This window comes from Thermococcus celericrescens (genome assembly GCF_001484195.1).
In the GTDB taxonomy this organism is placed as follows: Archaea; Methanobacteriota_B; Thermococci; order Thermococcales; family Thermococcaceae; genus Thermococcus; species Thermococcus celericrescens.
Map to the genome: position 1 here is coordinate 56,410 of NZ_LLYW01000029.1, position 55,902 is coordinate 112,311.

General features: G+C 53.7%; 57 protein-coding genes and 2 tRNA genes (2 of these 59 cut by a window edge). 29 read left to right on the forward strand and 30 right to left on the reverse strand.

The genetic code is table 11. From position 1 onward, the window contains the following. Positions 1-307, forward strand: partial view of a CBS domain-containing protein gene (locus APY94_RS08440; protein WP_058939211.1) — the 3' portion only. It extends 869 nt beyond the left edge of the window; only the last 307 of its 1,176 coding nucleotides appear in the window; its start codon lies off the left edge, out of view; its stop codon occupies positions 305-307. A gap of 93 nt (positions 308-400) precedes the next feature. Here APY94_RS08440 and APY94_RS08445 read toward each other — a convergent pair whose 3' ends face one another. Genes APY94_RS08445 through APY94_RS08455 form a run of 3 tightly spaced genes read right to left on the reverse strand, consistent with a single transcriptional unit; the run spans position 401 to position 3,572 of the window. Further along, complete coding sequence (locus APY94_RS08445) at positions 401-1,504, reverse strand: DUF835 domain-containing protein (protein ID WP_058939212.1); 1,104 nt, start codon at positions 1,502-1,504, stop codon at positions 401-403. After that, positions 1,501-2,760, reverse strand: a complete 1,260-nt coding sequence (glmU, locus tag APY94_RS08450) for a bifunctional sugar-1-phosphate nucleotidylyltransferase/acetyltransferase (RefSeq protein WP_058939213.1) — start codon at positions 2,758-2,760, stop codon at positions 1,501-1,503. Before glmU ends, APY94_RS08445 begins: the two co-directional genes overlap by 4 nt. Then, on the reverse strand, positions 2,757-3,572 hold the full coding sequence (locus tag APY94_RS08455) for an undecaprenyl-diphosphate phosphatase (protein ID WP_058939214.1): 816 nt from the start codon (positions 3,570-3,572) through the stop codon (positions 2,757-2,759). Before APY94_RS08455 ends, glmU begins: the two co-directional genes overlap by 4 nt. Before the next feature lie 55 nt (positions 3,573-3,627). On the opposite strand from APY94_RS08455, the gene APY94_RS08460 reads away from it, so the two are divergent. The 3 genes from APY94_RS08460 (at position 3,628) to APY94_RS08470 (ending at position 6,971) form a co-directional block, all read left to right on the forward strand. Then, positions 3,628-4,434, forward strand: a complete 807-nt coding sequence (locus APY94_RS08460; protein WP_058939215.1) for an MBL fold metallo-hydrolase — start codon at positions 3,628-3,630, stop codon at positions 4,432-4,434. Positions 4,435-4,503: 69 nt separating this feature from the next. After that, complete coding sequence (locus tag APY94_RS08465) at positions 4,504-5,583, forward strand: NOG1 family protein (protein ID WP_058939216.1); 1,080 nt, start codon at positions 4,504-4,506, stop codon at positions 5,581-5,583. Positions 5,584-5,675: 92 nt separating this feature from the next. Beyond that, positions 5,676-6,971: an AlbA family DNA-binding domain-containing protein gene (locus APY94_RS08470; protein WP_058939217.1), complete on the forward strand. Its 1,296-nt coding sequence runs from the start codon at positions 5,676-5,678 to the stop codon at positions 6,969-6,971. Positions 6,972-7,058: 87 nt separating this feature from the next. Here the strand turns inward: APY94_RS08470 and APY94_RS08475 are convergent, their stop codons facing one another. Next, entirely contained in the window at positions 7,059-7,451 is a 393-nt protein-coding gene (locus APY94_RS08475; RefSeq protein WP_014012277.1) for a 30S ribosomal protein S8e, read from the reverse strand. A 136-nt stretch (positions 7,452-7,587) separates the two neighbouring features. Between APY94_RS08475 and APY94_RS08480 the strand changes: the two genes are divergently transcribed. Further along, a complete protein-coding gene (locus tag APY94_RS08480) occupies positions 7,588-8,478 on the forward strand; it encodes a DUF4013 domain-containing protein (protein WP_058939218.1) in 891 nt (296 codons plus the stop codon). Here APY94_RS08480 and pyrG read toward each other — a convergent pair. Beyond that, positions 8,475-10,076, reverse strand: coding sequence for a glutamine hydrolyzing CTP synthase (gene pyrG, locus APY94_RS08485; protein ID WP_058939219.1), 1,602 nt, complete (start codon positions 10,074-10,076; stop codon positions 8,475-8,477). The two genes, APY94_RS08480 and pyrG, sit on opposite strands and share 4 nt — an antisense overlap. Before the next feature lie 115 nt (positions 10,077-10,191). Here pyrG and APY94_RS08490 point away from each other — a divergent pair, with 115 nt between their 5' ends. The 3 genes from APY94_RS08490 (at position 10,192) to APY94_RS08500 (ending at position 12,558) form a co-directional block, all read left to right on the forward strand. Continuing rightward, a complete protein-coding gene (locus APY94_RS08490) occupies positions 10,192-10,536 on the forward strand; it encodes a hypothetical protein (RefSeq protein ID WP_058939220.1) in 345 nt (114 codons plus the stop codon). Between the two features lie 69 nt (positions 10,537-10,605). Continuing rightward, positions 10,606-11,910: an RNA-guided endonuclease InsQ/TnpB family protein gene (locus tag APY94_RS08495; RefSeq protein WP_058939221.1), complete on the forward strand. Its 1,305-nt coding sequence runs from the start codon at positions 10,606-10,608 to the stop codon at positions 11,908-11,910. Positions 11,911-11,994: 84 nt separating this feature from the next. Continuing rightward, positions 11,995-12,558, forward strand: a complete 564-nt coding sequence (locus APY94_RS08500) for a hypothetical protein (protein ID WP_058939222.1) — start codon at positions 11,995-11,997, stop codon at positions 12,556-12,558. On the opposite strand, the gene APY94_RS08505 is transcribed toward APY94_RS08500, so the two are convergent. The 4 genes from APY94_RS08505 to APY94_RS08520 all read right to left on the reverse strand — a co-directional run bounded on the left by APY94_RS08505 (position 12,559) and on the right by APY94_RS08520 (position 14,126). Then, entirely contained in the window at positions 12,559-12,939 is a 381-nt protein-coding gene (locus tag APY94_RS08505) for a DUF555 domain-containing protein (RefSeq protein ID WP_014012281.1), read from the reverse strand. It lies immediately after the preceding gene. A gap of 10 nt (positions 12,940-12,949) precedes the next feature. After that, on the reverse strand, positions 12,950-13,237 hold the full coding sequence (locus APY94_RS08510) for a DUF357 domain-containing protein (protein WP_058939223.1): 288 nt from the start codon (positions 13,235-13,237) through the stop codon (positions 12,950-12,952). Positions 13,238-13,961: 724 nt separating this feature from the next. Beyond that, positions 13,962-14,039: transfer RNA gene (locus APY94_RS08515), tRNA-Val, on the reverse strand. 9 nt (positions 14,040-14,048) lie between these two features. Next, a tRNA-Ala gene (locus APY94_RS08520) sits at positions 14,049-14,126 on the reverse strand. 123 nt (positions 14,127-14,249) lie between these two features. Between APY94_RS08520 and APY94_RS08525 the strand changes: the two genes are divergently transcribed. Then, a complete protein-coding gene (locus tag APY94_RS08525) occupies positions 14,250-15,401 on the forward strand; it encodes a M20 metallopeptidase family protein (protein ID WP_058939224.1) in 1,152 nt (383 codons plus the stop codon). Here the strand turns inward: APY94_RS08525 and APY94_RS08530 are convergent. From APY94_RS08530 to hxlAB, 17 genes are all read right to left on the reverse strand, one after another. After that, positions 15,394-16,227: a GNAT family N-acetyltransferase gene (locus APY94_RS08530; protein ID WP_058939225.1), complete on the reverse strand. Its 834-nt coding sequence runs from the start codon at positions 16,225-16,227 to the stop codon at positions 15,394-15,396. The genes APY94_RS08525 and APY94_RS08530 overlap by 8 nt on opposite strands. Further along, entirely contained in the window at positions 16,202-16,939 is a 738-nt protein-coding gene (locus tag APY94_RS08535) for a phosphoglycolate phosphatase (protein ID WP_058939226.1), read from the reverse strand. The genes APY94_RS08530 and APY94_RS08535 overlap by 26 nt, the downstream gene beginning before the upstream one ends. A gap of 50 nt (positions 16,940-16,989) precedes the next feature. Beyond that, the gene (truD, locus tag APY94_RS08540) at positions 16,990-18,240 is read right to left on the reverse strand and encodes a tRNA pseudouridine(13) synthase TruD (RefSeq protein ID WP_058939227.1); all 1,251 of its coding nucleotides are present in this window, start codon (positions 18,238-18,240) and stop codon (positions 16,990-16,992) included. Positions 18,241-18,243: 3 nt separating this feature from the next. Continuing rightward, positions 18,244-18,600 carry a peptidyl-tRNA hydrolase Pth2 gene (pth2, locus tag APY94_RS08545; RefSeq protein WP_058939228.1) on the reverse strand — a complete coding sequence of 119 codons (357 nt, stop codon included), beginning with the start codon at positions 18,598-18,600 and terminating at the stop codon, positions 18,244-18,246. A gap of 63 nt (positions 18,601-18,663) precedes the next feature. Beyond that, on the reverse strand, positions 18,664-20,706 hold the full coding sequence (locus APY94_RS08550) for a COG1361 family protein (RefSeq protein WP_058939229.1): 2,043 nt from the start codon (positions 20,704-20,706) through the stop codon (positions 18,664-18,666). Between the two features lie 55 nt (positions 20,707-20,761). Further along, positions 20,762-22,078 carry an aspartate--tRNA(Asn) ligase gene (gene aspS / locus APY94_RS08555; RefSeq protein WP_058939230.1) on the reverse strand — a complete coding sequence of 439 codons (1,317 nt, stop codon included), beginning with the start codon at positions 22,076-22,078 and terminating at the stop codon, positions 20,762-20,764. 99 nt (positions 22,079-22,177) lie between these two features. Then, positions 22,178-23,431 (reverse strand): hypothetical protein, encoded by a 1,254-nt coding sequence (locus APY94_RS08560; RefSeq protein ID WP_058939231.1) that lies wholly within the window; start codon positions 23,429-23,431, stop codon positions 22,178-22,180. After that, on the reverse strand, positions 23,424-24,104 hold the full coding sequence (locus tag APY94_RS08565) for a hypothetical protein (RefSeq protein ID WP_058939232.1): 681 nt from the start codon (positions 24,102-24,104) through the stop codon (positions 23,424-23,426). The genes APY94_RS08560 and APY94_RS08565 overlap by 8 nt, the downstream gene beginning before the upstream one ends. Next, entirely contained in the window at positions 24,097-24,711 is a 615-nt protein-coding gene (locus tag APY94_RS08570; protein WP_058939233.1) for a hypothetical protein, read from the reverse strand. The genes APY94_RS08565 and APY94_RS08570 overlap by 8 nt, the downstream gene beginning before the upstream one ends. Next, positions 24,708-26,126, reverse strand: a complete 1,419-nt coding sequence (locus tag APY94_RS08575) for a hypothetical protein (protein ID WP_058939234.1) — start codon at positions 26,124-26,126, stop codon at positions 24,708-24,710. Before APY94_RS08575 ends, APY94_RS08570 begins: the two co-directional genes overlap by 4 nt. A gap of 168 nt (positions 26,127-26,294) precedes the next feature. Beyond that, positions 26,295-26,807, reverse strand: coding sequence for a KH domain-containing protein (locus APY94_RS08580; RefSeq protein ID WP_058939235.1), 513 nt, complete (start codon positions 26,805-26,807; stop codon positions 26,295-26,297). A 100-nt stretch (positions 26,808-26,907) separates the two neighbouring features. Next, positions 26,908-27,528, reverse strand: a complete 621-nt coding sequence (locus APY94_RS08585) for an HD domain-containing protein (RefSeq protein ID WP_058939236.1) — start codon at positions 27,526-27,528, stop codon at positions 26,908-26,910. 4 nt (positions 27,529-27,532) lie between these two features. Continuing rightward, complete coding sequence (locus tag APY94_RS08590) at positions 27,533-28,342, reverse strand: glutamate cyclase domain-containing protein (protein WP_058939237.1); 810 nt, start codon at positions 28,340-28,342, stop codon at positions 27,533-27,535. Between the two features lie 3 nt (positions 28,343-28,345). Then, on the reverse strand, positions 28,346-28,525 hold the full coding sequence (locus tag APY94_RS08595) for a hypothetical protein (protein ID WP_058939238.1): 180 nt from the start codon (positions 28,523-28,525) through the stop codon (positions 28,346-28,348). Further along, positions 28,522-29,166 (reverse strand): TIGR02253 family HAD-type hydrolase, encoded by a 645-nt coding sequence (locus tag APY94_RS08600; RefSeq protein WP_058939239.1) that lies wholly within the window; start codon positions 29,164-29,166, stop codon positions 28,522-28,524. Before APY94_RS08600 ends, APY94_RS08595 begins: the two co-directional genes overlap by 4 nt. 8 nt (positions 29,167-29,174) lie before the next feature. Next, positions 29,175-29,930, reverse strand: coding sequence for an FtsZ/tubulin family protein (locus tag APY94_RS08605; RefSeq protein ID WP_058939240.1), 756 nt, complete (start codon positions 29,928-29,930; stop codon positions 29,175-29,177). 56 nt (positions 29,931-29,986) lie between these two features. Beyond that, on the reverse strand, positions 29,987-31,207 hold the full coding sequence (gene hxlAB / locus APY94_RS08610) for a bifunctional 3-hexulose-6-phosphate synthase/6-phospho-3-hexuloisomerase (RefSeq protein ID WP_058939241.1): 1,221 nt from the start codon (positions 31,205-31,207) through the stop codon (positions 29,987-29,989). A 139-nt stretch (positions 31,208-31,346) separates the two neighbouring features. Here hxlAB and APY94_RS08615 point away from each other — a divergent pair, with 139 nt between their 5' ends. The 5 genes from APY94_RS08615 (at position 31,347) to APY94_RS08635 (ending at position 34,656) form a co-directional block, all read left to right on the forward strand. Next, positions 31,347-32,072, forward strand: coding sequence for an arginase family protein (locus APY94_RS08615; RefSeq protein ID WP_058939242.1), 726 nt, complete (start codon positions 31,347-31,349; stop codon positions 32,070-32,072). Between the two features lie 4 nt (positions 32,073-32,076). After that, positions 32,077-32,406: an Sjogren's syndrome/scleroderma autoantigen 1 family protein gene (locus tag APY94_RS08620; RefSeq protein WP_058939243.1), complete on the forward strand. Its 330-nt coding sequence runs from the start codon at positions 32,077-32,079 to the stop codon at positions 32,404-32,406. Beyond that, complete coding sequence (locus tag APY94_RS08625) at positions 32,403-32,615, forward strand: helix-turn-helix domain-containing protein (RefSeq protein ID WP_058939244.1); 213 nt, start codon at positions 32,403-32,405, stop codon at positions 32,613-32,615. Before APY94_RS08620 ends, APY94_RS08625 begins: the two co-directional genes overlap by 4 nt. Before the next feature lie 140 nt (positions 32,616-32,755). After that, positions 32,756-33,742: a DUF4855 domain-containing protein gene (locus APY94_RS08630; RefSeq protein WP_058939245.1), complete on the forward strand. Its 987-nt coding sequence runs from the start codon at positions 32,756-32,758 to the stop codon at positions 33,740-33,742. After that, positions 33,727-34,656 carry a CGP-CTERM sorting domain-containing protein gene (locus tag APY94_RS08635; RefSeq protein ID WP_058939246.1) on the forward strand — a complete coding sequence of 310 codons (930 nt, stop codon included), beginning with the start codon at positions 33,727-33,729 and terminating at the stop codon, positions 34,654-34,656. The genes APY94_RS08630 and APY94_RS08635 overlap by 16 nt, the downstream gene beginning before the upstream one ends. Positions 34,657-34,686: 30 nt before the next feature. Here APY94_RS08635 and trmBL2 read toward each other — a convergent pair whose 3' ends face one another. The 3 genes from trmBL2 to APY94_RS08650 form a co-directional block, all read right to left on the reverse strand. Further along, entirely contained in the window at positions 34,687-35,481 is a 795-nt protein-coding gene (gene trmBL2 / locus APY94_RS08640; protein ID WP_058939247.1) for an HTH-type transcriptional regulator TrmBL2, read from the reverse strand. Between the two features lie 342 nt (positions 35,482-35,823). Next, positions 35,824-40,974: a reverse gyrase gene (rgy, locus tag APY94_RS08645; RefSeq protein WP_058939248.1), complete on the reverse strand. Its 5,151-nt coding sequence runs from the start codon at positions 40,972-40,974 to the stop codon at positions 35,824-35,826. A gap of 52 nt (positions 40,975-41,026) precedes the next feature. Continuing rightward, on the reverse strand, positions 41,027-41,557 hold the full coding sequence (locus tag APY94_RS08650) for an SWIM zinc finger family protein (protein ID WP_058939249.1): 531 nt from the start codon (positions 41,555-41,557) through the stop codon (positions 41,027-41,029). A gap of 93 nt (positions 41,558-41,650) precedes the next feature. On the opposite strand from APY94_RS08650, the gene APY94_RS08655 reads away from it, so the two are divergent. Beyond that, positions 41,651-41,884: a hypothetical protein gene (locus tag APY94_RS08655; RefSeq protein WP_058939250.1), complete on the forward strand. Its 234-nt coding sequence runs from the start codon at positions 41,651-41,653 to the stop codon at positions 41,882-41,884. A gap of 2 nt (positions 41,885-41,886) precedes the next feature. Here the strand turns inward: APY94_RS08655 and APY94_RS08660 are convergent, their stop codons facing one another. Continuing rightward, positions 41,887-43,191: a DUF4139 domain-containing protein gene (locus tag APY94_RS08660; protein WP_058939251.1), complete on the reverse strand. Its 1,305-nt coding sequence runs from the start codon at positions 43,189-43,191 to the stop codon at positions 41,887-41,889. 154 nt (positions 43,192-43,345) lie between these two features. On the opposite strand from APY94_RS08660, the gene APY94_RS08665 reads away from it, so the two are divergent. The 14 genes from APY94_RS08665 to cas5a form a co-directional block, all read left to right on the forward strand. Further along, positions 43,346-44,044: an acetate--CoA ligase family protein gene (locus tag APY94_RS08665; RefSeq protein ID WP_058939252.1), complete on the forward strand. Its 699-nt coding sequence runs from the start codon at positions 43,346-43,348 to the stop codon at positions 44,042-44,044. 259 nt (positions 44,045-44,303) lie between these two features. Next, a complete protein-coding gene (cas6, locus tag APY94_RS08670; protein ID WP_058939253.1) occupies positions 44,304-45,092 on the forward strand; it encodes a CRISPR-associated endoribonuclease Cas6 in 789 nt (262 codons plus the stop codon). Then, a complete protein-coding gene (gene cas8a1 / locus APY94_RS08675) occupies positions 45,061-46,524 on the forward strand; it encodes a type I-B CRISPR-associated protein Cas8b1/Cst1 (RefSeq protein ID WP_083500639.1) in 1,464 nt (487 codons plus the stop codon). The genes cas6 and cas8a1 overlap by 32 nt, the downstream gene beginning before the upstream one ends. Next, positions 46,521-47,645, forward strand: a complete 1,125-nt coding sequence (cas7i, locus tag APY94_RS08680) for a type I-B CRISPR-associated protein Cas7/Cst2/DevR (protein WP_058939255.1) — start codon at positions 46,521-46,523, stop codon at positions 47,643-47,645. Before cas8a1 ends, cas7i begins: the two co-directional genes overlap by 4 nt. Before the next feature lie 4 nt (positions 47,646-47,649). Then, complete coding sequence (gene cas5b / locus APY94_RS08685; protein ID WP_058939256.1) at positions 47,650-48,282, forward strand: type I-B CRISPR-associated protein Cas5b; 633 nt, start codon at positions 47,650-47,652, stop codon at positions 48,280-48,282. Further along, positions 48,279-50,501: a CRISPR-associated helicase/endonuclease Cas3 gene (locus APY94_RS08690; protein ID WP_058939257.1), complete on the forward strand. Its 2,223-nt coding sequence runs from the start codon at positions 48,279-48,281 to the stop codon at positions 50,499-50,501. The genes cas5b and APY94_RS08690 overlap by 4 nt, the downstream gene beginning before the upstream one ends. Before the next feature lie 60 nt (positions 50,502-50,561). Continuing rightward, on the forward strand, positions 50,562-51,668 hold the full coding sequence (locus APY94_RS08695; RefSeq protein ID WP_058939258.1) for an AAA family ATPase: 1,107 nt from the start codon (positions 50,562-50,564) through the stop codon (positions 51,666-51,668). A 2-nt stretch (positions 51,669-51,670) separates the two neighbouring features. Next, entirely contained in the window at positions 51,671-52,180 is a 510-nt protein-coding gene (gene cas4 / locus APY94_RS08700; RefSeq protein ID WP_058939259.1) for a CRISPR-associated protein Cas4, read from the forward strand. Positions 52,181-52,236: 56 nt separating this feature from the next. After that, on the forward strand, positions 52,237-52,464 hold the full coding sequence (locus tag APY94_RS08705) for an AbrB/MazE/SpoVT family DNA-binding domain-containing protein (protein ID WP_058939260.1): 228 nt from the start codon (positions 52,237-52,239) through the stop codon (positions 52,462-52,464). Next, positions 52,452-52,868 (forward strand): PIN domain-containing protein, encoded by a 417-nt coding sequence (locus APY94_RS08710; protein ID WP_058939261.1) that lies wholly within the window; start codon positions 52,452-52,454, stop codon positions 52,866-52,868. The genes APY94_RS08705 and APY94_RS08710 overlap by 13 nt, the downstream gene beginning before the upstream one ends. A 4-nt stretch (positions 52,869-52,872) precedes the next feature. Then, a complete protein-coding gene (cas1b, locus tag APY94_RS08715; RefSeq protein ID WP_058939262.1) occupies positions 52,873-53,853 on the forward strand; it encodes a type I-B CRISPR-associated endonuclease Cas1b in 981 nt (326 codons plus the stop codon). Between the two features lie 192 nt (positions 53,854-54,045). Beyond that, positions 54,046-54,396: a type I-A CRISPR-associated protein Csa5 gene (gene csa5 / locus APY94_RS08720; RefSeq protein WP_245610446.1), complete on the forward strand. Its 351-nt coding sequence runs from the start codon at positions 54,046-54,048 to the stop codon at positions 54,394-54,396. Continuing rightward, positions 54,396-55,343, forward strand: coding sequence for a type I-A CRISPR-associated protein Cas7/Csa2 (gene cas7a, locus APY94_RS08725; protein WP_058939263.1), 948 nt, complete (start codon positions 54,396-54,398; stop codon positions 55,341-55,343). Before csa5 ends, cas7a begins: the two co-directional genes overlap by 1 nt. Positions 55,344-55,365: 22 nt before the next feature. Next, a protein-coding gene (cas5a, locus tag APY94_RS08730) for a type I-A CRISPR-associated protein Cas5a (protein ID WP_342667081.1) crosses the window boundary here: on the forward strand, positions 55,366-55,902 show its 5' portion. Its footprint extends 192 nt past the window's final position; only the first 537 of its 729 coding nucleotides appear in the window; the start codon lies at positions 55,366-55,368; its stop codon lies beyond the right edge, outside the window.

Genomic DNA, 55,902 nt, shown 5'->3' on the forward strand with positions numbered 1-55,902 from the left:
GGAAAGGATAATCGAGGACGTCAGGCGCTTCGTTGACGGCTACGAGGACCTCCTCGGCCAGGAGGGCATCATCTACCTCTACATAAGGCGCTTCAACGAGAAGTTCAGGGGGGTGCACCTCTACCAGGCCAGGATGAGGGTTGTGACCGACAGGGGCGTCTTCATAGCCACCGGCGAGACCTGGGGAGCGATACAGGCCGCCCACGATGCCCTGAGAGCCATAGAGAGGCAGCTACTCCAGAAGGCGGAGCTTGAGAAGGACACGCACTACTACAAGAGGTTTATAGAGAAGATGGGGCTGGGGTGATTTTACTCCAGTTTTTCATTTGTCTTTTTGGAAGCCGTTAACTGGAGTTACATTTTTCTTTTGAAAGCCTCGCCCTTCAGGACGGGGAGGAGGTCAGTGGCTGAATTCCCTCTCCAGTATCCTTCTCTGGCGCGGCTCCAGGGTCCTGAGGTTGGCCACCAGTATGATCGTGCCCCCAGCGCTGACTACCCGATCCTTGACGTTGAGCAGAAATTTAACGGCGTTCTCGAATCCGTTCTCGAGCATCAGGTACTCAAGGGCATCGATATAGATCAAACCGTACCCCTGGCCAATGGCACGGGTTATAAGATCGGTCAGGATATCTATCTTCGTCGGACCCATGGCGTAGATTGTCGGTGATTCCTCCAGCTTGCCTTCCTTCGCGCGGGTTATCCAGAACACCAGCGTGTTGGGGTGGATGTTCTCTTTCAGCATCCCCACGTCCTCACGGGTTATGAGTATGACGCCCGGTTTATCCCACACGTTTCCAAACCTGTGAACCACTTCCTCCCGTGTCGGGAACAGGTACGCCCCGGGAGGTATTTTCACGTCGGTAGGGGGCATCACTGGAGTCAGCGGGTAGAACACAAATTTCGTTGCGCCGGTAGCGGTCATTAATCTGAACACCGCCCCCATAAAAAAGCCAATCGGTGCGAACCACTCGATGAACCTGGTCACCGGGTAGGTCAAGTTGAGTGCCCCGAGAAGTATCAATCCCCATGGGAACATCATCTCGACCCAGTGGTGGGATACAACGTATTTTCTCAGGACGTTGCCAACGTAGATGAGCCCCCCACCGAAGGCAAGCGACGGTAGGATGGCCCGCGTTGTTGGATTGTTGAAAACATCCGTGGCCAGCAGGAGGAGCCATATGTAAGAGATCACTGAGAACAGGGAGATGTAAACCACGTGCTTAAGCCGGCTTTCCCCGTATTTCAAATGAACCGCTCCCCACATCAACAGAAACGCAATGATGAAGTTCGGAATCTTGGAGGCGATTGCGTAGGCATCCGGGTGCAGTATAATTCCCAAAGGTTCAAGGATGTAACTCTCAACGTCGAGGGCATCTATGAAAAACGCTGTCGTTAAGATGGCCCATCCCTTTTCCCGGGTCCTGTATGCCTTATAAAAAACGGCCACGAAAAGAACCCACCTCGAAATAAAGTTGAGGTAGGGAACGAAAGACTCACCGTTCATCTCGTCATCACCGTTTTCTCCTGCTTCACGGTGACAATGTGCCCCTGTGGCACATTTCTATCAACTATAACACCCGGCCCGATAAAAGAGTTACTTCCTATCTTTCTACCGGGGTAGATGCTGACGTTTATGCCCACCTTGACGTTGTGACCGATTATCGCACCGAGCTTGTGCCTGCCGCTGTCCTCGAGCTTGCCCTTAACCTCAACCTTCACGTTGCCCCTGTCGTGTCTGAGGTTAGCTGTTATCGTCCCCGCGCCCAGGTTGGTGTTCTCCCCGATTATTGAGTCGCCGACGTAGTTGAGGTGGGGTGCATTGCTGCCGTCCATTATTATGGAGTTCTTGACCTCCACCGCGTTGCCCACGTGACAGCCGTCTCCTATGCTGGTGGCAGGCCGTATGAAGCAGTTGGGGCCAATTCTGGAGTTCCTTCCTATCTTAACCGGACCCACGATATACGCGCCGCTCCGGACAACTGTGCCTTCTCCAATCTCAACCGGCGGGACTATCGTGGTCCCCGCCTCGACTATACCCCGTATTTCGTGCCTCAGCCTGTTCTTCAGGAGGTATTCGTTGAGCTCAAGGAGGTTCCAGGGCCTGCCTATGTCGTTCCAGTAGCCGGAGTAAACCGCGTATGCCACCCTTCTGCCCGCCCATATCATGAGGTTGAGGGTGTCCGTTATCTCGTACTCGCCGCGCTTGCTCACGGGGGTCTTCCCGATGAACTCGAAGACCTCGGGCTTGAATATGTAAACACCGAGGTTGGCGTAGCCGGAAACCTTCCCGGGTTTCTCCTTCACCCCGGAAACGAGGCTCCCCTCGACCTCGATCTTACCAAAGTGGCTGAGGTCATCGAACTCTTTAACTAGAAGGGCCGCGTCGGCCTTTTCCCTCCTGAAGACCCCTATCAAATCCTTTACACCCTCGATCTCAAAGTAAATGTCACCGTTGGCCACTATGAACTCCTCTTCCCCGATGTGCTTCCGGGCAGACTCTATTGCCTTGGCAGTCCCCTCACCGGGCAGTTGCTCGACGTAGGTTATCGGTTTGCCGTTGAACTCATCGCCTAGGGCCTTAATCAGCTTCTCCTTCTCGTAGCGAACAACGATGATGAACTCATCCACGAAAGGGTCGAGGTTCTCAAGAACGTACCCGATTATAGGTCTGTTGGCCACCTTGAGTATGACCTTCGGCCTATCATCCGTCAGCGGCCGGAGCCGTTCACCCTTTCCCGCGGCAAGAACAACAGCCTTCACATGACCACCCCCATCAGGTAAACCGCGATTGCGATTAAACCGAAGGACACGAGGAACGCCCGCCTGCCCACCGCGCCGGCAAGTTTGAGGAGAAGCTTCATCGTTACAAAGCTCACTACGAACGCCGCCAGGAACGCGGCGAAGAGCAGCGCGACGGGAAGCTCCGGATCCCATCCTCCCATGAAAGCGAGCTTCAGGACCAGGTACACGGGTGCCACCAGGAAGCTCAGCTCAAGGGCCCGCTTTACGTCCATACCGGTGCTCACAAGGCCGAGGAGAACAAAGCCACTCCTTGAGAGTCCTCCGATTAGGGCGATGCCCTGGGCCAGCCCGGAGATCACTGCATCCACCAGGGTGGCCTCGTCCTTTTTCTCCCGGATGCTGCTTTCGATCCCTTCAAGGGGTGCCCGAACGCGCGTACCAGCCAGGAGACCCACCAGAATCATCCCAAGGCCGGCGATCGCGTTTATCAGGTCGGAGGTACCGGGATTCACTGCGTCGGAAACCGTCTTCAGGACGGGGTACCCCACCAGCAGGGTGAACACGGAGGCGTAGATGAAGTACATCGTGTCCGAATCAAGACGTCTTTTAATCGCATTGTGGGAGCCGAGCGCTATCAGCTCCCTGAAATAGAAGAGGACAGCAAACGTCACACCTAGATAGGAGGGAACGAGATAATCTCCATACGATGGTGCAATAGCCCCTAGAAGGGCCGTGACGGAGTGACCCTCCGGACCGACCGGGAGCCAAGAGCCAAGCGCGATTATCATTCCGGAAATCAGCGGTGCAACGTAGTCCACAGGCGATATCATGGCAACCACAGAAGAATTTAAACGGCCTAAAACATAAACTTTTCGAGGGATTCGGATGAGGCTGACCGTGATCTACGAGAACCATGCGGGGTTCGTGAAGGGCCTCCTGGGCGGGCACGGATTCTCCGCCCTTGTGGAGCACAGGGGCAGAAGGGTGCTCATCGACACAGGAACCGACGGGGAGGTGCTTCTCAGCAACATGACCAAGCTTGGAATTGATCCGGGGGAAATAGACTTCGTCTTTATAACCCACGGGCACTACGACCATACTGGCGGACTGAAGGCGTTTTTAAATGCGCGGGAGGAGCCAGTGACGGTCATCGCCCACCCAGGAATCTTCCGGCGCAGGGTGGCACTGAAACCCCACAGGAGGGATATAGGAATCCCCTTTGACAGGGGGGAGCTTGAGGGGCTCGGGGCCGAGTTCATCCTGAAAGAAGAGCCCTTCGAGTTTGCGCCGGGACTCTGGAGTTCCGGGGAAATACCGCGGCGCACATGGGACAGGGCCGTTGGCTACGTTGAGGAGAACGGCCGCCTCATCAGAGACCCGGTCCCCGACGATATCGCCCTGATCATCGACCTGGGAGACGGGGTCGCCGTCGTCACCGGTTGCGGTCACTCTGGAGTTCTGAACATAGCGTGGCACGCGGAGGACGTTCTTGGAAAGCCGGTCAGGGCGTTGATAGGGGGACTTCACATAAGGGGTGCCAAAAAAGAGCTTCTCAATGAAGTCGTTGAGAGAATCGACGCCGAAAGGCTCTACGCCGGCCACTGCACGGGGCTGGATGAGTACGCATTCCTGAAGGCGGGGCTGGGCGAGAGGATTGAACCCCTCCACATCGGCAGGGTCATCGAGCTTTAGCGAACCTTTAAATACCCGGCCGAAAAGCTAAGCACCGCGAGAGAAAAGAGAAAATGAGAGGTGAGAGAGATGAAGAACCCCTTTGAAAAGATGCCGACGGTGCTTACCGCTGACGAGATTATCGATAAGGCCTTCAGGAGAGCGGAGAAGGCGGCCTCGGCCCTCACCCCCAAGGGCGGCCCCAGGGCCAAGGCCAGGCAGAGGGAAGAGCTGAGAATCAGAACGATCTCCAACGTCATCCGCGACAACCTGAAGAAACTGCTGGACAGGACGCCTGGAGTCTCGGAACTTCCTCCGTTCTACCGGGAGCTGGTTGATACGCTCGTTGACCGCGACCAGTTCCACCGCTCTCTGGCCCACGTCAACTGGGCAATAAAGACGATACGGAACCTTGAGCAGCGCTACGTCGAGAAGATACGATACTCGCGCGACCCGGATGAGATGTCAAGGCTCCGCAGGCAGTTCTACGGCCGCGTCGCCGACGTCATCAGGGACATCGCCGACGACCTTGAGTACCTCAACCAGGCCAGAAACGTCCTCAAAGACCTCCCGGTCGTTGATCTCAACCTTCCGACGGTCGTGATAGCAGGTCATCCCAACGTCGGCAAGAGCACGCTCCTCAGGGTGCTGACGAACGCCAGACCCGAGGTTGCCAGCTACCCCTTCACGACGAGGGGCATAAACGTCGGCCAGTTCGAGGAGCACTACCTGAAATACCAAGTCATAGACACGCCCGGGCTGCTCGACAGACCTCTGAGCGAGAGGAACGAGGTGGAGAGACAGGCCATCCTGGCGCTCAAGCACCTCGGAAAGGTCATCGTCTACATCTTCGACCCCAGCGAGTACTGCGGTTATCCGATAGAGGAGCAGACCCACCTGTTCGAGGAAATCTACGCCGAGTTCGGCGAGTTCCCCTTCATCGTCGTCCTCAACAAGGTGGACATAGCGAACGAGGAGAAGATAAGGAAGGTAGAGGAGTTCATCCGGGCCAAGGGCCTCGAACCCCTCAGAATCTCGGCGCTCAACGGTGAAGGCCTGGAAGAACTCAAAAAGCGCGTTATAGAGCTCGTTAAACCTATGGTCGAGGAGCAGGCGAAGAGGATAATGGAGAAGGAGCTGAGAAAATACCGGGAAGAGCTTGAGCTCTGACCCGCGCTTCTTTTATATCGTTAACCACCGTAAAGCCAGAGAAGTTAACGGTAGCGTAAAGTTTTTAGGGTTAACGGTACTTAACGGTAATCATGGATGTGAATGAACTTCTGACACTCATTCGTCAGGGGGAAAACGAGAGGATAGAGTTCAAGCGCAGGGCAACACCTGAAATCGCCAGAGAGATATGTGCCATGGCCAACGCCGACGGTGGCTACATTCTGATAGGTGTAAGCGACGAGGGCAATGTTTTGGGATGTGACATCAAAAAGGCCAGGGAAACGATATCCTCCTCACTTCAGAACGTCACCCCTCCTCTGCAGGTAAAAACCCACGCGCTTGAGATTGGTGGCAGAAACGTTCTTGTCGTAGAGGTTCCAAAGTCCCGGAACCTCTGCTCCATCGGTGGAGTTGCCTACATCAGGATAGGCTCTGGGATAAGGCCCCTTTCAATCCAGGAGATTCTCATGCTCTCCTCCGAGCTGGGGGCGGTTACCTGGGACGAGTTTCCAGCGGCCGAACTCCCGAAGATGAAGGAAGAATACGTTGAGTGGTTTTTCTCGGCGGTGGAGAAGGCAAGGGGCAGGCGTATCCCGAGGGAAGACTGGAGCCGCTACCTGAGGAGTGCAAAGGCGATTAAAGGGGACAAGCTGACGAATGCAGGAGCCCTGTTTTTCACCGATGTCGACGAGTTCATACCGCACGCAGGGGGCAGAATCGTCAAAATGGACGGAGAGAGACCCGTGTGGAGCAGGGAGTTCCAGGGGCCGGTATGGAAGGTTATAGATGGGATGTACGCGGAGCTCCTTTCCCAGTTCAGCACGATAGAAGTGGTGGTGGGAACAAAGAGAACCAAACTGCCTGAGTATCCCACAAGGGCCGTTAGGGAGGCTATAATAAACGCCTTCGCCCACAGAAACTACGCAATCCCCGCGGACGTCAGGATTTTCATTCATCCCGATAGGCTCGTAATAAGAAATCCCGGGGGCCTGATGCCGGGAGTGGACCTCGAAGACCCTGAACACGTGCCGAGGAACCCTAACCTGTGCGGACTTATGTACGATGCAGGCTACATCGAAAAGTACGGCTACGGCCTAAGACTGATCCGCGAGGAATGCAGGAAACACGGCCTCGTGGAGGTAGAGTTTAAGAGCAGTGCAAACCGCTTTGAAGTGGTCTTCAAGAAGAAAACTGACGAGCTTCTGGATGATACTGACAGAAAAATCCTTGAGTTTCTGACCGTTCCGAGGAGGAGCGGGGAGATAGCAGAATACGTTGGCCTCTCAAAGCCTGCCGTGTTAAAGAGGCTTGAAAAGCTCGAAGCCCTGGGCCTTGCAAGAGCCATAGGCAGAGGTGCCCAGAGAAGGTACGAGATGGTTCATCGTTAACCACCGTAAAGCCAGAGAAGTTAACGGTAGCGTAAAGTTTTCAGGGTTAACGGTACTTAACGGCAGCACTTAAAAGGAGAAAAGAATTCAGGCGCTCTCCTCCTTGATGAGAACGGCGTTGACGACACCGTCCTGGCCGGGCCTGCTGGTAACTATGGCCCTGCCGGCCTCGGTCTCGACGATGGCGCCCTTGGTGATTATGTTTCTCCTGACGTACTGCCTGTTGGCCGGGTTCTCAACGACGTTGAGTATCTTAACCTTCTTGCCCTTTCCGCCGTCGAAGACGTTGGCGTAGAGGGCCTCGATGAGCCTAACCTTCCTGTTTCCGCCGTAGGTCCTGATTATCTTCTTCTTCTCCCTGTCCTCGCCGACCTTGGTGAAAGCGGGCTCCCTTCCGAGCTCCCTCTTCCTCTTCTTCCTAGCGAGGATAATCCTTCCGCCCGAAGGCTTCTTGAGTGATCTTCCCTGCCAGATAGCCATTCTTCTCACCTCATGAGATTGATATTCACCGTTTACAACCTATCGCCACTTTCGGGGGTTCGTTTATAAGCTTTTCTGGCTCGCAGACTCAAAAAATTTAAAAGGCCCCTCCCCCATTACTCCAGCGGGTGGTGGAATGGGTGCGATAGACGCGTTCGTAAGGACCTTTTCGCTCATGGTGGAGGCCAAGAAACTCTACATTCCCGCGCTGATATTCTCACTCCTCCTCGCACCTGTAGCAGCTTACCTGCTACCGAGTGAGCCGTCCTTTGAAATCACCCCGAACCAGACCACCAGCGGGGATGTGATGATAGAGCAGTACGGCGGGGACGTGGAGGAAGAGTTCCTGGACTACCTCGCTCAGCTCGGAAAGGCCTTCGCGGTGATGATCCTCACCAGCACCATCATCGGCTCGATAGTCCAGTACGCCATCACAAAGGGGGTTCTCCTCCACGAGTCCGGGAAGGATTATTCGCTGGGTGAACTCCTAATCGACGGCCTCAAGCACCTGCCGGGCGTCGTTATCATAGAGCTGATCTTCATGGTGGTGGCCATCTCACTCGCCGCGGTCGCGCTGATACCCGCGGTTCTGGGGGCGCTGTTCCTCCCCTGGGGCGCGGTGCTGATACTAATCGGGGTTCTGCTCCTCCTGGCGGTACTGGCCATCACAACCAGCCTTACGGCCATAGCAATACCCCTCTACGCGGATAAGGGAAGGATAAGCGCGGCCTTTGAGGCATTTGGAATGATCTTCGGAAACGCCCTCTCCAGCCTCGCGTTCGGCGTGCTCCTCTGGGTGGGCGTGATAGCGATAACGATGGTCACGGGGCCTCTGAGCTTTGCGGCGGAGGTAATCCTCCCAGCGGGGATTGCCAGCTACGTCTCGCAGTTCCTCCAGGCCCCCTTCAACGCCCTCCTTCTGGAGTTCCTGTGCGTTGGAGGGGTTGTATTCTACAGGGAGATTCAGAAGATGGAAGAACTGAAAAAAGTTGACGAAGAGCTCATGAAGCTTGGAATTGAGATCTAACCCCCGTATTTCCTCTCTTTTGCGGCCTTAACGAGCCCGCGGAACACGGGTGCAGGGTTCATCGGCCGTGACTTGAACTCGGGGTGGAACTGTGTGGCTATGAAGTACCTCCTGTCCGGGAGCTCGAGTATCTCCATCCTCCTGCCGTCGTCCCCTGCCACTCCGCTGAAGACCAGGCCCGCCTTCTCAAACTCATCTATGTAGTCCGGATTGACCTCCCAGCGGTGCCTGTGGCGCTCGTAAACTATCTCCTTCCCGTAAAGGGCCCTGGCCATGGTGTTGGGTTTTATGTGGACGGGGTAAGCTCCGAGCCTCATCGTACCTCCGAGCCTGTCGAGGTCGCGTTGCTCCGGCATGAGGTCAACAACGGGATGAGGTGTCTGCGGGTCTATCTCGGTGGAGTGGGCGCCTTTCAGGCCGAGGACGTTCCTGGCGAACTCAACGACGGTGAGCTGGAAGCCAAAGCAAATCCCGAGGAACGGAATGTCGTTCTCCCTCGCGTAGCGCGCCGCCATCATTTTGCCCTCGGTTCCACGGGCACCGAAGCCGCCCGGGACGATTATTCCATCGACCCCCTCCAAAAGCTTGACACCGTGCTTTTCAAGCTCCTCGGCTTCTATCCAGCGTATCCTGACCTTGACGCCGTTGGCAACGCTGGAGTGCTTCAGGGCCTCCTTGATGCTCAGGTAGGAGTCCGAGAGCTTGACGTACTTGCCGACGACGGCTATCTCAACCGTGTCGGTGAGGGACTTGTATGTCTCAACCATAGCCCTCCAGGCATCGAGGTCTGGCTCCCTCTCAGGCAGACCGAGCCGCTTGGTGATGTACCTGGCCAGCCCCTCCTTTTCGAGCATCAGCGGTACCTCGTAGGTGTCCTCAACATCGTAGGCGCTGATCACAGCCTCGTCGGGAACGTTGGTGAAGAGGCTTATCTTCATTCTCGCGCTTTCCTCGAGAGGATCCTCCGAACGGGCCACTATCGCATCGGGCTGGATTCCAAGGGAGCGGAGCTCCTTGACGCTGTGCTGGGTCGGCTTGGTTTTCTGCTCTCCAACAACCTTGAGCTTCGGCACGTAGGTGACATGGACGAAGGCAACGTTCTCCCTGCCCTCCTCGATCTGCATCTGCCTCGCCGCCTCGAGGAAGGGCATGCTCTCGATGTCGCCGACGGTCCCACCTATTTCCACCACGACAACGTCGTAGTCCCTGGCGAGCCGCCTGATGCGGCCCTTTATCTCGTTGGTGATGTGGGGTATGACCTGAACCGTCGCACCGAGGTACTCTCCCTTTCTCTCCTTCTCAATGACGGCGGAGTAAACCTTGCCGGTGGTTATGTTGTGGCCAAAGCTGAGGCTCGTGTCGAGGAAGCGCTCGTAGTTGCCGAGGTCGAGGTCAACCTCGCCGCCGTCGTCGAGGACGAAAACCTCACCGTGCTGGTAGGGGTTCATCGTTCCCGCGTCGTAGTTGAGGTAAGGGTCGATTTTGATGTTCGTCGTCCTGAGGCCCCTGGCCTTCATCAGCATTCCCAGTGAGGCGCTGGTTATACCCTTCCCAAGACCGCTAACAACACCACCCGTGACGAATATGAACTTTGCCATGGCAAAACCTCCAGGGGTTATGTCGTTGGTTGATTGGTGGGTGCTTAAAAGCTTTGTCGAGGCTGGAATGAAAAGGCTTAAATAGACCCATCTCCACACCACCATATGATGTAATATGGAGACTCATAGCATAGAAATTGACAAGACGCTCAGAAGTAAGAAGTTCGTGGGTCTGCTCATCGCGGCCCTGCTCGTAACCTACGCCCTCCCGTTCCCTCTGATGAGCGGGTTCATGGAGAGCTACGGGAGAGTAAAGGAGATACTGAGGCTGATGAAGAAGGAGAACGAGGCCATAAACTGCCACGCGGTTTTCAACTTCAACCCCGACTTCTTTGGCGAGCATGGAATGAAATGCGACGAGACCTACTACCGCCCCAACGAGACAACCGTGAGCTGCTGCGGAATGCAGGTTTACATTTTTCTTCCGAAAGCCTCGCCCTTTAGGGCGGGGATGCAGTAAACCGTCCAACAACCCTTCAACAGAGAAAGCAAACTATTTTAAAACCCAAGAACAATACCATAACCCGAAATGAGGCGAGCAGTAACAGTCAAACTACAACCAAGCAAAGAACAAGAAAAAACACTCTTCGAATTAGCCGACATTGTAGCTAAAGTCTGGAACCGAGTGAATTATCTAAGACGCCAAGAATTCTTTGAAGGCAAGCCAGTGGACTTCAACAAAACTGAAAAAATAGTTTATGAAGAATACAAAAGAGAAATCGGCTCCGCAACAGTCCAGCAAATTTGCAGGAAGAACGCTGAAGCTTGGAAAAGCTTCTTCTCCCTCTTGAGGAGCAAGCGAAACAGAGAACTACCCGAATGGCTCAAGCCAAAACCACCAAACTATTTGAAAGAAGACGAAAAGAGGAAACCATTAATCGTCCTCAGAAACGACCAATACAAGATTGAAGGTAACAAGCTAATCCTCAAAGGTCTTGGCAAGTTCAAACGCCTCGAAATCCAGTTCAAAGGCAGAATACACTTCAAGGGCAAGCAAGGTCGCTTAGAAATCATCTATGACGAGGTAAAGTGGAAATGGTATGCGAAAATAAGCTTCACCGTGAAAGAAAAACTAATCAACGGGAAATGGACAAGTGTTCCAAGAACTCCAAAGGGAAATCTTAAGGCTGGAATTGACCTTGGAGTGAACAACTTGATGGCCGTTTATGTTGAAAACGGTGAAAGCTTTCTCGTGAACGGAAGACCGCTGAAAGCGATAGACTTCTACTTTCGGAAAGTTATTGCGGATTATCAGTCCAAACTCAACAAGTCTGGAGCGAAAACGAGTAGGAAACTCAGAATGCTCCACCAGAAGGCTAAGCTCCAAGCTAAGCATTACATTAACACGGCAGTTAGACAGACCGTTGAAAGACTTCATCGGTTGGGAGTTAGTGTAATTGTCGTTGGCTACCCAAAAGGCATAGCGAGAAATTCTAATGGGGGAGCGAGACAGAATTTCATTCTTTCTCACGTCTGGCGGTTCAATTACGTTATTAAACGCCTAAAAGAAGTTGCTGAGGAGTATGGTATTGTCGTTGAGGTTGTTGATGAGGCTTTCACTTCGAAAACTTGTCCCGTTTGCGGGAAGCCTCACGATGGGGCTCGCTTCCTTCGTGGTTTGTTTAAGTGTCCCGCAACGGGGCTTATCTTTAACGCGGACTTGGTTGGAGCGTTTAATATCTTAAAGAAGGTTGTGAGGACGATAACCGCGAGCCTCCCGGCTTTAACGGGAGGTAGGGGTAATTGGGGCAAGACCGTCCCAGAGGGGTTCTCCGAACCCTCTTCAAAGAGGGTGGTGAGGATTACCCCTCAAACCTCCCCGTCCTTGAGTTAGGGGGTTTCCTCGACGGAAACCCATCCTCTAGGGCGAGGAGGTCATCGAGACACCTACTGGAAGTACCTCCGTGCATCGAGCGAGATGAGGGAAAAACTTCCTCTGATGGGTATCTTCGCAGTGTGGGTATTTCTGACCCAGCTAGCCTTCAGCTACGCCCTTGTGGACGCGGCGGTGGAGCTGGCCAGGGGGAGAAAGAAAAGAGTCCTTGAATCCATCAAGGCCGGATTGAAATCTTTGCCGGCCCTGGTTGCCGCGGAACTTCTGACGTTCGTATTCGTTCTGATCGCCCTGATCCTCCTGGCGATTCCCATAGCGATCTTCGGCCCACTCGGCTCGTTCATGGCAGGGATAATAGCCACACCGGCCTTCGCACTCGTCCCGGTGTACTACTTCACGGGGAACGTGGGGGTCGCGGAAGAGATATGGCGCGTCGCCAGGGCCAACCCCGGCGGCTACTTCACCCCGGGGCTGGGCCTCTCGATTGTGGACGTCTTTCTGGTTCTCCAGTACGAATACTACATGGGGGCGCTGACGCTGCTCCTCCTGCTCTCCCTCGGAGCGGTACGGTACGTGATAAACAGCCTGGGCGCACTGTGGGTGTACGCGGAGACGGCTCCAGAAGAGGAAATTGAGGGGGAAACTTGATCACTCCCCAAGCTCCACGCCGTCCCCCTCATCCTCCTCGGTCAGCTCCCGTATCTCATAGACCTTGAGGGGAACCTTCTTGAGGGCCTTGCCGATGACGGCCTTGGCTATCCTCTCGGCGTGCTCGATGGTCTGGGCGTTGTACACCTTAATCGTGAGGTACATCCCCACGAGACCAACCGAGCCAATGACGAAGGCGCTCTCAAAGTGGGCCCCGCAGACGGGGCACTGGGAGTAGCCTATTTCAACCCTCACAAAATCGAGCTTCTCCTTGTTGAGCGCCTTGGCGACCTTGGAAACCGCAACGTTTATCGCGTCCTCACTGGTCTCGACGTCCCTCACGATTATGGGTGCCTCCAAAACGACGACGTAGTCTCCCATGGCTCTCACCTCAGCCGAAGGCAAAAAGTCTGTCATCCTCTCCCCTGAAAACGCCAAGCCTCACGCCGGCGTCGATAAAACCATGCGCGTAGTTGAGTGCCGCGAAAGCCGTCACGTAGTCGCCCCTCTCGTAGTAGTACCTGGCGTCGTTGAAATAGCTCCTCGCCATCGTCAGAAAATCCTCCGCAACGCCCCTAAGAAGGCTCTTCTCGTGGACGGCTATTTCAAGGGTTTTTAAAGCCTCTTCGGTGATTCTAAAGTACTTCTGAAGCTTTTCCTCGGTTATCTCCCGCCCCACCGGTCTCGCCTCACGGTTGGTTGGGATGGAGTCTTATAAACCTTATCGTCTCAGTTCACGCCCAAGCATAGCTCGACGTCGTGCAGGCAAACAAGCGTTTGGAAAAAGCTTGACCAAGAAACTCTGCCTTCGCAAAGTTTCATCAAAGTTCGTGATTCTTTTTTAGGGTGCTCTTTTGCAAGTGTTTGCATTCCCAAAATGCTTTTAGAGCTTGGAATTCCTTGTTGGGAGGCATTTGTTTTTGGGTTTACGTTTTTTCGCGCTCCGAAGGAGCGCTTTTTATAGGGAAACCCATGCCTTGTAGGCTTTTAAAAGCGAATTCCAGCTTAAAAGAGCTTTTTAGAGCGCAAACATATCTCAGAATAGCATTTGGAAGAAGAATCACAGACCTTGATCAAACTTCGCGAAGCAAGCTTTTGGGAAAAGCTTGACCAAAAGTTTGTAGCTCTTTGCATTGTCGCGTTTGGAAAAGTTTCGGTTTTCTTTCTCTTGAGAATCTGTTTTTAATAGAGAACAATGAACAAAATGCCAAGCTTATCAAAGGGGTTTACTTTTCCTCTGACGCCCTTTGGGTGTCTTTTTAGGGTTAAACCCCTTTACAATGAGTCCCTAAAGGAGCTCTCACTCAAAACACTTGATTTCAAGTAGAAAACCTCCCAAGAACTTGCACTTCAAGAAGGAGCTACAAACTTTGATGAAACTTTTGCTTGGCAAAAGTTTCTTATGGTGGGCCCGCGGGGATTCGAACCCCGGACCTTCACCGTGTCAGGGTGACGTCATAACCAGTCTAGACCACGGGCCCGCCCAGGGATGGTGGACCGGCCGGGATTTGAACCCGGGGCCTCCGCCTTGCCAAGGCGGCGCTCATACCAGGCTGAGCTACCGGCCCACTTCCATCGACGCCGTAATCACCTATCTGGGTGGGTTTATAAATTTTACGGTCGGTGTCCTCTTTCAGATGGGCATCGAAAAGCTAATATCCCCCTCCGCAGAATGTTCCATGGTGAGGACTATGGGCTTCGACCCGGTTTCAGAGGCAAAGAGGATTGAGAAAGAGATAATAGCCTGGAGAAGGGACTTCCACATGCACCCAGAGCTTAAGTACGAGGAGGAGAGAACTTCAAGGATTGTGGAGGAGCACCTCCGCGAATGGGGGTACAGGATAAAGCGCGTTGGAACCGGGATAATAGCCGACATCGGGGAGGGCGAGAAGACAATAGCCCTCAGGGCGGACATGGACGCCCTGCCCGTTCAGGAGGAGAACGACGTCCCCTACAAATCCCGCGTTCCAGGTAAGATGCACGCCTGCGGACACGACGCACACACGGCCATGCTCCTTGGAACCGCAAAGATAATCCCGGAGCACATTGATGAGTTCAACGGCAGGGTGAGGCTGATATTCCAGCCGGCCGAGGAGGGCGGCAACGGAGCGGTGAAGATGATCGAAGGGGGAGCCTTAGAGGGCGTAGATGCCGTGTTCGGCCTCCACGTCTGGCACGACCTCCCCAGTGGGGTCATCGGCATAAGGGAAGGCCCCGTCATGGCCGGCGCGGGCATATTCAAGGCACGGATAATCGGCGGGGGCGGACACGGGGCATCGCCGCACCAGACCGTTGATCCCATTCCGATAGCGGCGGAAACTATACTGGCACTCCAGACCATAGCGAGCAGAAACATCCCGCCGATTGAGACAGGGGTGGTCAGCGTTACGGCCGTACACGCCGGAACGGCCTTCAACGTGATTCCAGAGGAAGTCGAAATGAAGGGGACGATAAGGTTCTTCAAGCACGAGATAGGCGAGCTGATTCAGAGGCGCATGGGGGAGATACTCGAAGGCGTCACAAAGGCACACGGGGCTTCCTATGAGCTGTCAATTGAGGAGCTCGTTCCACCGACGGTTAACGATGGGAGCATGACAGAATTCGCCAGGAAGGTGGCCGAAAAGTACGGCCTGAAGCACGGAGACGTCGAGCCAACCATGGGTGCCGAGGACTTCGCCTTCTACCTCCAGAAAGTCCCCGGAACATTCCTGACGCTTGGAATCTACAATGAGGAAAAGGGGATAATCTATCCACACCACCACCCGAGGTTCGACGTTGACGAGGACGTGCTCCACCTCGGAACGGCGATGGAGGTCGCACTGGTGCGGGAGTTTCTCAGGTGAGGGATTTTCCGATTATCTCTACCTCCCTAATTTTTTGGACCCCAAAGCTCTCGACCCCTTTGGGAAGACCCGTTAAAACCCTCTCGCAGCCAAGAACCTTGGCCCTCTCCAGGACAGGCCTCACATCCTCAAGCCTACCCCACAGGAGCAGTGCCAGGCCGCCTCTGCCCGGGAGGTTTCGGAGAACGTAGTACGAGGCCCCGCTCCGTCCGCTCTCGACCGTGTGGTGAATTCCGGCGATATTGTCTTTGAACGCTGAAAAGAACATGCTGTACGAGCTCTGAAAGCGACCTGCAACCAGTTCGAGGTTTTTAACGTCTTCCCAACCGAATTCAGTGATTTCCGTTCTCCCGGCCCCTCCCGTGGGGACCCGCACGATCGTTCCTGAGAACAGCGCAACGCTGAAGCCGAGCCTCCCGTAGAAGCCCCTGGCAGCGTCATCCGGCTGAACTGTGAGAAGCCGGGCCCCTCTTTCCCCGGCAATCTCCTCGACGAACTCGATGAGCGCCCTTCCGATACCCCTGCCTCTGTAATCCGGATGAACCTCGATGACGTCAATGTGGGCGATTGGCATAAGCTTCCCTTTAATCGGCTCTTCAGAGAGGAGAACCTCTATCTCGCCTACGATTTCTCCGTTCAACTCCGCTACGGCAACCAGCTGGTTATCCAGCAGGAGGTTGTTGATGTGAATCGCGAGCGTCTCGGTACTCATCCAGGGCCCGCCCATAGAGTAGCGCCGGTAGAGATTGCCCGCCGGTTCTTCTCCGGCGGTGTGGAGCTTCACTATTCCAGCAACGTCGTCAAGGGTCGCCAAACGGATCATCATCGCCCTCACCCATGTAGCCGAATTCTTTAAGGATGTGAACTATGCCCTCCGCACCCCCCTCACCGTAGGTCCTTTTCGTCACGTAGTCCGCAGCTTTTTTCAGGCTCTCTGGAGCCTGGCCGACGGCAACGCGGTAGCCAACGGTGCGGAAGGCGTCCAGGTCGTTCTCTCCATCCCCGACGTGGGCAACTTCCCTGGGACTTATCCCGAGTATCTCACAGGCCTTTTCAATCCCCGTACCCTTGTTGATCCAGGGCTTCTTAACGTGTATCGCGAAGCCGGAATCCACCGCGATGAGGTTCAGCCCGAGTTCCTTTATAATCTCCCGGACCGCCTCGACTGGAATCGTTCTCATAATCACAAGCCCGGCCTTTCTCTCCGGCATCGAAAAGCTCATGACGGCCTCCGGGTAGCGCCTCTTTATCTCGCTCCAGAGAATCCACTCTTCGTCCATCTTCGTCAGGTAAACTCTCTTCCTCAGCCGTCCGTCCTTTATGGACAGCGCGCCCCCGTCCTCCGCGACAACCGGTCCGCTGGTGCCTATCATTATGGCCATGGCCTCCGCGAACGGTACCGAGTTGCCGGTGACGAGCATGACCGAGACACCCAGACTCTCGGCGAGCCGTATTGCCCTCAAAGCGTTCTCACTGAGCCGCCTATCGGGATAGGTTATAGTACCGTCTATGTCAAGCGATATTGCCCTCACCCTCACTCACACCACCGAAAAAAGTTGAGAAAACCCGATAAAAGGGTTGCTGGACATCAGTGGTCCTTCATTATCTCCCTCAGGACGCTGGTTGCGTAAACCCCCTTCGGCAGGAAGAAGCGGAAGCACATGCCTGTTCCAGGGATGTGACCGTAGGCGAGGCCCAGAGGCAGTATCAGAAGCTCCCTCCTGGCGCCCGGTTCGGCCATCGGCTTCGGGAGCCTTCTGAAGGTCTCAAGCGTTATGCCCTCATCCTCAAGAATCTCCTCCTCGAGCTTCCCTGGAAGTCCCCTGGCCCTCCTCATCGCAAAGCCGAAGAGCGGGCCGGAGACCATGGCCTCGCCGCGCCGTATCTTTTCGTTCACAAAATCGAGGTTTGTCTCGGTGACGCGATACGTTCTATCGCGGTAGGGAATACCACCCTTAACCTGAACGACGATATCGCCGACGAGGGCCTCGTTCAGAGGAATGCCCCTCTCGATCCTCCGGGAAATGTAGAGGTTGAAGAGGTAACTCTGATAGGCGTGGATGAAGATGCGCATTATCGGAAGGGGCAGCGAGAGGAAAGCCCTTCTCCAGCTCCCCGTTTCCTTGTAGCGGTACAGAAGCGTCCGTTCGTACCTCAGGAAGTTTGGAAACTCCTCCAAGGCCCTCTCAACGTCGCCCGTCTCCCAGAAGTGCCTCCTAGCTTCGTCGCCCTCCATGCCTCCCCCGTGGGCACCCAGGAAAAGCCTCGCGGCACCCGCGAAGTCTCCACGGAGGAGAAGCCCCCCCACGAGATGGTTGGTAACCCTCCTCTCACCAAAGCGCTGGTAGCCAAAGTAGTTCGGGAAACCTCCCATACCACGGAGTTCGCGGATTATCTCCCGGCTCCGCTCAAACGCCTTTTCATCGACGTCTCTAACTATTATCCGGAACCGGTTCCCAAGGAGGTGACCAAGTTTGATAAACCTGCCGTAGGAAACGAAGCGGAGCTCTATGTCCCGTATCCGGACGTTCTCAACGGCCTCCCTCGCTCCGGCCGGCACGCTTATGTACTGATATGTCACCGCGTGCCTGTCCTTCGTCCCCGCAAAGCTCACATCCCTGTAGCTAATCCCGGCGCGCTTCGCTATCTCCTTCACCGCGCTCATCGTGTCCCAGTTGCGCTTCCTGAGGAGAAAGATGGCATGCTTCCTCCCCTCAAAGATTGACGGGAGGGGGTCCTCGATGACCACGAAATCCTCCGGTTGAACCTTTATCCTGCCCCCAATGCCGGGTTTTTTGCTCAGATACCTGAACTGGGAAAAAAACTCGCGATGATCCATCTCTCACACCAGCTTTAGATGGCCGGTAACCTTGTCCACAATCTCCTCCGGGGCCGGACCGATCGCAAGGACGGTTATCGTGCCCGGGGGTATCTCCGTCAGACCGGCGTCCCTGATGAGCGCCGTTGGGATTCCCAGCTTCTCTGCATGAGCCTTCAGTTCGAAGAGCTCCCTCTCGTTTTCAGCCTTCACGACGACCTTCTTCTGCCCCTCATGGAACCACGCTTTGAACCATTCGGGTTTCTCCTTCTGAGCCTTCAGTGCAGCGGTAACCGCTCCGTGGGCAACCTGGACGGCGAACTTACCCTTGCTGAGCTTCAGATCCTTCCGGGAGACTATGACCTGCTTGTACCTGAACATGTCCCATCCCGAAGAAACTGCGAGAACCGATTTATAAAGTTAAGGAGAGAAAAGGCAAGAAGTTCAGAGCTCAGCTATCTCAGAGCTCTCTCCCTCTTCCTCGCCCTCCTTCTTCGGCAGTCCTCCAGGGCGCCTCTGTTTCTTCCGCTCAAGCTTCTCCTTGAGCTTCTCCGCCTCGTCCCAGTACCTGTAGGCCACCCCCGCGAGTATGACGGTCAGCAGGATGAACACTATCGCCGCGGGCTTCCACGGGTTGCTCTCCGGCGGGAGGTATTCGGCGGAGATGCCCGCAAGCTCCTCCGCCAGCGGCTTGGGATCGTCCATCTTGGCGAGGGTCTGGTTGACGTAGGAGGGAAGCTCTTCGGCGGTCGGCCATACTTTGACCTCTTCCGTTATTATCCTCGGGGGGACGCTGTTGATCGTGACGAGGCTGCCGAGGGCAAGCCTGTGCTCCCCACCGAGCGGATCGAGGTATACAAGGGTGGCCCTGATGTTGGTGAGGTCCTCCTTGAGCACCGTGAGGTCGAGCTGAAGGGTCTTGGTCTCGCCGGCCCTTATAGTGCCGATATCAACCAGGGACTGCCCGTCAACGCTCGATGGAAGGCTGAGGAGCAGGGTGGCGTTCTTGACGAACTCGTAGTCGGGGTTGCCGTCGGAGGCGCGGAGGGTAAACTTGAGGCTGACCTTGTCCCCAACCTTGGCGGTCACGTAGTCGCCCCAAGTGCCGTTGTAGGCCTGGGCGCTGACGTCTATGGAGGGAACGTTGTAAACCTTAATGCCGGTGAGCGACGCGGAGTATATTACCCTCTTCTTGCCCGTTTCCAGGCTCTTGTCGTCGTAGAAGGTGACGGTCGCCTTTCCGATGTCGAACTCACCGACCTTCGTGGGCTTGAGGACGTAGATGAGTGCTGGCATGTTCGTGAAGGCTGGGAATGTCTTGAAAGTCCACGACTTGGCCAGGCTCACGAGTTCGAAATCGTCGGGTAGTGGGGCGGCTATGGCAACATCGTAGGCGTCGCCCTTCCCCCTGTTCTCCACGGAGATAACGACAACCAGGTTGTTGTTCAGCATTATCTCCTTCGGCACCGCATCGATATTCGCCACTATGTTGGCGGCGCGGAGTATCGGCGTCACCTGTGCACCCTCTGGCGCGTACACAAGTACCGTGGAGCGGTTATACTGTGGCTCCGTCTTCTGAATGGAGAGCTTCAGGGGGGTGTCGGGTATTGCCTTCACCTCTCCGATGTTTATGAAGTAGGTACCAATCTTCGTTGACTTCTTGTAGACCTCGAGGCTGGCCTTCGTGGAGACAACCGAAATGAGCTTCACGTAGTAGCTGGTGTCATCCACTTTCACGGGCAGCTTCTCCCCCGTGTACATCAGGCCGTTGTACACGAGGAGGGTTTCATTCTGGGACGGCGTTCCGCTTCCACCCTCGTCGGACTTCACGATATTGAAATCCACCGCGGCAACCTTGGGGAGGTAAACCTCGAAGGTGGCACTGTCCGAGGTGGAGTCCGTGACCTTGATGTACAGGTAGTCCTGATATCTGTACTTGTCGTTAAGTTTGTATGCAACGCCCTTACCACTTCCTTTGGATATCTTAACGGTTGTTGGGCTGGATGAATAAGGGAAGTACACGTTGAACGTGGCGTAGTCATTCGTTGCACTGATGAGCTTTACCTTGATCCCCGGAAAGTTCGAGGGCAGTCTGTAGTATCCTCCTTCCTTCAGGTCCACGGTATCGATTGCCTTGAGCGGTGACATTATGTCGAGGTATACGATGGGCTTGTTTTTGATGTTCCAGATGACAACACTGAGTGCAAACACCGGGTTTGTAGCGGATGGGTAGTACACGGTTTTACCCTCTTCAAGGTATACATCAGAGGATCCTTTGCCCGCTGAAATCGAGATTCTAGCGGTGGTGAAGTCAGGACTGACATCTGTGAACGTGAACGAATACGGTCCGAGAACGGCTTTGTCCCCAAGCCCAAGTTCTACGGAAGAGATTTTGGCATACAGAACATCCTCTGCAACCGCAGACGTTATATTCAGACCCGCAAAGAGGAACAATCCTACCAAGATTAAAGCCGCTATCCTTTTCATCTCCGTGCCTCCTGTTGTTGGACTAACTAAAAAATGGATGGAAAGTATAAAGACCTTACGGCATAAGCCTTCTTCTGTCCCTGGGGAACAGTATAACCTCACGGATGTTACCGAGGTCGAGCATCTGCTTTATCAGGCGCTCGGCCCCGAGCCCGAACCCACCGTGGGGTGGCATTCCGTAGCGGAACGCCTTGAGGTAGAACTCAAAGCTCTCCGGGTTGAGACCTTTCTCCTTTATCTGTTCGACGAGGACGTCGTAGCGGTGCTCCCTCTGACCACCGGAGGTTATCTCAACACCGCGGTACTCGAGGTCGAAGGCCCTGCAGACTTCCGGCTTATCGTCGTACTTCATTATGTAGAAGGGCTTCGCCTCGCTGGGGTAGCGGTAGATGAAGTAAAGCAGGGCGTTCTCGTTCTCCATCATGTACTTTCCAAGGAGTCTCTCGCCCTCGGTGTCTATGTCCTCGCCCCACTCTATAGTTTTGCCGAGGTCAGCGAGTATCTCAAGGGCCTTGTCATAGGTAACGCGCGGGAACGGCAGTTTTGGCTCCTCGAGCTCGAAGTTGAGAACCTCAAGCTCCCGCGCGTTGTGTTCGCGGACGTAGTTGATCGTGTGGGCGACGAGCCTCTCGAGGAGCTCCATTACCTCCTCCTCGTTCTCTATGAAGGCCATCTCACTGTCGATGCTCCACGCCTCGTTGAGGTGTCTGGTTGTGTTGTGTTCCTCCGCGCGGAATATGGGAGCGATTTCATAAATCCTGTCGAGGCCGCTCGCCATCATTATCTGCTTGTAGAGCTGGGGACTCTGGGCGAGGAAGGCGTCCTTCTCGAAGTACTTCATTGGGAAGAGCTCGGTTCCGCCCTCCGTGGCGGTGGCGATAATCTTGGGGGTGTGAACCTCGATGAAGCCGTTCTCATGGTAGAAGTCCCTGACGGCCTTGAAAATGCTGGACCTGATTTTGAAGATCGCCATTACCTCAGGGTTTCTGAGGTCCATGAAGCGGTTGTCCAGCCTGGTGTCCAGCTCGGCCTTCACCTTTCCTGTCGGGTCGAGCGGAAGCGGACTCCCCGCCCTGCTGAGGATTTCAAGTTTCTCCGGGAGGATCTCGAAGCCGAGCTTGGCCTTGGGCGTGAAGTTCACCGTTCCCTCAACCGCAACAACGTCCTCCGCGTTGAGCTTCGGGATAAGCTTGAACAGCTCCGGGTCAACCTTCTTCTTGGGGGCGGTTACCTGAACTATACCGTCCCTGTCCCTTATCCAGAGGAATTTTATGCCTCCGAGGTCCTTGACCTCCCAGACCCAGCCAGCCACCCTGATGCGCTGGCCGTTGAGCTCCTCCGTAATCTGGCTCGAGTAGTGCGTCCGATACATGGTCATCCCCAGAAGGAGTAGGGGCGAGCTTTTAAAGGTATTCGATCTGGAGGCGATACGAGAAACAGAAGTATTTTAACGACAACTATCCCCAACACACTACCCCGAACGACTCCTAACGAGCTCCCTGAGGCTGCCGAAAACATCGGGCTCGAACTCCCACGATTTTAGTTTCATCTCCGTGAGTCTGCCGTTGGGAACTGCCTTAAAGCAGGCCCTGCCGTTCGAGTAGGCCTCGAAGACCGTGCATTGGCTTTCTCCCATCCTCGGATCCCAGCCAACGGCTCCGGGAGGCTTTCCTTCCGGACTGATTGATGCGATGAGGGCCTTCTCCCATGAGAGTTTGCCCCCCGCAAGCACGTTTCCATTGGCCAGAACTGCATCCAGCTCGCTCCACCGTTTCAGTCGCAACCTTTCCTCCCACTGAGGTTTTCCTCCGGAGCTGAGCCCGACCAGCGTAAAGTCCCCCATGCCGAGAACCAAATCACCATCGGGGCTTACCGAGATGTCTTTAACCTCTTTGCCCGGAAATCTGAGACCCCACCGCGGTTCTCCCTCCCGGTTCAGGCGGAGAGCCCACGCATCATAGCGGGATTTCATGGGGTCGTAGGTTTTTCCGACCACTACTGGGTCACCCCCGCGGGTCAGTGCAATCCCAACGGCCTTTTCCAAGCTTTCCGTCCCGTAGGTTTTCTCCATTATAACGTCACCGTTATCATTCAACCAGAGCAACCACACGTTTGGGGCACCTTCACTAAAGCTGTACGTATAACCGGCCACAACAATTCGACCACTCCCATCAATTACAGCGGATTCAGCTCCGTCCCAGAGCCTGCCGCCGTAAGTTCCCCACCACACGAAGTTCCCATCCCTGTCGAGCCTTAGAACCAGGGCGTCACTGACTCCCGCGCCGAAGCTCCTCGTTTCGCCGACAACGACCGCCCCACCGTCCCGGGTCACGGCGAGGGCACTGAACGTGTCGGTTATCCCCCCATAAAACTTTCTCGCCCATATGAGGTTTCCGTCACCGTCAAACTTGAAAACAACTCCAGCATGATCAGAGAACCCCCTTTCCTCCATCCACCCGCAGGCGATTATCTCCCAGTCGTCAACGGCCTTCACGTCCGTTATCACTAGCCTGCTTTCCGTGTGGATTAACCGGAACCATTTGACATTCCCACCCCGATCAAGCCTCGCCACGAAACCCCCGCCGAGGATCGCCCGGTACGGACCGTGTTTATCTCGGATGAGGGCCTCCTTTTCCGCGACTCCCGCCGCCACTATGTCCCCCCTAGGCATGGCCGCGAGGGACGTCACCCTTCCTGTCCAGTAAGCTTTCATCCACTCAATCATCTCCCCCCACCAGCCTTGCCCTCAGGTCGAGGTACAGCTCCCGCAGATACCCCGGGTCGTACGGCTCGGGGCAGACCTCCTCGAGCACCGGCGCAACCTCCATGAGGAACCGTTTTGAAAGCCTTAGAACATCCTCCGCGAACTCCCTGAAGGGAATCTCAACGGTTCCCTTATGCATCCCCCGGATTCCCTCGCAGTCGCTCCACTTGAGGAACTCGTTGAAGTAGTGGACCCTCAGTATATCACCGTTAAGCTCAAAAAAGACCGAAGTAACACCCTGGTCAACGAAGAGTCCCGTCTGGTAGAGCTTCGTGTCATCATCCACGTCGAAGCCGAGTTCCCTGGCATCCCTACGGGGGTACAGCATCTCACCCCTCTCATCGAACTCCGGGTCAAGGAAAGAGATGCAGAGGTCAAGGAGGTCCTGAAACGTGCCGTGGAGGTTCGTCGGCATCATAACTGGGAGGCAACCTGAAGACTTAAGGATTCCGCCTATGATGAGCCTTCCGCCGATGGTCATGAGGGTCGGGAAGGGTGATGGGAAGCACTTATCGTCGTTAGGGTCTATGATGATTTTTATGTGCCTTCCCATGAGGCTCATCGGCTTTAAAGTTCCGACCCACCAGGGCATGAAGGCCCCCCAGAGGTTGTCCCGGAACATCAACTTAACCATTCTCTACCTTCTCGTACAGTTCCTCCACTTCGCGGTAGAACTTTTGGAGGAAGTCGTAGTCATCAGACTCTTCCCCGTGCTCAAGCCTGATTTCCTCAATAACGGGAGCGTACTTTTCCAAGTACTCCCTGCTGATTTTCAGAACATCCTCAATGAACTCTTTGAGGGGAACTTCAACAGCACCCTTGTGCTTGCCCTTGTATTCAGGACAGTCAGTGAATTCGAGGAGTTCATTGTGGTAGTAAATTCTTGCAAGGTCTTTTGTAGAGCAGAAGTAGTATATGCCTGATCTTTCAGACACTTGGTACACTACAATCTCATCCTTCAACTCAAACCCATGTTCTTCCGCGTTTTTTCTGGCGTATTTTGTTAAGTCCTGAACGTGCGGGTGTTCTGGCTGTAAGAAGTAATAACAGGCAGTCAACAAACTCTCACAAAACCTGTAAACGTCAGCCTCAGCTCCTTCTAGTTTGTTGTTCCAGCAGGTTCCAAGGAGTATTGTATTGTCGATGATAAAAACTAAAGAGAAGGGGTCTGGGGAGGGCACGTACTCCGTCCAGACTCTTACAAACACGTGCCTCCCCTTTAAATCAAAATACTCAATCATCTCTTAACCCTCCACCCAAGATACCTGTTGTACTCCCACACAGCACTACCCTTCTCTGGATACGCTGTCTTCAGGACGAATTCACCCTTCTCGAACTTGAACTCCAGCTGGACGACATCGATGCCATCAACGTGCATTCCAAGCTTCTTAAGGCCCACTGGAATTCCAAATTTCCTGTTTGGTGCCCCATTCTTAAAGAATTGTTTTCTGTATTCTGGATCCTTAAGCGCCTTCTCCAGTACTTCATCAAGGAACTCTCTGAGCCCTTCCTCGTCCCTGAAGACTTTTGGAAGCTGAACAACCCTTCCAGTTTCGGGATCGATGATTTTCTGACCTAAAGGCCAGAAAGTAGTAATGGGCTTTCTTGGACTCGTCATCTCATATCCCCACACGTGCCTGAGGAAGGCGTGAAGCAGTCCGCTCTTCTCGGGTTCAGTCCCCTTCTCAAGGACTACTTTGTACCTATTTCCGCTGTTACTGACTACGAAGGATGAAGACTTCTCTGCAAACTTCTTAACCCCTTCCTTTATCTCCTTTATCGTCGCGCCGTGCTTGACCGTCTCCTCGACGGCCTCCTTTGAAACCCCGGCCCTGACGAGGTCGTCGAGGGCTTTCGCGGCATCGTCGCCGTGCTTCACGATGTCGTCGAATATGTGGGCGAACCTCTCCTTGGCCCTGACGACTCCATCACCAACCTCCTCAACGAGGTCGAGGCGCTTCAGCGTGCTGTAGAGCTTTCCGGGAACCTCAACGAGCTCATCGCCGTGCCTGAGCACGCCGACCAGCTCATCGCCTTCCACCGCCAGGCTGAAAACGAACACCGAACCAGCGGCGACGGTGCACTTTATTGAGTCCTCCCCGTAGTCGGAACACGCATTATAGGCATCGTAGGCGTCCCAGAGCGCAAAGCCCACTGAAATTATCGCCTTGATGAGGATCGGGATTTGAATGAACTGCGGTCTTATCTCTCCCTTCTGCACGGGGTAGGTTGCCGTATAGCCGGTGGAGAAGAACCCCTGCGCGGATTGTGGTGTTAGCCTCACCCATGAGCCCATAAAAACGCCGTTTCCCGAAGTAATGCGGAGTTTAACGTAAACCGGCTCTCTGACGTTGAGGAAGACCGCCACCTTTTTGCCCCAGGGCTTCAGCCCGCCGAGGCTGACGCGCTCGGTGATTCTCCCCCCATCCTTGCTGATGAGGACCGTTCCGTAGCCGGAGAGGCAGTTCGGCGGGACATTCCAAGTGACGACCGCGATGTTGCCGCTCTGCTCAACGCCGTCGAGGTGGATTGGATACGCTCCCGAACTTGTCCCAAAGACAGGAAGCCCGGACCACGGCAGAGAAAGGGCCGAGGTTGCCGGCAAAGTCATGACGAGGAGGAAAAATACTAACCCAACAATTTTTCGGAGGTTCATTATTACTACCTCCGATTTTTTCCGTAGGCAGTTAGTATTCAAATTTAAAAGAATTTTGTAAACTCAAAGTTGAAAACAAAAGTGGAAACTAGCACACGTAAGAACGGCAGTATTTGACTGAAACTTGTGTATGCTAAGAGAAACAAACGAAGGATAGAAATGGATTATTCAAATGAAGAAAATTTTGACTTCTCTGCTGGTTATCTGGGAGAGTATGCTCTCCAGGACGTCGGCCTTTTCGGGGAGCTTCTTCCTGTCCCTTCCCATGACGAGGACCTTGTAGTAGGTTCCCCCGCCGGGCTTGTAAACGATGTTGACCCCGAAGACGCCCGCAGGGTAGAGGAGATCGGTGGCAAGCTTCTTGACATCGTCGGTTCCCGTGACCTCAACGGCCTCTATGACGCGTATCCTCTTTCCGAGCTCCCGCATGAGGGCCTTGATGTTCTTGCCGCCTTTGCCTATGGTTATCGGAACGTCTCCCTCGCCAACCACGATGACTATTATGTCGCCGGCCTCAACGGCCCTCTTAAACTCCATGTCAGCGTCCCCGATGAGCCTGTAAAGGAGTCTCGCAACCTTAACATCAAGCTCCGAGATGACCCCGTCCTGGAGCTTTTTCTCGTCAGCCGGGCACAGAATGTCGTCGGTCTTCAAACACACCTCACAGATTGGCGCCTTCATATCCTCACCTCCTCACCTAAGAATGACCTTAAACGGGCTAACCCTTAATTCTGGAAGTCCTTTAAAAACCTTATTATGGAAGAAAAAGCCGAAAGGAGGTTCAGATTTCGCCCTCTATCTCGCGCCTTATGCGCTCGATGAATTCCTCGGTGAAGCGATGCCTCTCCTCCGCCATCCTCCTCGCGGTTTCGGTGTACATCAAATCCTTCAGCTTCAGTATCTTTTCCTCGAAGTGCTCTAAGGAATCCTCGATGCTCCTTCCGTGCTCGCCGGAGTACATGAAGACCCTAGCCACGCCTATCGCACCGATCGCATCGAGCTTGTCGGCGTCGCTGAGTATCTTGGCTTCAAGCGTTTCCGGCTCCGGACCGCGGGAGAAGCGGTGGGCTTCTATGGCGTGGGCAACTGCTTCAACTTTCTCCTCCGGGTACCCGAGGCTTCTGAGGTAGTGCCTTGCTATCCTGGCCCCCTCCGCGGCGTGGTCTTCAACCCTCCCCGCGCTCTCAAGCGGCCTCGCCACGTCGTGGAGGAGGGCCGCAAGGGCCAGGATCTCCAGGTCAGCCCCTTCCTCCCTCCCGATGTGGAGGCAGAGGTTGAGCACGCGCTCTACGTGGCTGAAGCCGTGGGTTCCCTCCCGTTCAAAGAAGTGCCTGGCGTAATCGCGGGTCCGTTCTATGAGTCTGATTGAATTCCCATCGCCGATGAACTCCTCGAGCCTCATCCCATCACCTTAGGGCCTCGTTTACAACGGCGTTTAAAAGCTCAACGATTCTATCGTGGATGTCGAGGCTTATCCCATCAACCGTCGGCGTCTGGGTTTTGGAGACCCCGTCTATCAGACCGAGCTTTGAGATGATCCTGACTATCGTCTTCTCATCCCATCCGGGGAGGAGCTCCCGTCCGAACTCTATTGACGCCTGAGCCACGAGCCCGTAGGCCCCCCAGTTTGAGACGGCAGAGAGGATCAGCTCATCGGTCTCAACGGTGCTCGCTATCTTTTCCCCGTGGGGCATGTATCGGGAGACGAGGGCCCGTATGTTCCCCATGCCCGCCTCGTTGCCCCCGTCGCCTATCCCAATCGTCGGAACTCCGATGTCCCTCGCCCTGAGAACCGCCCAGTCAAAAGCTTCCCTCGTGATCTCCATGGCGCTCATTGAGTAGTACCTCCCATCCGCGGCCCTGCCAGGGGTCTCGACCGCTATCACGAGGGAGTAGTCTCCTATCTCCGGTCCGTCTGTGAACCTGATGCCGAAGGGCTCCAGGGCGGTCTTTACCTCCGGATACGTAAGCACCTCGGCGGTGCCTCCCAGGGTCTCAACTGCCTTCGCCAAGGCCAGTGTTCCCGGCGGGCCGTCGGTTTCTGCCCGCATCTCCGGCGGTATGGGAAAGCCCGTGACGATGAGAACGCGTTCATAATTATCCAAAAACAGTTTTGCAGAATTATGTAAAAAATTGGGGTTCTCCCGGCGGTAGTCGAGGTATACCCTCAGAACCCCCCTGTTCCCAACGTCCGTGTTTATCAGATGGGCTATCATACCTCATTCCCCGAGTTCGTAGACAACTATCCTAACCTTTCTGCCCTTTACCGCCTCTTTAAGCCTCCACCAGAGCTCCGTCGGCTCCTCACTCCTGTGGGTCAGTTCGTGGCCGTTCTCCAGCTTCACCCTGTTCTCCCTATACCTGACAAAAACTCCCTCAGCGTTGAATACCTCCCTCATTCAAATCCCCCCAGCACTTTTCTCAGCTCGTGAAGCGTTCTAATCTCGTAGTCCGCCATGTTGTAATCCTCGTCGCCATCCCGGTTTATCCAGACCGCCACCATACCCACGTTCTTGGCCCCGTAAACGTCCTGGCTCAGGGAATCACCCACCATGACGGCTTCCCCGGGCTCGACGCCCAGCTTCTCCAGGGCGTAGAGGAATATTTTGGGCTCGGGCTTTATTGCCTTGACGTCCTCCCGAGTAACGACAGCGTCGAAGTAGTCCAGCAGACCGGTGAGCCTCAGCTTGAGCCGCTGGTACTCGGGCCCGCTGGTAACGGCCCCAAGCTTATAACCGCTCTCCCGCAGCCACTCAAGCACGGGGATCGTATCCGGATAGACGTGGAGCTTGTGAGGGTATCTCTCTATGAGTTCCTCGTAGCGGAGGTCGAGGTCAAAGAGCCTGAAGAAGAAGTTCCAGTCGTGCCAGTCATAGGTGTCCCTCCTCCCGAATATCTCGTCCAGGAACCGCTCCCTAGCTTCATCCTTGCTGATTCCAAACCGCCTCGAGAGTCTGTCATAAACCTGCGGGAGGAATAGCTGAATCAGCGGCATCTCGGTCAGCAGAGTCCCGTCGATGTCGAAAAGAACCGCCCTCATTTTACCACCTACCACTTCTTGACGAGCAGGGAGAGTATCTCAACCCTGCCGTTGAGGTTCTCGTCCGTTATCACGCCCCAGATCACATCCTTCTCGGAGAGTATCTCCTGGAAACTGTGCAGTATGCTGTGGGCCCCCTTGAGCGGGAAGTCGTTCCCCACGAGGATGCCTATCAGTCCGCGCTCCCAGATGCCCCAGTGCCAGGTAAAGTCCACCTCACGGAGGAGGCGCAGGATTCCGACGTTGCCGCCGCGGATCATGTTGAACAGGTCGGCGTAGTCGATGTTCACCAGCATCTGGCTCTCCAGATAGTAATAGAGCCGCGAGAACATCTCCGCTATGCCAGCGGAGGCCCCCTGGAACGCATCCTGGAGGGAGACGCTCTCGTCGGTGAAGAAGTCCCAGAGGGAATCGTAAAAAACTGTCTCAAAATCGCGTGCCCATGGGGGTTTTTTCTCATCTACAAGCTCTTTTCTGGGGGTGAGGACGTAAGCGAGCCTTATTGTGTCCCGGGGTGCGCTCTCTATTATAATCTCCCCCAGTTCGTGATTCACGTCCTTATCCTCAAACACGAGCCAAAGGAAAGTATCCTTAGGAAGCCGGGAAAAGAAGTTCCGGAGCCGCTCCTCGTACCTCTCGGAGTTCGAGAGGAGATAGTAAGCGGGGTTAACGGTCACCTTAACTATTCCATCCGCGGTTATGCTGTTGACTATCCGCGCGCCCGTGCCGCCTATTCCAACGAAAAGATGGGTAAAGGACTGCATGACGACCCCTAAAAAGGGAATAGGAAAGGCCGTTCATATCCTTTTCGGTCCAGCCTTCACTCAAGGGTCGCGTGCTTCTTCTTCATGTCCTTCTCCGTCTTCTGGAAGGTGGCCATGAGGAGGGCTATGACTCCGTCGAGGAATATCATGGTCGAGTCCTCGAAGAGGGTTCCCATCGGGGCTATCCACTTGTACTTGGTGAGCATCTGGCGCGCTATGTAGTCCGTCGGGATGTCGGTCTTGGCCCTTCCGGGTATCTCAACGACGACGTCGGAGAGCTTTCCGAGGGTTGAATTGGCGTAGGAAGTTATCGCGACGACCTTTCCGCCCTGCTTCTTGGCTATCTCTGCCGCATCGACGATGCTGTTGGTCTCACCGGAACCGCTGATGGCTATGAGCAGGTCCCCCTGGCCGAAAGCGGGGGTTATGGTCTCGCCGACAACGTAAACGTTGAAGTCGAGGTGCATGAGCCTCATCGCGAAGGCCTTACCGACGAGGCCGCTCCTTCCTGCGCCGTAGATGAATATCTTGTTCGCTCCAATCATGGCATCGACGAAACCGCGAACCTGCTCTATCTTGAGCTTCTCAGCGACGTTGCCTATGTGATCGACTATGTCGGTCATGGCCTTCCTTATCGTCATCATGTACTCTCCCCAGAAGAGGTCGATTATCTTCCTTGTAACTGCATCCGGCTTCTCAGCCTTGGTTATGGCACCGCCGACGATTATTATCGTAGCCCCCAGCTCAATGACCTTCGGTATGGTCTGGAGGTTCAGTCCGCCGGCGACGGCAATGGGGACGCTGACGGCTTTAACAACCTTCTCTAGGTCCTCCAGCGGGCTCTTGCCCTGAACCTGCTCATCTATGCCCGTGTGGACGAGTATGTAGTGGACGCCCATCTTTTCGAGTTCCTTGGCGCGCTTGACCTTGTCCTTAACGCCTATGAGGTCAACCATGACCCTGATTCCATAGCGCCTTGCAACATCAACCGCGTCCTTTATTGTCTTGTCATCGGCGACACCGAGGATAGAAACGACATCGGCACCGTGGCGCGCGGCCATCTCGACCTCCAGGGCGCCGGTGTCCATGGTCTTGAGGTCAGCGACGATCTTCCTGTCCGGGAAGCGCCTCTTGAGAAGCTCAACCGCGCGCATTCCTTCCTTCTTGATGAGCGGGGTTCCAACCTCGAGCCAGTGGGCACCGCCGTGGGCGGCCTTCTCCGCGATAGAAATGGCCTGCTCAATGTCAGTCAGATCAAGGGCAACCTGAAGTATCATCTCCTCGCCTCCGAAGAGTTTTCGATTTAACCTCAGAATGCTACTTTTTAAACTTTGGCGTCGTGAATTAACATTTAAATGTCCAACCACATCGCCAAGGTTTAAAAGCCCTGGTACCAACACGGATCGGTGGAATCAAATGGTGACGTTCATTCCCTTCGGCGAAAAGCCCAACCGCGACGGTGTTCTCTACGTTCTTCAGCTCCTCAAAAGGAACAAGCTCATCGAGGATTACATGATAGTTGAATCGAGCAGGGTTGAGCTCCTGTCGGAGAGGATTCCCCAGGACAGCGCGTACATAATAGGGGAGCACCTCGCCACGTACGGAATAGTTGAAAAGCTCAGGCCCCAGTCACTCATCAGTGTCGATGCCCACACGGATCTGATGCACGACTACCTCGACCACGGCTCGTGGCTGGCCTATACCCTTGAGGAGCGCCTCGTAAACCGGGCCGTCGTCCTCGCCCCAGTCCTCATGATACCAACCACTGAGCGAACGCAGCTCTGGACGCGGCGCGTCAAGATATTTCCCGCCCTCCTGAGGAGCAGAAAAGTCCGCGGGAAGTGGAGGGCCTACAAGAACCTCCAAACAAACGACCTGCTCGAGATACTCGATGAGGCGAAGAGGTACCTAGGCGGGGGGATATACCTCACCGTGGACATGGACGTCCTTAGACCGGAGTACAAAATCGCCCGCTTCCAGCACGGTGAGCTGACCCTCGATGAGCTCATAGAGGTGCTGGAAGAGGTGAAAAGGAATTTCAGGATAGAGGCTTTTGACATAGCTGAGGTCTCGGACAGGATAAGGCGCTCCCGCCTCGGGAAGAAGGCCTTCGTCGAGGTGTTCCAGCTCCTGACGGGGTGATTGAATGAGCGCCAGGGGGCCCACGGAGGAGGAGATACGGAATATAATAATGCCCCTCATGCTCTCGGGGGCCAAGATGCTCGACAGGCACTGCCCCAACTGCGGTTCACCGCTCTTCGAGAAGGACGGGAAAGTCTTCTGCCCGGTCTGCGAGCACAGGAAGAAGCAGCAGAAAGCCGAAATGAAGGGCGTTGAAGAGAGGCTGATGGAGAAGCTCAACGAGCTCGCCAACTCCCTCCCAGAGGACATAGACGAACTGGAGAAACATTTAAGGGCAATGGAAAAGATAATAGAACTGTTGGAAAGATACCGGAAACTGGAGGGAGGAGAATGAAGAATGTAAAGGTTCTGGAGGCCCTCGGCGATGGCCCCAAGACCATCGAGGAGATAGCAGGAAAAACCGGCATCCCCGCAATGGAGGTGCGCCGCTACCTGCTCCGCTTCGTCGAACAGGGCAAGGTCGAGAGCTACCAGAAGGATGGGAAGATCTACTGGAAGCTGAAGGAGAAGGACGAGCTTGAGGAGGAGTTCAAGTACGTTTGAGCCCCCGATTTTCTCTTTAGATTGGAGCTTGAGTAATTGATTTTTACCCCCCATTTTTGACTCATAGTGTTGCGATTTTGACAAGTAGAAATTCAAATAGTTTTTTATACATTCAATAGTACCTATGATGGTGATGTCTTGTGGCAAAGTTCGCACTATGGTGGATTCGGTGGAACGAGAATCTTAGAACTTACGAGTCGAGGATGACCGTTGGGGGGAGGAATGCCACTGCTCAGGACTTCAAGGGGAGGGGTTTTGATAGGATTATTGTACTTGATGGGGAGGGTCGTAACTCCCATTGCAGTGGCTTCATGTACTCCAACGGGTATAATGATGGAAGAGAACTGGCGAAATGGATTCTCACTCGGGATATTGGCATGCCACTATACATAACTATACCATTTTACCGTCCTGATGGAAAGCAGAGGGATCAAACCCAGGCATCATTTTCAAGTGTCCCTGACTCATACTATAGGGGCTGGATTGACGGTATTCTTTCCGTTGATATTGACAACATGAAGGGCTTTTACTGGAGTTATGAGAGCTGCCTCCAAACAGGACCCCACGGGGAAAACGTCTCCATGGAGTTCATCCAGAGTCTCCATGATTATGTTCACGGACACGGACAGGAGCTAATCTGGATTCCAACGCTTGGGAACAGGACTATGGGGGAGATACAAAACAGAGTAATCAAGAATTTAGTTACCATACCCACTCTTGCGAAATATTTTGACCATGTGTTCGTTCAGCCTCACTATTATCAGACTACCAAGTTAAACGACGGAAATGATTATACTTTCGAGGAATTGGTATCACGCGTGAAGTGGATGAAGGACCATGGACTTTCTATTGAGATGGAAGTGGATAACAGTATAATTGGAGAACAGGACAACTGTGCATACTGCAAAAGCACTCAGGGGACATGGGAGGATAACCATTTTAAAGAAAAAGTTAGATGTGATAAGACGCCTACCCTAGAGACAGAGCAAAAGTGCATTGATCGTGCCTGTGATTATTACAGAGCTATCATTAAAGTAAGTGCCAGTGCATTCTCAACCAGAGCCTACTACTTTGGCACCAACTTGAAAGTCATCGATAAGGTGAGAACCAAATGTCCCGGCTGGTGATTCCCCTCGTTATTGCCCTTCTTTTCCTCGCTACTCCAGTTTTAGCAACCTATTCCGTGCATTCAGGCGGTTTTTTATACGAGGTCCACAGCTCCGTCTTCTCAAACGGGACAAGCGCCCTAATTCACGCTGAGGTTGACAACTACGGCATCACCTGCGGTATGGATTCCTGCTGGGCAGAGGTGTACGATGTTTACGATTATCTCCTCTTCTTCGATGGTTCTCAGCTCTACCTCCTGAACTTCACTCCCGCCCTGCTCCACGATCTCCCCCATTATGCCCCAAAGAACGTGAGTGGTGTGTATTTCATGGGGATAACTTACGTGAACGATTCCTGGTACGTTAACGTTCACGCCTTCGCTTACTCTGCAGAGGCTCAGAGTGGTATGAACGTGGACTACGTTTACCGTTTAAAGACGAAAAAATTCTGTGTTGAACGCGTCAACGCGAGCTGGTCTCAACTCGAAAAGAGGGTGTTCAAGAACGAGATAAACGGCTGGAGAATCAAAGTCCCAGGAAATTTCTTCCTTGTTGCAAAGGCGGGCGATGCTAACTTGTCTCCTCTGCGACCGGCGATTGTCAACTGGACCCAGTTTCCGGTCTATTTCACCCTCAGGAAGAGCAATTTGACGAAGAACATCACGCTCTTCTACATCAACACCACCAGCACGATAAACGGATTCTGGTTCCCCGACGATGTCAAAATCGTCAATGTAAAGACCTGCAGAAAGATGGCGGATGTCTCAACCAGCCCGGCCGTTGAGACTAACTCCACAACCCTCCCGGTAAAAACATCACCTAGTAAAGCGGGGACACAAACCAAAGATGAAGAACCTAAAAACAGAATCTGCGGACCGGGGATGATTATCCTCGTTGCTGCAATACCCGCCCTGCTGAGGAGAAGACGGCGGTGAAAAATGGACATGAATTAAGAGAAAGAGAAATCAGGCCTTCTTGGCCTGCTCCCAGTACTCGTTGAACTTGCCCTCGAAGAGGGCCTTAACGCGGAAGTCCTTGATCCATATCTGGGTCTCGTAGTTGAAGTAGCGAGCCGCCATGTCCTCGAGGGCGAAGAAGACCTCGTCGTCGCAGATGAGCATCGGGAGCTCAAGCTTGTCGATGACCTTGAGCTCGAGCTTGCCGGCCTTGTAGTAGTCCATTATCTTCGAAGTGCCGAGCCTGTGGAGGACGTTCTCGGTGATGATTATCTTGGCCTTGGCGCCCCTGTCTATAGCCTTGATGATGTCGCTCTCGAGGTTGATGGCGATGTAGCCGTCATCGGCGAGAAGTATCTGCTCCTTGGCCTCCTCGAACATCTCCTTGGTCTTGAGGGTGGCGTTCCTTATGCCCCTGACGACCCAGACCTTCTCGACGCCGTACTTCGGAATCTCGGTCTCGATGAGCGGGCTCATGAGCTCGAGGAGCTCCTCCTTCGCCTTCTTCTTGAGCTCAAGCTCCTCCGCAACGCGCTCCTGCCACTCCTCTATGAACTTCTCGAGGATGTTCTGCGGGTGGACGGGCCTGTACTTGTTCACCTTGCCCGGCTGGCTGATGGCAAAGCCCTTCTTCTCAAGGCTCCTGAGGACGTCGTAGGTCCTCGGAGCCGGAACCTCCGAAACGCTGGCCAGCTCGGCCGGGGTGAGGACGCCGAAGCCGACCAGTGCCACGTACGCCCTTGCCTCGTAGAGGTTCAACTCAAAGTGCTCCTGAAGGAGCTCAACCATCCTGTCCTTAACCATTCTTACCACCACCACATTTTCTATTCTGTCTTTCGATTTCATCACATATAAGTTTTTTCCAAATGTTGTTAGTGTCTTCGGTTATGTCCCGAAGATTACCCCGGGATGACTTCCCGGGATATTACTGCCGTTGCGTATACATGCAAACTCATTACTACATCGGGATTTTAAAATTTTTGGTTTTACTTGGGAGCAAAATCACCCTAGAACCTTTTGTCTCCACGTGTATCTCAAGATTCTAGAAAACCTGACCCTCCGTACAGGCGCAGCCCAAAATTAGTATCACCAAAAGTGTTAGAGCACAGAGTATTAAAAAGTGGTAAAAGTTAACCAAGACAAAAGTCACTGGGGCATTCCATTCCCCAGATATCCCTGCAGCTCCCTATAAAGCGTGTTTAGGACCTCCTGATAATCCGCACGGCCTTCCTCGATGCGGTCCATCAGCTCCTCGAGTCCCCGCGTCTTGTCCTCATTGACGAGATCCTTATATTTACTAATGAGATAGTGATAAACCTTGATGCCCTGATCCGTCGGCACCAGTTTCTTTCTGCCGCGGGTCTCGATGGCATAGTAGCGCTGGATGAGCGTCTGAACGATCTTCGCGTACGTAGATGGCCGGCCTATCTTGCGCTCCTTCATCAGAGCTATTATATCTCCCTGGGTGTAGAGCGACACCTTCGGTGCCTTCCACTTCTTGGCCTCTACAACCTTCAGCCTGGCCCCCTTCTCCAGCCTCGGGAGCTGCCTCATCGGCGGGCTCCTCAGCCGTGTCCAGCCATCCTCAACGACCTCAACATAGCCCTCTACCTCGGTCTTTCCAATGCCAGCGTCGATGACGGCCTTTTCATGGATTATCCTTGCAGCCTTCATCTGGCTCGTCATGAACTTCTTGAATATCATGTCGTAGAGCCTGTAGTGGTTCCTCGTGAGGTTCTTGGGGAGCTGGATAACGCCATCGCGGACGAGCTGCATTAAACGGCCGGTGTCTATCGGCCTCGTTGGCCTTATAGCCTCGTGGGTTCCCTCCTCGCCCCAGGGGCGCGGTTTGAAGTATTCCTCACCGAGTTCCTGGGTGATGTACTCTTTCGCTATTTCTATTCCAGTGTTGCTGACGTGAGTGGAGTCGGTGCGGTGGTAAGTACAGTTGTGGGAGACGACACCGTTGGAGATGAAGTTCTCCGTGGTAGTTGTGAAGTCGTAGAGCTTTCCGGTGTAGTGCTCTTCCCCTATTTCTTTTACTTCAACCCACGTGACCCCAGCATCAACGAGGGACTTGAGGAACTCCTTCTCGGGGCTGTCCTCTGCATATTGAAGAACCCGCTCAAGTTTGCTCCGCGGGATTTCCACTCCCTCGTTCTTGAGCCAGTTCCAGACGTTTATTCCCGTCTCTTTCAATATCCTGTTTTTGACGCCCTTACTGAATCTCAGATTCTTAAAGACTGAACCAACCGGAAGCAGGTCTCCCTCGAATGCCTTCCTGGAGGCTCTGTAAACCTCATAAGCCCCATCAAACTGGTTCTTTCTGATTCTTAGATACGGGTAGATTTTTTCCTTAAACCTCCCAAGGTTCCTGTTGCTCACTATTAACTCCCAAACTCCGGTACGTTTGTCTCCCCTGAGGTAGTTCATCACGCCGATCTGGTGGAGGTAGACGCTGAGGGTCCTGAGCACATCGGTCCTCTTTGAGGTGAGAACGGCCCTGAAGTTCGGTCCCTTCCTGTCGTTCAGGATTGAGAACGTCCCATCCGTGTCAAAATACCCTGCGATCATTGCATTGATGTACTCCTCGCGCAGTTCAAACACCAGCGGGTGGAGTTTGCCCTTTCTGGCCCCCAACCTTCTGAATACCTCTGCCAAAACCGAATTTGAGAAGCCCACCTGGGTGGAAGTTTCAAATACATGGACAAATGGCAGTATTTCCCTAACTATCACTTTAACAGTCTTTAACGGAGTTTGGGAGATCAGAACTTTGCTATCCCTTATAGTTCCATCACCGAGAATGAGACCAAAGAGGTACCAGAAATTCTCGTCAAGCTTGAAGTTAGGAATCGGCTTTGAGCTAGCCCTCTGGCGGTAGAGGGACTTTACATGGGGTTCATAGCCTTCTATTCCCCACTGGAGCAAGAGATAGAGGGGCAAAACGCATCTGCGTAGGTATTTGTATTTTGTGCTTGTCTGAATTCTCTCCTTCACGAGTGGGGCGATGGTTGAGTGGAAGTAGCCGTCTTCGAGCTCCACCATAACGTCGGTTATCCCAAGCTCTATCAATAGCTGAAGGAGGGTGTATTCGTCCTTTCCGCGATGGCCGGTGTTATAGGCAAAGGCAACGTAGTCGCCTTTCCTGATGTTCCTTGCCGAAACCCAGCCGAGTTTTCCATCTCTCATTACTAGAAGCCCGTGGTCGGGCGTTGCTTTGATTTTGTGGCCGTTCTTGAGCCTGATAACCTTAATAGGGCCATCCCATTCTATCTCCCAGAACTTGAGGGCTTTTGCTTCCTTCGGCTTGAGGCCGTTCACTGCGAGCAGGTTCTCCTCAGACTTTTCAACGGCGTCTATCTCTATCTCTATGATCCTTCCGTCGGCGAGGCTCACAAGGGTGTCGGGGGTAACACAGAGACCGGCCTCGAACAGATCCTGCGCCAGCCTCATAGTCTCAGGCGCGGACAGCTTGAGGAAGGTCGAGGCGTCCTTGAGCATGGCGTCCGTGGTGTACGGCGGCGAGGGCTTCAGCTCCTTTTCCTCAAGCTGAACGTCCTCGACAGTGACGTATTCGGGCGGCTCAATCCCCTTGCCGTCCTTTCCGAGCTCCACGGTTATCCGCAGGTCGTTCTCAAGGGTCAGCCCCATGAAGTACGTCTCGCTCTCGGTGAACTCCTTGTAGCGCTCAATCACCCAGCCGAGAACCGGCGTCTGAACCCTTCCTGCGGAGAGGTTGCGGTTCTCAAAGACACGCTGGAGTTCCTGGCTCAGCTCAAAGCCTATCCACCTGTCCTCTATTCTCCTCACTATCTGCGCGTTGACGCGGCCCTCGTTGACGTCCCTGGCCTCCTCGATGGCGCGCATTATCGCCGGTCTCGTGACCTCGTGGAACTCTATGCGCTTGATGTTCGGGGTGTACGGACTCAGGACATTCATGATGTCCCAGGCTATCTTCTCACCCTCCGTATCGGGGTCGGTTGCTATGAGTATCTCATCAACCTCCTGGGCGAGCTCGCGCATCGCCTTGACGTTCTGAAGGGCGTCGCGGACGTTGGTCGAGCCGCAGCGCGGACAAATTCCTTTCTCCTCCCAGTCCACGAACTGGTGACCGCAGTCGCGGCAGCGCTTGATGGTGTCGTAGACGGGTATGAACTTCAGCATGCCGTCTTTCTCATCAACAAGAACGCCGTGATAGCCCTCGTTTGTCACGAGGTCGAACATGTGCCCGCCGCTCGCCAGAATGGTCAGCATCATGTTTCCTATGCTCACCTCGTAGGCGACTAAGTCACCTATCCTGGTCTTGCTCGGCTGGCCGAAGAAGTTGGCTATTGTCCTGGCCTTGTTCGGGCTCTCCACTATCATGAGGGCGGATTTGACCAGGTCTTTGACCTTGGCGCTTATCTTGCCCTCCATCACGAGGCGAACCTTTTCCCTGTCCTCGTCTATCTGCCTCAGAACCTCGTCGAGGTTCAGCTCCTCGAAGGGCACCATCTTGAACTCCGTGAAGCGCCAGCGCATCTGCCTGAGGAGACCGTTGAAGACCTTCTCGTTGTCCACAAGGAGGACGCTCAGTCCCTTGGTGATTCCACCGGCAAACAGGCGGCTCGTCCTTCCGGTGGCCTGGATGTACGTTCTAACATCGGGAATCTCGATGTACCACTTGCCACCTTCCTCCTTCAGGCTGATGAAGGGATCCTCGGCGAGCTTTCTGAGAACCTCCTCGTCCTTGAGAACCTTCCTCAGGAACTCGACCAGCTCACGGAAAACGCCGAGGACGTGGTTATGGAACTCGTTCTCTATCGGCAGTCCCTCAGCTAAAGCTTCCTCTATCTTAAGGAGCTCGAACTGAGGGATGTTCCGTATCAGCCTCCTGAGCCTCGCATGAAGCTTTTCGGCCTGCTTCCTATCTTCGTCACTCAGGAAGTCCATGACCTCGCTGAGGAGGCCGAGGGCGCGGTAGATGGTCGGTCTTTCGAGGTCTATGGAGAAGCGGAACTTGGGAACGCCGGTGAATATCGCGTAGCGGATGAGGTGGGGCATGTCGAGACCGCGGACGAGGGAGCCGTAGTAGGTGGCGGAGCCTATGAGGTAGTCGGCCTCCCCGTTCTCGAAGCGTTCGAGGGCCTTCCTGTTCTTGGAGCTGACGAGTTCGATTCTGAAGCCGCGCTCGCGGAGATAATCCGCCAGCTCCTCGGCATAGCCCAGCCCCTGATCGATTGGGGTGAATATTATGCCTCCCTTCCCGAGCATCGTTAAAAGGTCCTCCACGTGCTCCTTGATGTCCTTGCTCGGCTTTAGATAGGTGTCAGCGACGTTCCTGAGGGCGCTTCTCCCGCTTCCAACCTCGAAACCCAGGAGCTCGCGGTAGAGTTTTATCCTGTCGCCCCTTGCCGAGCCCGTGGCCGAGGCTATTATCATGATTCCGATCGGGTTTTCGCGCTTGAACTCCTCTATATCGCGCTGGAGCTCCGCTATCTGAGCGTTTAGCTCCTTAAGTCTCTCCTCCCTGTCCTTGGCGCGTCCGTTCAGGTATTTGGACATCTGCTTTTTAAGGCGGATTATCTCCCAGGCCTTTCCGATTACCTCGTCGTTGAAACCGAGGAGGTAAAGGGAGCGGTCTATGTTCTTGCTGGCCTTGAGAAACGCATCAACGTCATCGACGAATATGAAATCGAAGTGCCTGCCCTTCAGAACCTCATCGAACTTCCTGGCCATCCACTGGGCACTGGTGACGAGTATCCCGTAGTCCTCGTTCTGAATCTTGGCCAGCATCTCCTCCTTCTCCTTCTTCCGGAGGTTGCCGTGGTAGTAGGCGAGGTTGACCTCAACGCCCGCATTCTCCGCTATCTTCCGAATCTTCCTGACGGTCTGAACCACCAGCGGCGTTGTTGGGACGACTATGTAGCTCTTCTTTCCCCTGGTCGCGTGCCAGACCGCCATGAACGCCCCAAAGGTGCTTTTTCCCATCCCCGTGGGGGCTATGATTGAGAAGCTCCTGCCCTTCAGGAGTCTCTTTACCCATGTCCTCTGGGCGCTCCAGAAGGTAAAACCGGTGGCCTTTTCGAAGAACCCCTCAACTTCACGCAACCCATTCTCAAGGGAGTATATCCTCTCCCACTCCTCCAACGTGCCTCTGAGCTTCAGGGCGCTTCTAACCGCAGTTATGAGGTCAAAATAAGAATCGGCGGTGACGGTATCATCGAGACACTCGCTGCACGGGTTCTTATTGATCAGCCTCTCATCGGAGATTCTACCGAGGCAGTTCGGGCACATCTCCCGATAGATCGCCTTCATTTTCTCACCCTCTAAGTTTCTATTTGGTGCGTGGGGGATTTATAAGGCTTTTTTAGAGGGCCGTCTCAAGCTCCCTCAGTTCGTTCTCGAGCCTCAGCGCCAGCTCATAGTCGCTGAAAACGTGCCGGTATTCCTCAATCACCTCTTCAAGAAAGTGCAGGGCTTCTCTTTTCCCGGTCATGTCCACGAGCCTCAGTGCCCGTCTGAAAAGCCTCGCGACCTCACTCCCGCTCTCGTCAGTGCTGAGGGCAAAGCGGAGCTCCTTAATGGTGACGTCGAGGGCCAGCTCCGGAACCTCCGCGAGGAACTCCATGGCAACCGCTTCCGGGAAGAGATCGGCGTGACGGTCGAAGGCCTCAAAGTAGAACCCGTTCTCGTGGGCCTTCATAACGGCCGCAACGTGCTTGCAGTCACCGCCCAGAGGGCAGGTGCAGGTGTTTTCTCCCGTCGAGAGGTTCAGCTCCACGTAGTACGGGTAAGTGCCCAGGACCTTGGAAAAGAGCCTGTCACCGTACTTGACGACCCATAGGACCTTTCCAGCTCTGTAGTAGCGCTCGCCCTTCCTGAGGGTCTTCTCATCCATGGCTCTCACTCTCACCGCTTGGCCGGGGTTGCTTTAAGCCTTTCGGACGAAAGCGTTTTATCCTCCGGGAGCATACTATAACCGGTGGTGACCATGGATGTTTTTGAGCTGGCCAGGCGCTATCACGACGAGCTGAGTATAAAGGAGCCGAGCATGTCCACGATGGCGGCGGAGTTCTTTGGCGACCTGGGTCTAAAGATAGCTGAGTTCCTCAAGGGAGAGGGCTACGCCGTCGTGAACACCAAGTTCGTCGACTACGACAAGAGCCTCGTGCTGGACATAACAAAAGGAGAAAACATATTTGAGATAACCCTGCGGAAGAGCTAGTCTCAATACCGGTTCTCGTAGTCGAAGATTATCTCCTTCTTTTCTTCGGGCTTCAGGGTTACCCTGAAGTCGATGTAGTTGGCGGTCTCGTCGATCGGCTGGATGCTCGAACTCAGCAGCTTGCCCCACTTGTGGTGCCTGACCACGACGGTCTTGGTCTCGTTCCCGAAGTTCTCGAGGGTTATCTTTATCTTGTAGTAGGTGTAGCCCTCGCCGTTCCTCTGATCGAGCATAGTAGTTGTGCCTTTGAGGTCGTAGTCCCTGCCGATGCCTATCCTCAGCATCTCACCCTTGGAGGTATGCTCGATGGACCTCTCGCCCACGAGGAGGCTCCCGTCGTCGGTCTCCCGGTATATTTCAACGATTCCCGCTGGGAGAACCTTCTCCGTCTTGAACGATATCGACTCGTAGACGGCTTCCTCTCCCCCGTACGGCCAGCTCTCGTAGAGGTACTCCCTCTCGAAGGGGGCTTCGAAGTTGATGTATGGATACATCATCTTGCTCGCGGGATTCAGGTCAACGACGCCAAGCTTGTAGAGGTAGAACGCCTCTATCTTCTCCGGCTGGCCGACGTTGACCTGGTCAGTCTCCTTCTCCGCCAGGGTGTAGAGAACCCTCGGCTGGGGGACCTTCTGATACAGCTGGACGTCGCCGGCGACGAGGAGAACCTTCGCGTCCTTGAACTCCTGGGCAGTCGGGTTGTTGAGGACTATGTAGCCGTAGAGCTTCGCGTTATCGCCGATGTAGAGCTTGTACCTGCTCTCCCAGCTCATGTTGGAGACGCGGTAGATGATGCTCACGTTGTACTTTCCGGCTTTGTCCGCACCAAGAACCACGTAGACGCTCGCCTGCCCGCCGAGGTTTTTGGCCTTGAAGTACACAACCTCACTTGGGTTTATGAGGTAGTAGCCGTCGCCCTCGATGGCTATCTTCCCGTTCTTGAATCCAAGGAACTTGCCAGTAACGGTGTCGCCGCTCCTCAGCTTGACCTCGACCTCGCTTCCAACGTTGGCGCTGTAAACGTCCCCGGTTGAGCCTTTGCTGAAGACCCCGAGGACGTGTACTCCACCGTCAAGAGGCCTTATCGTGACCTCCGCTATGTCGAGCCCGGCCAGCTCCTCCAGGGGCACGTCGTTTATTCCCTCATCCAGCTCAACCTCCATGACCCTCTCCACAACCCCAATCTTCGCAGAGTTGTAAAGGACGACGGTGGTGTCGCTCGCCGCTGCCTTCTCCCCCTGGAACGAGAAAACTGCCAGGATTATAAGTGCAATTCCACCCACTGCAGCTATCGCCTTCTTTCTCATAAAAATCACCTGTACTATATTTGGCGGCGGAGTATTTATACCCCCCTCATCGCTTCAAACCGAGCCGAAACGAAAGAAACGATTGGTTGGCAAATGGAAACCCTTTTAACTGCCCGGTCGGATTGAGAACTGTCAAGCTGATGAGGTGATTGGTATGGACAGGATTGAGAAGGCTAGGGCAATCATCGAGAAGGCCAAGGCCGAAAACAGGCCGCTCGTCGAGCCTGAGGCGAAGGAGATACTCAAGCTCTACGGCGTCCCCGTTCCGGACTTCAAGGTCGCCACCAACGAGGAGGAAGCCGTTCAGTTCGCCAAGGAGATCGGCTACCCGGTCGTCATGAAGATCGTTTCCCCGCAGATCATCCACAAGAGCGACGCCGGCGGTGTCAAGGTCAACATCAAGAGCGACGAGGAGGCCAGGCAGGCCTTCAAGACCATCATGGAGAACGCCAAGAACTACAAGCCGGACGCCGACCTCTGGGGCGTTATCATATACAGGATGCTCCCGCTCGGCAAGGAGGTCATCGTCGGTATGATCCGCGACCCGCAGTTCGGCCCGGCCATAATGTTCGGTCTCGGTGGAATCTTCGTCGAGATACTCAAGGATGTGTCATTCAGGGTCGCCCCGATAAGCAGGGACGAGGCCCTCGACATGATAAAGGAGATCAAGGCCTACCCAATCCTCGCCGGAGCCCGCGGTGAGAAGCCGGTCAACATCGAGGCCCTCGCCGAGATAATCACCAAGGTCGGCGAGCTCGCCCTCGAGCTTCCGGAGATCAAGGAGCTCGACATCAACCCGATCTTCGCCTACGAGGACAGCGCCGTTGCCGTCGACGCCAGGATGCTTCTCTGAGGGATTTTTCCCTTTCTCTCTTCTGCCTTTGTGAGTTTCATGTATACTCGCGTTATTATGCCGGCGGTTATACATCACCAATGCACTATAGACGCATGGAGCCGGGCTATGTAGTCCGCGGGGTAATAAGTTACTACTGCACCGTCATTGAAGTGGAACATGATGCTCATTTTACTTCGTACTCTAAAGGTTAGAAAGCCTTATAAGGTTCAACAACGTACCTTTTTTGCCATACGCTACCGCGTAGTGGGGTGATAGGTTGAGGTTTGCAATAAGACTCCGCCCGGAGAATGAGCCGTTCAAGGTTCCCTTCAACCACCAGCACTACCTCCAGGGGCTGATCTACAGGAGGATTCAGCGCGTTAACCCCGATCTGAGCCTCCGTCTTCACTCGCCGAAGATACCAAAGCTCTTCACGTTCTCGCTCTTCATGGCGGAAAAGCGAGACTTCGAAAAGGGAGGCCCATATTTTCTGGGATACAGGAGGGGCTTCTTCTACTTCTCAACGGCCGTTCCAGAGATAGCGAAGGCGTTCATCAGCGACCTGCTCCAGAGGCCGGAGGTCGAGCTGTGGGGCGAGAGGTTCGTGGTCGAGGAGGTCAAGGCCCTGGCGGAACCCGAGAGGCTGAGCGGGAGGAAGTTCGTGACCCTTTCACCCATAGCCGTCACCACCAAAAGGCTCCAGTTCGGAAAGCCGAGGAGCTACGACTTATCGCCCAGGGAGCCGGAGTTCTACGAACTCATCAAGGAGAACCTTCGCGAGAAGTACGTTCTCATTTACGGATCAAAACCGCCCGAAGAGTTCGAGATGAAAGTCCTCAACGCCAAGCCGAAGCGCTTCGAAGTTAAGCCTGGCATCTTTCAGGTGGCATGGCATCTCGTGTTCAAAGCTTACGGTGATGAAGACCTGTTGAGGGCCGGCTACTTAGCTGGCTTCGGCGAGAAGAACTCGATGGGGTTCGGGATGGTGAAGGTTGACGGAAAGGATGCGAAGATGAAAAGGCGCTGGAAAGGAGGTGAAAGAGATCGGGGAAGAAAAAAGGTCTGAGGAGTTCCAGACAAAATCTGAGGATCAAAGGACTCATGAGGTGCAGACAGCTTCAGATGATGCATCTCCGCTTTTCACCTGGACTGGGCACCCTTTTACTGACGCGGGCCTCGTCGCATTGCTGCTCTTGAGCGGAAAGGAAAAGCCAGAGGAGCTGACTGAGGAGGATATTGAAGATGCCATAAATTTCGCTTCCAGACTGTATGCTCGGAAAGAGTGGAGTTCAGGGTACATACACGCGATGATGCTTCCAAACAGCGGAATCCTCATGGCAAACCCCAGTATGGCCAAGAAGAGAACATCAGAGGCAATTAAAAAGAATCTAATCGGCCTGCTCAGTGAGAAAGAAGACCCGTGCGCCCCGATATGTGAAATCTGCGGAAGAAGGCACGCTAGAACCAAACCGGTTTATCGCTCTGACTTTCCACTCATCGGTACTGGAGGAGTTCCAAACTACTTCCCCTCCGGAAAAGATGGGGCAAACATCTGCTCCCACTGCCTGTTTCTTGCCCAGATGATGCCCCTAGTTGCCTACCGCCTCTCAAGGGTTCTTATAATCCACGCACACCCATACGAACTGATGCTCGAGTTTCATAAGGAAGCCATAGATGACATCAAAAAGAGTGAGCTTGCCTCCACAGCGCGGGACTTCAAACGGCCTGAGAACTTCCTGTTTGAAAAGCTCATCGAGATAGGGACGAACCTTGAACTGGGCAAACTCCAAAACGCCTCAATTGCACTCTACTACTTCGTTAACAACAATCAGGGCCAAGAAATGGAAGTAATATACATCCCCAACCCGGTTCTCCGCTTCGTCGCCTTCGCGGCTAGGATGGACAGGGCAGGCTGGAGGAATATCGTTTCAATGGGATGGAGGAGAAGGCCGAGTGAGGAAGAGTTTGAGGATTTTAAGAAACGTTATCCCAACAACGTCTACTCAAAGCTCCTCTCCGGAGAAAGCATACTCCCGTACTTCCTTGACTTCCAAAACCGTAAGGTGAACGCAAGCTGGAGGCTCCTTTCATTTTACTGCTCGGAGGTGTTGGGTTTGGATAAAGAGGCTTTGGAGTTTATTAAAGGAGTTGCTGACAGAATTGTGGAAACCGTTGAAAAGTTGCCGGACAACAAGCTCTCAAGACGCGTCAGGGAGCTTGAGAAGGCAGAGAAGCTCTACCAGTTTGAGGGCTTCTTTATAAGAGTCGAAAAAGACAGGCAGGAGCTTGGTATTCCAGGGGCCCTGATGAGCTTTGATGACTTTGCAAGGATACTCACGGGCTACGGTGAAGACCTAAACGTTTCCTGGAAGACCGTCAAAAGTCTTCTCCTTTTCCGCATCTATGAAAAGCTCCACGACAGGCTCATGAAGGCCTCCGCTGAGGAGGTTGAAGCCGAAGAAGACGAAGAGGAATTTGAGGAGGGGGATGAAGAATGAAGTTTGCAACTGGGCTGGTTCTGATAGACGCGCCGCACTCGGCGCTGAATATGTTTGGAAAGCCAACTGCTGCCACTGAGGAAAACCAGGTTGCAGTAAAGAAGCTAAAGAAAGGACGCAATGTCTACGCATATATCTCCTCCCAAGCTTGGAGATACTGGTGGAGAAAGACTTTAGAACGCCACTTTTCATGGAGGATGTCTCCACTCTTCAGAACAGAGAAGCAAGTCTTCACTGCAGCGAATCCAATTAAATACGATGACGACGACGTATTCGGCTACATGTGGGCACCAAAAACTGAACGCGGGAAAAACGAACAAGGGTTTGCCCTTACTAGAGTCTCGCCGCTAAAGACAACTCCCTTGATCTCCATATTACCAGAAAGAAACTCTGTAACGTTGGATGAGGGCTATGCTTCAAGGCATGAGGGCGATCCAGTTCCGTACGGCCAGGAGTTCTACTCTACTGTCTTTAAGGGGGCATTCTCCCTAGATCTCGATGCCGTAGGGAAGTTCACTATAGAATATAAGGCAGGTTACTTAAATCTCCTAACTCCAGAATCAATACCAAGAATACTCAACCTAGTCTCAGATAGAAAAAAGAAAGAGAAAGTCCTAAAGAAAGCCCTCAAGGCTATGAAATACGAGGAGGAGTATCTGAAACCTGCACAGGAGCTTAAAGTCCAGATGAATGAAAAAGAATGGATTATGCCGGTAGAGATAAGGAAGAAACGCGCAGGTGAAGCCATAAAAGCCCTCCGCCTCCTCTCAGGCGGCGCCAAGCAGACGCAGTACCACACGGACGTAACTCCCAAGTTCGTGCTCCTCCTCAATGTTGAAGCAGGAATAAACCCGTTCATAAGCGACATAGTCTTCGAGGACAGGGGAGAAATCAAGTTTGACGTGGAGGCACTTGCAAAGAGGCTGAGAGACTTTAAAGACGTTATTCCCGACGGGGCAAAGCTCTACCTCGGCTACGATGAGGGCTTCGTTAAGTCCCTTGGTTGGGATATGAATGATGCTGTCAAGAAGCTTAAGGAGAGCGGTATTGGAGTGTTCGTTGGAACGGTGAAGGAAGCGATAGATGAGTTCTCAAAGGAAATCGAGGCGTACTACGGGTGAGCCCATGATACGGGTAAAGCTGAGGGCATGGACAGCATCTTTCCGCTTTCCAACATTTCAGTCAGGGTACCAGCCGACCCTGCCAGTTCCACCGCCATCGACTATCCAGGGCATACTCTCCGCCGCAAAGGGAGAACCGGTTTACCTCACCAAACTTCCATACGTTGGCTACGTCTTCAAAAGTAGGGGTAAGGGAGTAGACCTTGAAAAAATCTACGCCCTTGGAAAGGTCGAGACGGACATCATGAAGCGCGAGTTCCACCACAACGCGGAGCTCTACCTATATCTCCCAGATGAGTGGAAGGAACACTTCAAAAGACCCCGCTACCAGCTCCTCCTCGGAAGGTCGAGCGACCTAGCAGTCGTTGAGGAAATCAAGGAAGAGGTTAAACTTGAAGAAAAGGAAGCGCCCCTCGGGGGCACAGTGGTTCCCATCGGGCTCGGACTCCCAGGAATGGTCCATGCGCTCGTCGTTGAATACGACTACTCCACCGTTCCGAGAAGGGCAAAGCTCGTAAGGCCCTTTATCGTACTCCCGTTCCCAAGAACGAGGGCCGAAAGAATGAGGCAGAGAACCAAAGCGCCCTACGACCCAGAGCTCGATATAGGCGTTTGCCTGCATAGGTGGAGCGGATGAAGCTCTGCTATGCCAAATTCAACCCCCACCAGTTCCTAGAGTGCCACACGCTCGATGCAATCAACGTACTGAAGAGCATAAAGAACTCATTCAGCTGGCTTGAGGAGCTTTCCCCTGGCATTTTTGAGCTTTCATTTTATGCCGTCCTCCTCCACGATATTGGAAAGTGTGCCCGCGGCTTTCAAAAAAAGAAGAACAAGTGGGGCTACCGCCACGAGATTCTTTCGGCTCCATTCGTACAGTTTCTGGACTTTCCGGAGAGGGAACGCAACCTCATAGCGCTGGCGATACTCACCCATCACAAGACCCTGGATGAGCTCGAAGGGATCCTCCCAGTTCGTATTGCCAACATAGGTCCCCTCGAGTTCGACGAGAAGCTTGAGGAACTCCTTGAGCGGGCCGAGTACATAGAGAGGATGTTTCTGCCGAGGGTCCCCAACATTGAGGCATACTACTTCGGAACAACCAAGCCACCGAAAAGGTTCCACTTACCGGAAGACTGGAAGGAGAGGCTCGGAGAATTCGATTTTCAGAAGTTAAAGGAGTGGTATGATGACCATCTTGAGGAGGAGAAGGAAACACTGACGTTTATGCGGGGTCTGTTAAACGCCTCAGACCACCTCGCCTCCGCGGGTGAAACCGGGATACTCCGCCTACCCGACATTGTGGAAAGGCTTGAGCTGAAAATTCCCCGAAAGAAACTCAGACCTCTCCAAGTCGCGGCTTCCAATTCCGAGGGGAACCTGCTCCTAAGGGCACCTACCGGGTATGGGAAGACCGAAGCGGCACTCCTATGGGCGAACAGAAACGCTTTTCGGAAGAAAGGGGAAATAACAAGCAGGATTTTTTACATCTTGCCATATAAAGCTAGCATAAACGCAATGCACCGGAGAATGATGGGGATATTCTCGGATCCCGCCATCATTGGGGTTCTCCACAGCTCAGCGAGCTTTTATCTCTACGCATCTGCCCTCGAATACAAGAGGCTGAGCTCGCTTTACCATAAAATATACACCCCGCTAAAGGTTACCACTCCATTCCAGCTTATGAAGGCCTTCTTTGGGGTCGGCTTCCACGAGATGCTGAAAACGGAGCTCTCAGAATCGCTCCTCATATTCGATGAGATACACGCCTATGAGCCAAACGTCCTCGGAATAATCCTCGCGATGCTTGAAGAGCTTAAATCAATGGGAGCAAAGGCCATGGTGATGACGGCAACCCTACCGGACTTCCTTGAAGAACTTATTAAGAACACAGCCCCCTTTAAGGAACTCAAAGCCACCGCAGAAGAGTTAGATAAGTTCACCCGTCACAGAGTCCACGTTGTTGACGGAGACATGGCTTCCGTGAGGGAGCTAATCAAAGAGCTCAAGATATATGAGAAAGTTAGGGAAACTTCAAGACCTGCTCTGATAACGTGCAACAGCGTGGACCGGGCGGTGAGCGTTTACAAAGAGTTAAGCGAAGACTACAGGGTTCTGCCCCTCCACAGCAGGTTTACCTACGGCGACAGGGAAGCAAAGGAAAAGGCTCTCCTGGAACGGATGTCCGATTATGACTTCGTCGTTGCAACGCAGGTCGTGGAGGTCTCCCTTGACGTCAGCTTCTCGACGATACTGACGGAACCTGCTCCCTTGGACGCGCTAATACAGCGCTTCGGGAGAGTGAACAGGCAGGGTTGGAGAGAAGGGAGGATCGAAGATGTCTACGTCCTGACCAAAGGTTCCGAGGCCGATAGGAAAATCTACAAGCCATACAAGATCGTTGAAGAGAGTGTGAAGATACTTCAGGAATTGGATGGGAATGAACTAAGGGAATCGAAGATTTCAGAGCTTGTAAGTCAGGTTTATCTTCCAGTATCGAGCAAACTTGAGCGGGAAGTCGAGGACTACAGGGAGAGGGCCCTTGAAGTTTTCAGGAGCGTGAAGCCTATGATGAAAGGAGAAGACGAGCAGAGGTTCTATGAGATGTTCAATGGCCTCGAAGCGGTTCCAGGTGTTTACCAGGGAAGGGTAAGCGAACTGCTCGACAGGAAAATGGGTATGGAAGTGCACCGCTATCTCACTCCGATTCCAATGTGGCTCTACTACGCCGAGAGGGAAAACTTCCACAGGCTCTCTGATAAGAGGCCGGGAAGATACATCCTCGTTGCTGAGCTTGAGTACAACCCAGAAACCGGCCTTCTAAGAATTCCAGTAAAGGGAGGAGATATGCTTTGATTGATTACACCAAAAACTATAAAATTCACCACACTAAATACTGTTACAGGTGAAGGTGTAATGAAGCCGCCCTTCGTCTACGGGAGAAAGGTAGGCAGGGAGCACTTTGCGGACAGGGAAGAAGAGCTTGAAAAGCTCAAAATAGCCGTAACGAGCGGTCAGAACGTTATCATATACTCCCCGAGGCGCTATGGAAAGAGCTCCCTCGTGAGCATTGCCCTGGACGAACTTGGGGAGAAAGTGTATCCGATAGAAGTTGACTGCTCGGGAATCCTAACCAAGAAAGAGCTCGCCGAGAGAATAAGCTCGGCAGCGATAAGAACGTGGAAAGGCCGAGTGGAGGAGTTCCTGAGGAGGCTGTTTAAAACAACAACGCCCAGAATTACCATCGGGAAAAGACTCGGCGTGGAGTTCATTGTGGGGGAGGAAAACACCGCCTTCGAAGAGGCTCTAAAGTTGCCAAAGCGTCTCGCGGAGATCACGGGAAAGAGGGTCGTGGTCGTTTTCGATGAATTCCAGGAAGTGAGCAACCTCGGAAAAGACGTCCTCCCGAAGATGCGCGCTGAGTTCCAGAAACATAAGGAAGTAACCTACGTCTTCGTGGGGAGCAAGCAGGGGATGATGCGCGAGATATTCCAGTCCCCTCGCAGTCCGTTCTACAATTTTGGGATGCACATGATCCTCAGGAGAATCCCGGAGGAGAAGTTCAGGCCCTTCATAGAAAACAAATTCAGAGAGAGCGGGCTTAAGATTGACGACGGGCTAATAGAATCTGTGCTGGGGATAACCAAGGGACATCCCCACTACACGCAGATGCTGTGCTACCGGCTGTGGTTGAACGCCATCCTCTCGAAAAGGGGGCATATATCCAGAGAAGACCTAGAGAAAGCGGTTGAAGAGATACTTAACGAAACAAGCGAGTTCTTTGAGGAGGTATGGGACTCCCTGACAATTAACCAGCGGAGACTCCTCGTTGCGATAGCGCGGAATGAGAGCGACTTCTACTCAAGGGACTTTCTTAATCGGTACGGTTTTGAAAGAACTTCAACGGTTCAGGCGGCGTTGAAGGCCCTTAAAGAAAAGGAGCTGATAGTGCGGGAAAACGGAAGATACTTGATAGAAAATCCCCTCTTTGAGCTCTGGATACTTAGGGTAAGCGGGGGCTAGGGATGGAGGGATACCCTCTCACCGATCTCCTCATCCGCGGCACCGAGATCAACTACCTCTTCATCTGCCCCACGAAGCTCTGGTACTTCTCGAAGGGCATCACCATGGAGCAGGAGAGCGAGTGGGTTGACCTTGGTAAATTTTTCCACGAGAGGCGCTATGCCAGCGAGGAGAAGGAAGTTCGGGTCGGCAGCATAAAGATAGACTTCATCCGGAGGGGGGACACCATAGAAGTCCACGAAGTCAAGCTCGGGAAGGCGATGGAGAAGGCCCACGAAATGCAGGCGCTTTACTACCTTTACTATCTCAAGAGGCTCGGCATCAAGGCAAAAGCGGTTCTCCACTACCCGAAGCTCAACGAGACGAAGGAGATAACCCTTGACGGCAGGGAGGAGGAAGTGGAGGCGGCAATTCTGGAAGTTCAAAGGATAGAATCACTCCCAGCTCCACCAGAGCCGGTGAAATCAAGGAAATGTAAAAAGTGCGCCTACTACGAGCTGTGCTGGGTTTGAGTAGTAGAAACTCTAATATAGCAGATATACTAACTTACTAGTAAGGAGGCAATACTATGCCTGTGACAAAAGTAACCCGAAACTATCAGATAACGCTCCCCGCAGAAATTAGAAAAGCTCTCGGAATTAAGGAGGGAGAGCTGCTTGAGGTTGAGCTTGAGGGAGAAAGGATAGTGATAAAACGTTTCAGAAGAGAACGTCCAACCCTCAAGCTTGGCAGGCCAATTACCCCTGAGGAAATCGAGAGAGGTATCCAGGAGGGTATGGAGGAATGCATGCAGTGATCGACACCAACGTTTTGATTTATGACACCTTCTCGGATAATCCCTTCCATGAGAACGGCCGGATGCTTCTGGAGTCCCTTGATAAATGGTACATCCCCTCGCTTGTACTCCAGGAATACCTCTGGTTCTTTAAGAGGGAAAAGAAGTCTCTTCAGACAGCTAAGAAAATGATCGAATGGTACATATCTGACCCGAGATTCCGGGGTCTGGAGATGAGTCATGAAATCATACTTCACGCCCTCAAGATACTTCAGGATTACAACCGATCCTTAAGCCATATTAACGATGCCATAATCCTTTCCCATGCCGTTTTAAAGGGGTTTCCACTTGCCACTTTTGACGTCAAACTAAGAAAGCTGGCCCAAACGGTCGGCATCAACGTTTTACCCGAATACGTAAGGTGATAGCATGAGAAAGCGCTCCCTCACCCTCTTTTCCAACGGGAACCTCTTCCGGAGGGAGAACACGCTCTACTTCGAGAACGCTCAGGGGAGGAAGCCTCTGGCAGTTGAAGGCATCTACGACATCTACGTTTACGGCCACGTGAACATAAGCTCCCAGGCCCTCCATTTTCTGGCGCAGAAGAGGATAGCGGTGCACTTCTTCAACCACTACGGCTTTTATGATGGGAGCTTTTACCCCAAAGAGAAGCTCCACTCCGGAGACCTGGTCATCAAGCAGGCCGAGCACTACCTCGACCGGGAAAAGCGGCTTGAGCTAGCGAGACTCTTCGTCAAGGGCTCTGCCCTCAACATGGAGAGGAATTTGAAGCGCTGGAAGGTCGCTGATGGATTTTCGGAGCTTCTGGACGAGTTCTTTGAAGAACTTGAGAATGCGAAAAAGATAACCGACGTCATGAACGTCGAGGCGAGGATAAGGGCGGAATACTACTCGCGCTGGGACGATCATCTGCCAGAGGGATTCAGGATAGTCAAGCGGACGAGAAGGCCGCCGGGGAACGAGATGAACGCGCTGATAAGCTTCCTTAATTCGAGGCTCTACGCCACCGTAGTGAGCGAGCTCTACAACACCCAGCTGGTTCCGACGGTGAGCTACCTCCACGAGCCCGATGAGAGGCGCTTCTCTTTAGCGCTAGACTTAAGCGAGATATTCAAGCCGATAATAGCCGACAGAATAGCGACGCGCCTCGTGAAGCAGGGGATAATCAGGAAGGAACACTTTAGGAGCGAGCTTAACGGCGTTCTGCTGACTAAGGAGGGGATGAGGACAGTTCTAGAGCACTACAACAAGGAGCTTAGTAAGAGTGTAAAACACCCCAGCCTTAAAAAGAACGTCACGAAGCAGAGGCTGATAAGGCTTGAGGCGTACAAGCTGATCAAACACCTCGTCGGGGTTAAGGATTACGAGCCTCTAGTGGCGTGGTTTTGAGGCGTTCAGTGCTAGGCAAACGGAGAGACAAGTGTTAAGCTAGGCCCCAAAAACTGCCCGGAGAGAGTCATGTCCTGGGAGATGGCTACAAGTGTTTAGATTTTTCTAAACGAATGTTCGTTCCTTATTAAACATGAATTAAACGTAAAGCTTAAATCCAGCAATGTCTCTACCTCTGCTGAGGTGAACACCGTGACTGAGTACGAAGGCATAGTGAAGATGCTGAGGTTCTTTGTGCAGACGAGGAACTTCAGCTATGTGGACAGGATTGGGAACGCACTGAATCCAGAACCTGTCGAGGTAGCGCTTCTTGAGGCTCTCAGAGCATTCAGGTCGATTAGAGAAAGTGCCTCCGTCGATGAAAATGGGGGAAGGTACATCGAGAAAGATGGCAATAAGATCCTCCTGCCTGGCATTCCAAGCGGTGAAGAGGTGATGGGGTTTCTCAAAGATGTCCGCTCGGATACGGGAGTTGCCAAACTCGTGGCGACCCTCGCCCTCGCGTATCCTTCGAAGAAAGAAAACTCCGGAGGTGATGTGTGATGTTCTTGAGCGTTGGAGTTAGGTTTGAGGCCAACGTCGAGGCCCTCAACATGGTCGAAACCGCCGGAAACTACGGCAAGCACAGGCGCGTTCCCTACTTAGTCGAGGAAGACGGAAGGCTAAAGACGGTCTACGTCCCAGCCATGAGCGGTGAGAGCCTGGCCCATGCCTACCAAGAGCATCTCGTTAATGAGGCCCTCTCCGCAGATCTGCCGGTCTGCGATGACTGCTGGAGGATGGAGTTCTACAAGTCCATGAACAAGGTTCATCTTAAGAAGAAGGTTGATCCGATTCCAGACGATCCCAAGAAGATCGAAGAGGCCATCGTAAAGGCCTGCGTCGTTGAAGATGTCGGCGGCTTCCTTTATGCCGAGAAACCACCAGTTAGGAGGAGCTCAGCCTTCCAGGTAAGCTACGCCCTTCCAGTCAAGTCGGTCGCTCTATTCGCCACTTCCGAGCCGCAGCTCCACGCCAGGCACGCCCAGATGGACGCATCGAGCAAAAAGGGCAACGCCTCCGAGCAGATGATATACTACGTCGAAACCGGAACCGCGCTCTACGGTTTCACCTTCAACCTCGACCTCGATGCGGTAGGCGTAAGCGCGATAACCTCGAAGCCAATACTCGATGAGAACGAAATTAAGAAGAGACGCGAAGCATCACTAAAGGCACTCTTCAGGATGCTTTCCTCAGGCCAGTTTGGGGCCAAGCTCTCCCGCTTCTTCCCGGTTGGAGGCATAACCGAGCTCGTTGTGTCAGTTACGGAGCACCCATTCGTCGTCACCTCGCCGATTTACGATGACTACCTAGAGAAAACCCAGAGAAGGTTAAAGGTCCTTGAGAGCTTTGGAGAAGAGTACCTATTCACGGCCGCCACGGGCGAAAAGGTTCCCGAAGAGGCCCTGAAGGAAGCGATTGACTACCTCCATGAGAAGGGAGCCTTCTGAGGTGGTTCCCTTGACTTTATTTTTGAAAGTTAAGCTGAGGCCCACGGGAGTAATAGCCCTCCGCGCCCTCCCCCAGAGCAAGATGAGAACGGCGCTTCGCTACGTTCCACCCACCACACTGATAGGGGCAATAGCGTATCCACTCCTCCATATCAGTGGCGACAGGAGGGAGACCATTTACGAGAGGAAAACCTTCAAGAGCAAAGCGGAATCCGCAATGGGCCTCTTCAAATGGACCACCATCAAGACAGAGAGCAAACCAAAGCTCTATGGTTCTCTATTGAAGATTAACACAATTTATCAACGTGAGAAAAAAGTTCAGAGTGCGGTAACCTCGTTCCCCTTCGCGGTGCTGTACGGTGAATCCAGCAACTCGCTAACGGTCGTGTATCTTATCGATGAAGAAGCTCTCTCTGAGAGCACCTACAGCACGAAAGACCTGGAGAGGGCCGCGTGGGGAATAACGAGGCTCGGCTCAAGGGAATCAGTAGTCAGCGCCGAAGACGTGAATAGAGGGAAAGCAAAGATTCAAGAAGTCAATGAAGCCAAAACGAAGTAC

Bases quoted from the DNA above. Each gene is read 5' to 3' on its own strand.
- APY94_RS08445 (WP_058939212.1), bottom strand. From the start codon at position 1,504: ATGAACGGTGAGTCTTTCGTTCCCTACCTCAACTTTATTTCGAGGTGG.
- APY94_RS08455 (WP_058939214.1), bottom strand. From the start codon at position 3,572: ATGATATCGCCTGTGGACTACGTTGCACCGCTGATTTCCGGAATGATA.
- APY94_RS08460 (WP_058939215.1), top strand. From the start codon at position 3,628: ATGAGGCTGACCGTGATCTACGAGAACCATGCGGGGTTCGTGAAGGGC.
- APY94_RS08465 (WP_058939216.1), top strand. From the start codon at position 4,504: ATGAAGAACCCCTTTGAAAAGATGCCGACGGTGCTTACCGCTGACGAG.
- APY94_RS08470 (WP_058939217.1), top strand. From the start codon at position 5,676: ATGGATGTGAATGAACTTCTGACACTCATTCGTCAGGGGGAAAACGAG.
- APY94_RS08475 (WP_014012277.1), bottom strand. From the start codon at position 7,451: ATGGCTATCTGGCAGGGAAGATCACTCAAGAAGCCTTCGGGCGGAAGG.
- APY94_RS08480 (WP_058939218.1), top strand. From the start codon at position 7,588: ATGGGTGCGATAGACGCGTTCGTAAGGACCTTTTCGCTCATGGTGGAG.
- pyrG (WP_058939219.1), bottom strand. From the start codon at position 10,076: ATGGCAAAGTTCATATTCGTCACGGGTGGTGTTGTTAGCGGTCTTGGG.
- APY94_RS08490 (WP_058939220.1), top strand. From the start codon at position 10,192: ATGGAGACTCATAGCATAGAAATTGACAAGACGCTCAGAAGTAAGAAG.
- APY94_RS08495 (WP_058939221.1), top strand. From the start codon at position 10,606: ATGAGGCGAGCAGTAACAGTCAAACTACAACCAAGCAAAGAACAAGAA.
- APY94_RS08500 (WP_058939222.1), top strand. From the start codon at position 11,995: ATGAGGGAAAAACTTCCTCTGATGGGTATCTTCGCAGTGTGGGTATTT.
- APY94_RS08505 (WP_014012281.1), bottom strand. From the start codon at position 12,939: ATGGGAGACTACGTCGTCGTTTTGGAGGCACCCATAATCGTGAGGGAC.
- APY94_RS08525 (WP_058939224.1), top strand. From the start codon at position 14,250: ATGGGCTTCGACCCGGTTTCAGAGGCAAAGAGGATTGAGAAAGAGATA.
- APY94_RS08530 (WP_058939225.1), bottom strand. From the start codon at position 16,227: ATGATGATCCGTTTGGCGACCCTTGACGACGTTGCTGGAATAGTGAAG.
- truD (WP_058939227.1), bottom strand. From the start codon at position 18,240: ATGGATCATCGCGAGTTTTTTTCCCAGTTCAGGTATCTGAGCAAAAAA.
- pth2 (WP_058939228.1), bottom strand. From the start codon at position 18,600: ATGTTCAGGTACAAGCAGGTCATAGTCTCCCGGAAGGATCTGAAGCTC.
- APY94_RS08550 (WP_058939229.1), bottom strand. From the start codon at position 20,706: ATGAAAAGGATAGCGGCTTTAATCTTGGTAGGATTGTTCCTCTTTGCG.
- aspS (WP_058939230.1), bottom strand. From the start codon at position 22,078: ATGTATCGGACGCACTACTCGAGCCAGATTACGGAGGAGCTCAACGGC.
- APY94_RS08560 (WP_058939231.1), bottom strand. From the start codon at position 23,431: ATGATTGAGTGGATGAAAGCTTACTGGACAGGAAGGGTGACGTCCCTC.
- APY94_RS08565 (WP_058939232.1), bottom strand. From the start codon at position 24,104: ATGGTTAAGTTGATGTTCCGGGACAACCTCTGGGGGGCCTTCATGCCC.
- APY94_RS08570 (WP_058939233.1), bottom strand. From the start codon at position 24,711: ATGATTGAGTATTTTGATTTAAAGGGGAGGCACGTGTTTGTAAGAGTC.
- APY94_RS08575 (WP_058939234.1), bottom strand. From the start codon at position 26,126: ATGAACCTCCGAAAAATTGTTGGGTTAGTATTTTTCCTCCTCGTCATG.
- APY94_RS08580 (WP_058939235.1), bottom strand. From the start codon at position 26,807: ATGAAGGCGCCAATCTGTGAGGTGTGTTTGAAGACCGACGACATTCTG.
- APY94_RS08585 (WP_058939236.1), bottom strand. From the start codon at position 27,528: ATGAGGCTCGAGGAGTTCATCGGCGATGGGAATTCAATCAGACTCATA.
- APY94_RS08590 (WP_058939237.1), bottom strand. From the start codon at position 28,342: ATGATAGCCCATCTGATAAACACGGACGTTGGGAACAGGGGGGTTCTG.
- APY94_RS08595 (WP_058939238.1), bottom strand. From the start codon at position 28,525: ATGAGGGAGGTATTCAACGCTGAGGGAGTTTTTGTCAGGTATAGGGAG.
- APY94_RS08600 (WP_058939239.1), bottom strand. From the start codon at position 29,166: ATGAGGGCGGTTCTTTTCGACATCGACGGGACTCTGCTGACCGAGATG.
- APY94_RS08605 (WP_058939240.1), bottom strand. From the start codon at position 29,930: ATGCAGTCCTTTACCCATCTTTTCGTTGGAATAGGCGGCACGGGCGCG.
- hxlAB (WP_058939241.1), bottom strand. From the start codon at position 31,207: ATGATACTTCAGGTTGCCCTTGATCTGACTGACATTGAGCAGGCCATT.
- APY94_RS08615 (WP_058939242.1), top strand. From the start codon at position 31,347: ATGGTGACGTTCATTCCCTTCGGCGAAAAGCCCAACCGCGACGGTGTT.
- APY94_RS08620 (WP_058939243.1), top strand. From the start codon at position 32,077: ATGAGCGCCAGGGGGCCCACGGAGGAGGAGATACGGAATATAATAATG.
- APY94_RS08625 (WP_058939244.1), top strand. From the start codon at position 32,403: ATGAAGAATGTAAAGGTTCTGGAGGCCCTCGGCGATGGCCCCAAGACC.
- APY94_RS08635 (WP_058939246.1), top strand. From the start codon at position 33,727: ATGTCCCGGCTGGTGATTCCCCTCGTTATTGCCCTTCTTTTCCTCGCT.
- trmBL2 (WP_058939247.1), bottom strand. From the start codon at position 35,481: ATGGTTAAGGACAGGATGGTTGAGCTCCTTCAGGAGCACTTTGAGTTG.
- rgy (WP_058939248.1), bottom strand. From the start codon at position 40,974: ATGAAGGCGATCTATCGGGAGATGTGCCCGAACTGCCTCGGTAGAATC.
- APY94_RS08650 (WP_058939249.1), bottom strand. From the start codon at position 41,557: ATGGATGAGAAGACCCTCAGGAAGGGCGAGCGCTACTACAGAGCTGGA.
- APY94_RS08655 (WP_058939250.1), top strand. From the start codon at position 41,651: ATGGATGTTTTTGAGCTGGCCAGGCGCTATCACGACGAGCTGAGTATA.
- APY94_RS08660 (WP_058939251.1), bottom strand. From the start codon at position 43,191: ATGAGAAAGAAGGCGATAGCTGCAGTGGGTGGAATTGCACTTATAATC.
- APY94_RS08665 (WP_058939252.1), top strand. From the start codon at position 43,346: ATGGACAGGATTGAGAAGGCTAGGGCAATCATCGAGAAGGCCAAGGCC.
- cas7i (WP_058939255.1), top strand. From the start codon at position 46,521: ATGAAGTTTGCAACTGGGCTGGTTCTGATAGACGCGCCGCACTCGGCG.
- cas5b (WP_058939256.1), top strand. From the start codon at position 47,650: ATGATACGGGTAAAGCTGAGGGCATGGACAGCATCTTTCCGCTTTCCA.
- APY94_RS08690 (WP_058939257.1), top strand. From the start codon at position 48,279: ATGAAGCTCTGCTATGCCAAATTCAACCCCCACCAGTTCCTAGAGTGC.
- APY94_RS08695 (WP_058939258.1), top strand. From the start codon at position 50,562: ATGAAGCCGCCCTTCGTCTACGGGAGAAAGGTAGGCAGGGAGCACTTT.
- cas4 (WP_058939259.1), top strand. From the start codon at position 51,671: ATGGAGGGATACCCTCTCACCGATCTCCTCATCCGCGGCACCGAGATC.
- APY94_RS08705 (WP_058939260.1), top strand. From the start codon at position 52,237: ATGCCTGTGACAAAAGTAACCCGAAACTATCAGATAACGCTCCCCGCA.
- APY94_RS08710 (WP_058939261.1), top strand. From the start codon at position 52,452: ATGCATGCAGTGATCGACACCAACGTTTTGATTTATGACACCTTCTCG.
- cas1b (WP_058939262.1), top strand. From the start codon at position 52,873: ATGAGAAAGCGCTCCCTCACCCTCTTTTCCAACGGGAACCTCTTCCGG.
- cas7a (WP_058939263.1), top strand. From the start codon at position 54,396: ATGTTCTTGAGCGTTGGAGTTAGGTTTGAGGCCAACGTCGAGGCCCTC.